The organism is Malonomonas rubra DSM 5091 (assembly GCF_900142125.1).
GTDB classification, from domain to species: Bacteria; Desulfobacterota; Desulfuromonadia; order Desulfuromonadales; family Geopsychrobacteraceae; genus Malonomonas; species Malonomonas rubra.
The window spans coordinates 1-57,229 of record NZ_FQZT01000008.1 but is presented as its reverse complement, the minus strand read 5'-3'; the positions used below and the strand labels follow the sequence as shown (position 1 = coordinate 57,229).

Sequence of the window (57,229 nt, the reverse complement as noted above, 5' to 3'; positions counted from 1 at the left end):
AACTGCTTTCTGGCCCGTGTACTCGATGCTTTTCGTGCGGGCAACGCGGGTTTTGACCTTGTATTCTCGGGCCAGCAGGCAGGCGAGGATGTTGACCTCATCCATATTGGTTACGGCAATGAAGATATCGGTATCTTTTATCCCTGCTTGTTCCAGTATTTCGGCACTGGCGCCGTTGCCACAAACACCGAGGACGTTAAGCCGGTCCTGTGCCCGTTCGATGGTCTCTTCATCCTGATCGACCAGGGTGACGGCATGTCCTTCGCGGGAGAGACGGTCGCAGAGGAAATAACCGACTTGGCCGGCACCGATGATAAGTATTTTCATATAGTTGACTTCTGAATATCACTTTTTTGTGGTTAGAAACAATTTAGCAAGATCGCATAAAATGACAAATTGTGCAATAATCAGCAGCTTGAAATGATAGAAGGGGAAATGATGATCGATTTTGATTTGCCGGTCGATGACGCGACGATCCGCCGAGAGCGGGAAAAGGCCCGCGCCCTGCGGAAGCAGAACTGGTGGCAGGCGAAAATTTCCAAGGGGATCTGCCACTACTGCGGCCAGCAGGTGCCGCCGAAAGAGTTGACACTTGACCACCTGGTGCCACTGGCACGCGGTGGAAAGAGCACCAAAGGAAATTGTGTACCGGCCTGTAAGGATTGCAACAATAAAAAGAAGAACCTGCTACCGCTGGAGTGGGAAGAACATCTGAAGCGGCTGCAGAAGCAGTAGGCGTCTATTTCCTTCAAACTAAAAAAGGCTGTCATCCGATATGGATGACAGCCTTTTTTTAGCTTCTTGCTGCGGATCACCTTCAGGCTGCAGGCATCTGCCGGTAGTCGCGCGCCTTGGTGTAAAGCTCGTGGTACTCGATGGCCGATTTGTTCCAGCTGAAATCGCGGGTCATGCCACGCTTCACCAGAGTCAGCCAGCGACTGCGTTGCGGGTAGATTTCAAGCGCACGGTCGATGGCGGCCAGCATTTCATTGCTGTCGAAATTGTCGAAAACGAAACCGTAGCCGCTGCGGGAATGTTCGGTTGCGTCAATGACGGTATCAGCCAGGCCGCCGGTGCGGCGGACGACTGGCAGGGCGCCGTAGTGCAGGGCGATCATCTGGGTCAGGCCACAGGGCTCATAAAGGCTCGGTACCAGTAATAGGTCGCTGGCGGCGAAAATGCGGCGTGACAGGCCTTCATCAAAGGTCAGATTGATTGAAACCTTGCCCGGGCGCTGTTTCTGCTGTTCGCGCCAGAAAGCCATGGCGTTGCGGTCACCGGAACCGAGCAGAACGAACTGGATGTCTTTCTCCATCAACTGCGGCCAGGCCTGTTCGACCAGGTTGATTCCTTTTTGCCGATCAAGGCGACTGATCAGGGCGACGATCGGGACGTCGTGGCGGATCTCCAGCCCCAGCTGCTTTTGCACCAGACGTTTGCAGGCACGTTTACCGTTCAGGTTTTCGGCGTTGAACGGCGTTGGCAATGCCGGATCGAGAGCGGGGTCCCAGGAACGGCGATCAAGACCGTTGATGATGCCGTGCAGATCTTCCTCACGTTCTCGCAGGATGCCGTCAAAACCGTGGCCCTGCTCTTGCCCCTTGATTTCCTCGCAGTAGGTCGGTGAGACAGTGTTGATGACATCGGAGTAATTGATGCCACCCTTGAGAACCGACATCTCACCGAAATATTCCATCCCTTTCGGTGTGCCGACAGATTCGTGCAATCCGAGCTGTTGAATTATGCTCGGTGAGAAGCGTCCCTGGTAGCCGAGATTATGAATAGTCAGCAGGGTGGCGATATTTCCGTAGAACGGGTTGTGGCGATACTCGGTGCGCAGCAGCGCCGGAATAAAGCTGGTCTGCCAGTCGTGCAGGTGGATGACGTCAGGGCGGAAATCGAGTCGCCTGATCATTTCGAGGACAGCGCGGCTGAAAAAGCCAAAACGCAGACTGTTGTCGGGGTAGTCACCGTCAACGTTGCCGTAAAGTTCCGGACGGTCAAACAGCTGCGGGCAGTCGATGAACCAGAAGGGAACGCCGTCGTGCGACGTCTGTTTCAGGCTGCCGCGGTAATTTTTGCCGTCGAGAGCAATTTCGACGCTTTTGCGTCCTTTGCGCAGGGTCACGCCGCAGCGTTCGGCTGAGCGGTAGCAGGGCAGGACAACGCGCACATCGTGCCCGAGTTGGCGTAAGGCGCGTGGCAATGAACCGACAACATCGGCAAGTCCCCCGGTTTTGGCGAATGGTGTGGCTTCAGATGCAACAAATAAAATCTTCATGCTGTACTTGCCTCCTGTGGCAGCTGGTAGAACCGGTGAAGGTTCCGGCCCACTGTCGAGGCTTTGCAAGAAGTTGTCCACCTGATAACCGGAGATTTCGGCTTTGCTCCGAAGCTTTAAGATGTTAATTAATAAAGGGAATGCGGTTTTGTCTAAGCCATTAATATTATTGGATGTAGATTCTCGTGAGTGGTGGATTGAACAAAGGAAAAAAGTTGTCAGCAGGGTCTCGAAGGCCTCCTGATTACAGTAGTCTTCTTCATTATAATAGTTACACTTCAGGAGTTTTCGCCATTCCGCTTGGTTAAATAACCGATCAAGCCAATTATAATGAGTTTTTTCTTGCAGATTCAGCTGGTCGTCAACAAAGGCAACGAACTCGTTAATGAGTTTTTCATTTAACGTTTGAGGCGAGCGGAAGAGAACCCGTATCAACAGCTGCAGCATGTCTTCACTGGAACGTTGCTGTAGCTCCGGTTTGCTGAGTTCCGCGAGCAGTTGAGTTATAAGCTCGACAACTTCGGCCTGTATGTGCTCGACATTTTCCAGGGCAAATATTTTCGCATTAACCTCAAGCACAGACTCTAGCAGAATTGCTTCATAATCGGTGTACAGGTCGGCACGAGGACTGAGGCCATATCTCTGCCATATCTGCTGCCAGCGGCCGTCATGATCGTGAACCGCGGTGAAGTGGCTGAGCACGCGCGCGGCATAAGGCTGTAGTTCAAATTCGCCGCCGCTGGTCATATGCCCAGTTGGGAGCAGGTACTGTTGCTGCAGAGCGATATCGGTAAAGATGATGAAATCGGCAGTCAGATCGATGTGACAGGCGCTGGTCAGATTTGTCTGTCGATTGTCGGCTCGATGTGCCTGATTGCCGATTCGACCTTTGATCTGGTGAGGTGAATTGTTGCAGATCACCAATGTGTTCTGGTCGCCTAATCGATTGCTGTATACATATACATGCTCTTCTACGCCATATTCTGATGCGAAATCGTAGAGCTGGAAGTCTTCAGCACCGCTGAACAGCGCCCGTTGCCGCAGCAGGGGGAAAATCTGCCGGCGATGGCGCTCGATCAGATGCTGGTCCGGTTCTTCCTGCCAGCGTGGTGAGATGTATTCCATGCCGTACTTTTCGGTATAGCCTTCAATCTGGCCGTGGCCAAACATCGGCAGGCCAGGCATGGTCGCCAGCATGGTCGCAATGCAGAAGTACTTGTCGTCACGACCGAACTGCTCAATCGCCGGTTCTTCATCCGGGTTACTCATGAAGTTGACGAAGCGCTGCAGGATGGCAGGATCAAAGGCGAGAATGTTTTTGACCGTCTGCCGGTACTTTTCGTTTTCCTCCCTTTTCAGCATGTTCATAAAAGCGCTGTTGTAGACCCGATGCATACCGAGTGTACGGACGAAATAACCTTCCATCAGCCAGAAGGCTTCTGCGACCAGCAGGGTGTCCGGGACTTCCTGGTTAACCCGGTCGACCAGTTCGCGCCAGAACTCGACCGGGAACAGGCTGTCGAACTCTTGCTTGCTCATGGCGTAATCACTACGTGAAGGAACGCCTTCGCCCCCTCCCGGCAGTGGAAACCAGAGCCGCTGGAAGTGGCGCTTGGCCAAGGTCATGGCAGCGTCGAAGCGGATGACGCGGAACTGTTTTGCTACCCGGATGATCAACGCGATCATTGCTTCACGGACCTGAGGCAGCAGGTAGTTGAGCTGCACTGTGTCGTTCCAGGGCAGATGGGTGCCATCATTGCCGTGGTAAATGTAGCGCACTTCTCCGGTATGACGATGTTGATAACGGCAGACCACGGCTGCCTCGCTGTGATCGTAATAGCCGTCTTCGATCTGCATCGAATAGTCCGGATTTTCGCTCAGGTCGATGCCGCTGAATTGATAGCCGGGGTATGGTGGATGCTGCGCCTGAATGAACCAGTCGGGATGTTGCTGCAGCCAGGCCGACTCGATCCCTGTGTGATTGGTGACGACGTCGCAGGCCAGATCAATACCGCGCTGCTGGCAGCGGTGGCGCAGGTTGTCCAACGCCCCGTCACCGCCGAGGTCGTCCGCAACCCGGTAATCATCGATAGCATAGGCCGATGCGGCGACCTGTTGCTGACCCGTGAGGTTTTTGATCTTCAGTGATGCTTTGGAACGGTGCCAGATACCGATCAGCCAGAGGCTGGTAAAGCCAAAGCTTGCCAGCTCATCCAGCTCCTGATCCGGGATCTGGTCAAGACGGTGGATGTGCCAGTGATATTTACGTGACAGTTGTTGCAACCAGACATAGGTCGATTTGGCCAGCAACACGGTCCGTGGCATCCAGTCCAGGTCAGCGGTGAAGTTGGCGTATTCCTGGTCGAGTTGGCTTGCCGGATTGAGGGCATCCAGCTGTGGTTCCCCGGGAAAATCGGGGGTGATCCCTTCGCGCTGAAAGATGGTGATTGCACTGTCGATACGAAAACGCAGTTCCTCAGGGAGAATTTCGCTCCACTGCTGTTGCAGCCACTGCAACTGGGATTCTAGTGTGCCGCCCTGCTGCAGCGGTTCGCGCAGGCGTTCCAGCAGCGATTGTGGTCGCCGGGCGAAACCATCATCCAACTCCGGTAGAGCGCTGTCGATCTGCTGCAGCTGTTGCTGATATCTGCTCTGCTGCTGCAATTGCCTTTCTTCGTTCAGAAACAGGCGATCGGCTGAACGGATTGCCCGGTTATGGCTCTGGGTATAGAGCAGAAACAGTTCCAGCAACAGTTCGTCCAGTTGCTGTTTTTCTTCACAGTCTTGCAGCAGCTTGGTTAGCGTTTTTTGGTTCAATTCGACCGGCAGGTTGGGAAACAACTGCAGGAAGCTGAGCAGGATTTTTTCGAACTGGGGAAGCGGTGTAACGGCCTTGTCTACCAGAATCTGGTGCCGGGTCACTTTGCAGTTGCGGCCGCGGAGAAAGTGACGACCAATCTCCAGCAGAACCTGATTGATGGTCGCCAGCAATTCCAGTTCCGCCGCGCTCAGGCTGTCAGACTGGCTGCGGCGCAGCTCTTCAGCGATAAGTTGACGGAAAAAAGTGCGTGGTGGTGGCGGAACTTGCCGAAACTGGTCGGTCAGTCGAATATGGTGCCAGAAGCTGTGGCCACAGTGGACCCCCAGCGGATAAAGTTTTTCACGTATCAGTGAAGGCATCTGTTTCTCAATCTTGGTAACGGACTGTCGGGTCGGCCTGGCGCAGGAACTCTGCAGCCTCCTCCGGCGGTGTCGGGTTCATCTGGAAGCCGGATCCCCACTCGAAGCCGGCGACATTTGTAAGTTTGGGGGCGATTTCGATGTGCCAGTGGTAATCGACCGGCAATGAGCCCCAGTAATCGGGGCGGCCGCGGCGAAGGTGCAGTGGCGGCGCGTTGTGCAAAATGAAAGAGTAGGGAGGATCGCGCAGAATCGAGCGAAGTCTCCGCAGACTGTCACCCAGAGTGTCAGCCAGCAGCAGCAACTGTTGGTCCGTGCAAAGGGTGAAGTCGTGACTGTGTTGCAGCGGTGCGATCATCAGCTCGAAGGGGAACTTTGAGGCATAGGGTGCGTAGGAAATAAAGTTGCCGTCATCCCTCACCACCCGTGTTTTCGTTTCCCGCTCCTGCCGTATCAGGTCGCAGATCAGGCACCGCTCTTTGCGAGCGAAGTGTTCGCGGCAACTCTCGAGTTCGGTGGCAATCAAAGGCGGTACCAGCGGTACAGCGATCAACTGAGAATGTGAATGAGGCACATTGGCCGCAGCTTCGATGCCGAAGTTTTTAAAGACAAAAATGTAGCGGAAGCGGCCATCGCGATGCAAATCGAGCATCCGCGCCCGGTAGGCTTTGAGAACTTCAGCCAGCTCATCGGTCGTCAAGTCGGCCATTGACTTGTCGTGATCCGGGTGCTCTATGATCACTTCATGGGCACCGATGCCGTTCATGCGGTCATACAGGCCTTCGGCACGGTTATCCAGTTCGCCTTCAATGCCCAGCGCCGGAAACTTGTTGGGGATCACCCGCACCTGCCAGCCGGGCTGATTCGCTCTGCTGCCATCGGGGCGATAGGCGTAGATCTCCGGGGGTGTTTTCGTTTCGTTGCCGTTGCAAAAAGGGCAGGCGGCCATCTTCACCTGCTCACGTTTCTGCAGGAAATCCTGCGGGCGTCGACCGCGCCCCTTGGTCATGATAGTCCAGTTATTTTTCAATGGATCCCAGCGTAATTCAGACACGGGTATTCCTTTCTTTCAGACAGACCAGTTCTCATCGTCAAGGTCACTGCCGAGGTAACAGAAACTCGCACTCCCCTCAGTTGGCCAGCGGCCATTCTCACGCCCGTCCTGGTGAGCATGACAGCTTAAACCAAACTTGTCACCGTTTGCCAGTGCCAGCAGCTTGATCGGGACCGCAATTTCCAATACCTGCTCGCATGCGGCGCTTCCACTGCCAAGGGTTTTGCCCTCCACGGCAACCTGCAGGGAAGAATCTGCCAAAGAGAAGTAGATGTGAAACTGCTGCTTGCCCGTGAGGCGCAGCTCAAAGCACCCTTGGTCGCCACAGAGCTTGCGCAGCAGCTCGGGCTCGTCGATGCGGAAAAACAGCTGGTCGCTGTTGTAGCCGTAATGAATCTCTTGCAGGCTTTCTCGGCTGGCGTACATGGCGCCACCGGCTGCGAGGTCGATTTTCCCTGCGGCCAGCCATTCGAAATAATCACCGATGCGGCCGTCGATCTGCGGGGTGAAGCAGGCGCTCGGTTCAACCCCTTCGAGTTGGGTTGATGGCGGCTTGATCCATTGATGCAAGCGGGCTGGAACCGGCAGTCCTTTCAGGTGATAGAGCGACTCAAGGTGCAGGCGAAAAAGCCGGTCGAAAATATCGGCCTGGGCGGTGACATGCTCGTCACCGAACCACCAGAACCAGTCACTGCCTTCGGCGCGCAGCAGCTCGCGTACCAGCTCGGATAATGGCTGCTCGGGATTGGCCAGTGCCTGCTCGATTTCATCGCTGATGATCTCTTCACGGGTTTTCGCCAGCAGTTCCCAGGCCAGGTTTTCTTCCGGGTGGCCGATCCAGGTGGTGAAGTCGGAGCGGATCCAGGAACCAGCGGCAAGTTTCTTCAGCGGGATCGGTTTGCTCGCGGCGATCGCTTCTTTCACCGTGCAGAGCTGTAGTTGCGGATCCTGCTGGATCGAAGTGTAGAGCTCACGCAGGAAGGGGTAGCCGTTGTCGGGGTAGCGTTCCCAGCAGTTCTCACCGTCGAGGATGATCGGCACGGTTTCGCCTGGGTTCTGTGTCGCAATTTTGCGTAGCTTATTAAGCACATCACCGACCGCTTCGCCCGTATCCCAGCCTGCGTAGAGGAAACCGATGCGATCGGAGAGTTCCCGGTCGCGGAAAATCAGTGGCAGGTCGCCATACTGGTAGATGCGGTAAAGTCTATTGCGGTCCTGCATTCCGCCGTCGAGACTGCGGGCGAGGATATCCTCATCGGTGGCGGCCCAGAGCGCCCCTTCTTCTTTCAGCAGTTTGGCAGCGTCTTCGCTGACCGAGCCTTCCGCCGGCCACATCCCGCGTGGTCGAGCTCCGAGGATGCGGTTGGCCGTTGCCAGCCCTTCGCGCACCTGCAGCCTGCTATCTTCCGGGTGACGGAAATCGACGCCGGGTAAAGGCAGTCCAGGGCTGGGGGCCTGCGCCATGTGCAGGTCGCAGAGCAACGGCAGGATCGGATGGGCGTAAGGGGTGACCGAAATTTCAATCAGCCCTTGCTCTTCAAGTTGCCGGTGCAGTTCGATGGTGCGGCCGACTTCAGCGTGGCAGACCTCCAGCAGACGTTGTTTCTGCTCTTCGGAGAAGTTTTCGCCCTGCTGCAGCAGGTCTTTGACAACCGCTTGTTTGCGGCGCAGGTGTGAACCGGTCCAGGCGAGCAGGAACCAGACCTGCAAGTCACGCAGATCCTGCTCGTCGAACTCTACTGCTGACGTTATGCTACCGGTTCCGCGCAGCCGGAAAAGCTGGTGGTAGCGACGGTTCGGCAGGACCTGGGTCTCCTGGTTGACGGAGAAAAAATGTTGAACGATAAATTGTCGTTCGTTTTCGCTGAGTTGGTTGGGCTGGCGGGTTGCCAGTTCCAGCCAGCTATCCCGGTCGCTGCCATCGGCGTAACGTTCAAGCTGCTCCAGCAGGGTCGGGACCAGGTTGACCGTGACACGTGCGCCGGTTTCGGCAATGGTCTCCAGCATCTCGCCGTAATCCTTGAGCCCGTGCAGCCAGGTCCAGGGCAGCAGGGTCTGGCCGCTGATAGGATCCCGGTAATCGGGCTGATGCATGTGCCAGAGGATACAGACCTTCAGCGGTTTCGCTAGGCCGGATTTTGCAGCAGTTGGAGCCATTCTTCTACTTTCTCCCGGTACTCTTTGATCAGGCTGTCAGCCTTCTTTTTTGTATTGGCTTCCGCCAGGATATGCACCAGTGGCCGGTACGGATCAGGAATCACCAGCACCCAGTCATCGCCGAAATGAACCTTGACGCCGTCGACAAAGGTGGTCTGCAATTCGATCGTGGCCTCGTTCATCAGGCGCATGATGCCACCCTTGTATTCCCAGCTGCAAGGCAATTGAATCTGCCGGTAAGGTCGCTTGGGGATGCGCTGGTGCAGGCCGTCGAGAGTTTCTCCGGTTTTGGTCAACAGTTCGATGGTCTTGGCGACGGCGTAAAGGGCATCGAAATGCGGTTGGAAACCAGTATAGGCCAATCGGCCCTCGATGTCGCCGCAAAGGTGGACCTCTTTGTCCTGGGCTGCCGTGCCGAGGGAACGGCCGTCCCCTTTGGTGCGGATGACCTGAACCCGCTGCTCGCGGGTAATCTCTTCGATGGTGTGCGGGGCGGCGATAGGTACGGCGATAGAGCCATCCTTCATGCTTTTGGTGATCAGTGCTGCCGCCAGTGCCAGGGTGTCGGTCTGGCTGAAAATCTTTCCTCTGCCGTCGATGTAGACCGCTTTTTCGCCCGAGGGGCCGAGCCAGAAACCGGCGGTCGCACCGAGAGCGGTAACGATCTGGCCGACCCGCTCGAAAGATTCGATCTGATCCTCCAGCGCCGAAGCCATGTAGCTTTCATCGATATGTGAGTTCAGCTCGATAACATCACAGCCGAGCTCGGTCAGCAGTGCCGGCAGTACTTCGGCCGCCGGGGAGTGGTTGAGGTCGACGACGACCCGCGGTTTGGCTTTGCTGATAGCATCCCGGTCGAGGGTACGCAAGAAACCATCGCGATAATAGCTGTAGAGGTTCGGCAGCTCGGAGATGCTGCCTGGCTCGCTGTAGTGAACGCGGCGGAAATTTTCCTTGTAGTAGATCCGTTCGATCGACTTGGCCGCTGCCGAGGAAAGTTCGAGGCCGTGCTCATCGAAGAAAATGATTTCCGTCACTGCGGCATCTCGTGGTGACTGGCGGAAGTGGACGCCACCGACTTCGCCGAAAGTGGTCAGCTTGTAGCGCAGCACCGGGAGCGACAGCCGTTTGACGTCACGCACGTTGACGCCGGCTGAAAGCAATCCGCCGACAAAGGCGCGCTTGAGCATCCGCGAGGAGCGGATCGAGTCCCGGCCGGTCAGAACGAAGGAGTCTTTCGGCAGGGTTGAACCATAAGCGGCGCCCAGTTTTGCGGCAAATTCGGGCGTCAGTTCAATGTTGGTCAAGCCTTTTACCAGCGCTCCTTCAAACAGGCTCTTGCGCCAGATTTCTCCCCAGATCAGGTTGTGGGTGACAATCGCGCTGTTTTCAATGTTCTTGCTCGGCCAGATTTTGACATCGGCGTTGATGGTCGATTCCTTGCCGACCTTGGAATTGTCGCCGACGACAACACCTTGATTGATGATGGCGCTGACGCCAACCCGGACATTCTGTCCGAGGACGGTCCCTTTGATCTTGCTGTTCGCCTTGACGTAAACATTGTCCCAGAGGATGCAGTCTTCCAGCTCTGCACCGTCTTCGATGGTGCAGTTGCGGCCGATCAGGCAGTTTTTCAGCTTCGGTTTGCCGACCAGGCGGGTGTTGTCGCCGAGCACGACCATTCCGCGCAAAGCCTTCTGGGTATCCTCGCTGACGCTGGTTTCAGCGCCGAAAAAGACTTTTTTCTTTTCTGTCAGGGTTTCGTCGATTTCAATCTCAACCTTGCCAGCCATGATGTCTTTGCAGGTTTCGAGGTAGGCGTCGGTGTTGCCGATATCCTGCCAGTACCCTTTGAGCGTACAGCCGTAGAGGCGATCTTTTTGCTGCAGCAACTGCGGAAAGATATCCTTTGACCAGTCGCGGTTCTCTCCTTCCGGGATCAGGTCGAGCACTTCCGGTTCGAGGATATAGATTCCGGTATTGATGGTGTCGGAAAAGACCTCGCCCCAGTCGGGCTTTTCCAGGAACTTTGTGATCTCGCCTTTCTGGTTGGTGATGACGACACCGAACTGCAGCGGGTCTGGGACTGACGTCAGGGTGAGGGTCGCCTTGGCGTTTTTGGCTTCGTGGAACTTGATCGCAGCAGTCAGGTCGAAATCGGTCAGCAGGTCACCGCTGATAATGAGAAAACGCTCGTCCAGATGGCGAGCTGCCGCTTTGACGGCGCCCGCTGTACCAAGATCTTCCAGTGGGGTCACATAGGTAATATTGACACCATATTCACTGCCATCGCCGAAGAATTTTTTCACTGTGTCCGGCTGAAAATAGAGCAGCATCACCAGTTCGGTGATGCCGTGTTTTTTCAACAGGTCGACGATGTGCAGCATGATCGGGCGATTACACAGCGGCACCATCGGCTTGGGCAGGTTGATGGAGAGAGGATGCAGGCGGGTGCCGAAACCACCAGCCATGATAACAGCTTTCATTGGGACTCCTGATAAGTTGCCTTGATGGGTTGATTGCTGATTCAATGTCATGTCAGGGAGAGAAATAAACTAATATTGTTAGTCTTTTGTCAGGTGGTTTGTTAGCTAGATCCCTTTATTTTTTCAGCAGGCGCTTTATCTCTGTTTTCAGTTCGTCAAGGTTGGAGCTTTTGACGACATAGGAGTCAGCCAGCCAAGATGCGAACTCGTCTTTGTAGCAGTTGTAAGCACTGCAGAGGATGACCGGCAGCCCCTTGTGCTCTTTGACGATCTTCTGCAGCATTTCCAGGCCGCTTTCCTGTTTTATCTGGATATCGAGAACAACCAGGTCGATCTGCTCCTTTTTCAGGGCGTTGGAAGCTTCAGTGCAATCGGCGGCGCTGATCACCTGGTAGCCTTCATCTTCCAACTCGGCGGAGTAGAGCAAACGCAGCCCGGGCTCGTCGTCAACCACCAGAATTTTTGCCATTCTTGATTCCTCTCTCGTGACAATTCATGGTTAAAATCAAAGATTAGAAAAGTATAGCAGCCGCATGTTGCTTGGCAACGCTGTATACATATAAAGGGTGAGAATTTAAGGACTTGCTCGAAACAGGGCAAGCTGGCATTATCGCCGCCATGCGCAAAAAAGCTTTTCGACTTTATTCGACCTACCTGAAACAGCAGTTTGGCGGACGGGTCCATAAGATTTCCATCGATGCCGGCTTCGGTTGTCCCAATCGTGATGGCGGGCGAGATTCCCACGGTTGCCTGTTTTGCGATCCCGGTGGTTCCGGTGCTGTCGGCATTGAACGGAGCAAGCCAATTTCCGTTCAGGTCGAACAGGCAAAAGAGATCATGCGGCGGAAGTATCGGGCGAAATATTTCATTGCCTATTTTCAGCCTTTTTCCAACACCTTTGCGCCGGTCGATGTGCTTCGCGATTGTTACGATCAGGCGCTGGCTGTGGAGGATGTGGTCGGGTTGGCCGTTGGTACCCGGCCCGATTGTTTGCCGGTCGATGTCCTCGACCTGCTGGCCGAATATCATCGCAAAACCTATTTCTGGCTGGAGCTGGGTCTGCAGTCGATCCACAACAAAAGCCTCGATTTTCTCAACCGTGGTCACGATTACCAGTGTTTCCTCGAGGCTTACCAGCAGGCGAAAGAGCGTGGGATAAAGGTCTGCGTTCACCTGATTCTCGGGCTACCGGGCGAATCACGCGAAGACATGCTGGCGACCGCGGAGGAAATGGCGCGGCTGAAGATCGACGGCGTAAAATTGCATCTGTTGCATGTATTGGAAGGAACGCCGCTGGGCGATCTCTACAAACAGGGGCAGATCGAGATGTTCGAGATGCAGGAGTATGTCGAACTGGCGGTCGATGTGATTGAGCGGTTATCGCCCGATACTTTGATTCAGAGGCTGACAGGCGATGGTCCACGTCATATTCTGCTGGCACCACTCTGGTCGATGAACAAGTGGGAAGTCCTCAACGCCATCGATGATGAGCTGGCGCGCCGCGGAACGGTACAAGGGGAAAAATATCGGGGATAAAAAGGGGCGGCGATGGAGACAATCTCCCCGTACGCCTCTGAGAAGAGGATGCCCCGGCAGCAAAGGCGGGGAAACTACTGTTGGTCGGAGATGACGACTTGCTGCGCGTTGACCTCGGTGGGGATGTTCCCTCCCCAGGAAATCAGCAGCAAAGACGCCCAGACCAAGCTGATAAAGATAATAGCAATTCTGAACATGGCGCGTAATCTAACAGAGTAAATTGGTAGAATCAATAGCCTATTTTCGTTTTGGAATTTTCATTATTCCAGCCCCCTTGTCGCCGCTTTCGCAGTCGTGATATTGTCCGTTTTTCGCCTTTTCTGCAAACGCACTAAAAGAACAGTTTGGTAGTTTAAGTGTTTGATTTAAATAGTTTAAATCCTCAGCAGCGAGCTGCGGTCGAACACCTCGATGGGCCTTTGCTGTTGCTCGCCGGGGCAGGCTCCGGCAAGACCCGGGTGATCACCTGTCGCATCGTTTACCTGCTGCAGCAGTGCGCGGTCGCGCCCGAGCAGATTCTGGCGGTGACTTTCACTAACAAGGCTGCCAAGGAGATGCGCGAGCGGGTCGAGGAAATGGCTGGCAAAAAGGCCTGCAAGGGGATGGTGATCGCCACTTTTCACTCCCTCTGCGTGCGCATTCTCAAGGCACATATCGAGCGCCTTGGCTACAAGAAGAATTTTTCCATCTATGCAGCTTCTGACCAGCAACAGCTGGTACGCCGCCTGCTGCGTGACGAAGTGGCGGACGCAACCGGCAAAGACGCCGACCAGGTGCTCTGGCAGATCTCCGATGCAAAAAACCGCATGATCGACCCGGAGCAGTTCGCTTCCGATAGCCGCGATCCGGTCTCCTGCTTGACTTCGCTGATTTATCCGAAATACCAGAAAGAGCTGAAAGCTTACAACGCTGTTGATTTCGACGATCTGCTGGTGCTCACGGTGAAGTTGCTGGAGCAGAATCCCGACCTGTTGGAGCGCTACCAGCAACAGTTCCGCTATCAGATGGTCGACGAATACCAGGATACCAACCCGGTTCAGTACCGCTTGTTGCGCCTGTTGGCCGCAGGGCATGGCAACCTTTGCGTGGTCGGCGACGATGACCAGTCGATCTATGGTTTTCGCGGCGCCGATGTCGAGACCATCCTCAATTTCGAAAGCGATTTTTCCGGCACCCGCGTCATCAAGCTGGAACAGAATTACCGCTCCACCGGTAATATCCTCGCTGCCGCCAACGCGGTAATCAAGAACAACGACAAGCGCAAAGAGAAAGCCCTCTGGACCGCGGACGGCGACGGCAAAGCCATCGATTACCTGCTCTGCGCCGATGATGAGGATGAAGCCTGCCAGGTGGTCGAGCGGATTTTTGCCGAGATGACCCGGCAGGATTTCGACTATGAAGATTTCGCCATTCTCTATCGCACCAACACCCAGTCTCGTTCATTTGAGGAACAGCTGCGTTATGCCAACATCCCTTACGTGCTGATCGGTGGGCAGCAGTTTTTCGACCGCAAAGAGGTCAAGGACGTTATCGCCTATCTCAAAGTGCTGTTGAATCCTTTCGATGAGGTCAACCTTCTGCGCATCCTGAACTATCCCAAACGGGGCATCGGTACCGGCAGTGCCGACAAGCTGATCCGTTTTTCCGCCGAAGCCGAGGAACCGCTCTGGAACGTGCTGAAGCAGCCTGAGCAGGTTGAGGACCTCAATCAGCGGACCCTCGACGCCATCAGCGAATTCGTTGGCCTGTTAGAGACCTTTCGGCACCGTTTTCAGCAGTCGCTGCGATTGGTCGAGACCTTGCGCGAACTGCTGGCTGACTTGAAACTGGCGGAAGAGATTTATCGACAGGAGAATGATGCGCAGAAAGCGCGTCGACGGGTGGAAAACCAGGAAGAGGTGGTAAACGCCATGGCGACGTATCTGGAGAGGGACGCGGTTCCCTCGCTGGCAGGTTTTCTGGAAAAAGTCTCGCTGCTCGATGACGAAGGCCCGGGGAAAAATGACAAGGAGAGCAAACTGGCCCAGAATGCCGTCACGCTGATGAGTCTACATTCGAGCAAAGGGCTTGAGTTCCCGGTCGTTTTTCTGGTCGGTATGGAAGAGGGCGTATTGCCACACAAGAAATCGATCTACGAAACTTTCGATATCGATGAGGAAAGGCGCCTTTGCTACGTTGGCATCACCCGGGCGGAAAAGCAGTTGGTTCTGCTCGGCGCGCAGCGGCGGCGGAAGTATGGTCAACTTGAGCAGCGCGAACCGAGTCGCTTTCTGGTTGAAATCCCGCAGACGTTGCTTCGCCGCAGCGATGGGAATAAGATGGTTGCTACCAGTGAAGAAGACAAGAAGCAGAACGCCAGTAACTTTTTTAGCGGTATCAGTCAGTTGCTTGGCGACTAAAACAATGCATTTTATGATTTAAAAGGAGATGTTATGCCAGTCAGTATAAGTTTTCCAGGTGGCGTCAAGGTGGCCGCCCAGGTTGATGGTTTCGAAATTGTGACCGACCAGCCAGCAGAAGATGGTGGCGAAGGCAGCGCACCGGCGCCCTACGATCTTTTCCTCGCTTCGATTGGAACCTGCGCCGGGTTTTATGTTATGCGCTTTTGCCAGGAACGTGATCTGCCGACAGAAGGTCTGGAGATGAGCCTCGATATCGAGCGTGATATGGAAACCCGCAAACTGCTTAAAGTGATCCTCGATATCAAAATGCCGGAAGGCTTCCCGAGCAAATATCACAAAGCGGTGCAAAAAGCGGCGGAACTTTGCTCGGTGAAAAAAGCACTGACTTACCCGCCGGAATTCGAGACGACGGTCAGCTAAACCTTTTCGCCTTTATTGAACACAAAAGGGCCCACCCGACAAATGTCCGGTGGGCCCTTTTGTGTTAGCTGGACGACCAAAGTGCGACCCCGATCGTCAGGCAACTTTTCATTTATATCGATTCTAGTTAATTTCCGCTCCCTTTAGAGGCAGCAACGTCAGCGTTGGCGGCAATTTTTTTTGCCTGCTCGCTTGCGTCTTTGCCTGAACCGCTGCCCTCGGCCATTTGTTTATCTGCGTTCGGTGCTGGCGAGGTTTGCTCCTGAAGCTGTTTGCTGGCCTGTTTTTCTTCGCCGGCAGCGGCATAATTGGTAAAACTGAACATCAAAGCTGCAATCATCAAAAAATAAGCAATTCTTTTCATTTTCTTTTCCTTTCGATTCATTTTCATTTATTTATCAAACCCGAAAATTCGGGGTCGCACCTGTCGCCGATTTTCTAATCAATTGTGCCTAAGGGCATGAATATGCTGATCAATACTTAGAACGCAGAGGTTGAGAATCGGTTGACAAACTTTTTCCCCGTCGCGGAAAAACGAGACGGGGAAAGGTTTAGGCGATGTAATTTTCTGCCATGTCGATCAGGTAACGGGCAATGCTGCGACGGGGGGGCAGGGTGGGAAGCTGGTCGAGCTTGTACCAGCCGCCTTCTTCCAGTTCGGTTTCCTGCAGTTTGATTTCACCGCTGACGTAATCAGCGACGAAGCCGTTCATGATCTGGCTGGGAAAGGGCCAACTCTGGCTGCCGACGTAGCGTAAATTGTCGACAATGATGCCGGTCTCCTCCAGAATCTCGCGTGCCATTGCTTGTTCGAGTGATTCACCGAACTCGACAAAACCGGCGACCAGGCCGAAACGTTGTGGAACCCACTCCGGTTTCCGTACCAGCAGAATTTCATCCTCTTTGACGACCAGGCCGATGACGCAAGGGTGGATGCGTGGATAGTGTTGCTTGTTGCAGTTCGGGCAGCGCTTGCCCCATTCCTGGTGGATTCGTTGCAGTTCGGTTCCGCAGTACCCGCAGTGGCGGCTGCTCTCTTCCCAGTGCTGGATCATCAGTCCGAGGCCGGCCAAGCTGAGCAGTGAAATTGGTGCTTGCGGGTTGGCTGCATGCAACGAATGGGCGGCAAATTTATCTTCTGGCAGCGGTTCGTCCAGAATTATCATTCGACAGGGTTTTCCCAGCCACTGGCCGATATAAAGAGAAGGCAAAGCGAGGTCGCCCGGCTGCTTGCCGAAGGGCAATTGTGGGTCGATGGCGTCTCCGCAGGTGAAAACTTTTGCTCCTTGCAGGGGGAGCCAGAAGCCTTCGCCTCCCGGGTCTTGGCCTGGCGTGGCGAGTTCAAATTCAGCGTCCATCGCCTCACTGTTAAAAGGCAGGGCGTCGGTGGAGGGGAAACTGTCGGGGTAGCCAAGTGTCATCAGGGTTAGCCTTTTGATTTCAGCGCGTAGCGCATCAGTGCAAGCTGAGTTTTCGCATCGACGATGCTGCCGTCTTCGATCTTCTCCAGTGCTTTTTCGATAGTCATGACGATTGGTTCGATGAACTCGTCCGGTTCAAGAGCGGTTTCTGTTTTGTGTAACCCTGTGGCGATGAAAAGATGAATCTTTTCAGTACAGAAACCCATGCTGCTGTAAACGTAACCGAGATCTTCGACCTTTTCAGCACTATAACCGATCTCTTCCTGCAGTTCGCGCTTGATGCATTCGTCGGCATTCTCTCCCGTTTCCAGGCGACCGGCCGGAATTTCCAGAACATAGCTGGCTGCCGCAGGACGAAATTGTCGGATCAGGATAACGCGACCGTCTGCCAGAACAGGTAGAGCTGCAGAGCCACCCGGATGCTGGACAATTTCGAAGCATGCTTCCCGATCATCCGGCATGCGGTGGGTTTCACGCGCAAGGTCGAGGATGCGTCCCCGGTAGATGATTTCCTCGTTTGTTTTCGACATTTTGAAGTCCTTTCCGTGTGGCCGAGTTTAGAGCAAACAATGAAAACTGACAATCATCGATAAGTAGTTATAGTAATTCCTAATAAGTATGCTAGAATCTTAAAGCTACTTTCCCTAGAAAAGAAGAGATTAGAAACGCGATAAGGAGATCTCAGGTCTGGTATCAGACCTTGGCAGACAGGGGTTTGTGGAATCGATTATGGCTGAAGACGGTAAAAAAATTCTTTACGTTGATGACGAACAGGGCCTGGCATTGCTGGGCGAAGAGTTTCTCGGTGATTTGGGATACCAGGTGACAGCCGCCTTTGGTGGAGAGGAGGCATTCGCTGCTTTCGGGCAAGCTGATCCTCCCTTCGATCTGATCGTCACCGACGAGTCGATGCCCGGGATTAGCGGGATTGAGTTGGCGCAGAAAATTTATGAAGTTGCCCCGCAGGTACCGGTCTTTATCTGTTCCGGCCATCTGCTTTCCAACGAGGAAGAGGGGATGGATAAGACCAACATCGTCGAAGTGCTGTTGAAGACCGATGTCTGTGCCAAACTTCCCGACCTTTTGGAAAAGCACCTTTAGGTACACCCGAACAGAAAATAATAAAAGCCGCTTCTTGTACAGGGAAGCGGCTTTTTTGTTTCTCGGATAAATGCGGGATCAGAACAGTCCGAAACGCTTTTTTTTCTTTTCAGGTTCATTTTCCAGTTTGCCGACGACCGGGAAGCGCTCAACCACGGTGCGGACATGGGGGGCACTTTTCAGTTCGTCTGTCAAATCCTGTCCTGCGCTGTGCGCATTGACGTGGTTTCCATCAACCCACATCTTGCTCTCGCTGACATCGTAAATGGTGCCGCTGACGGCCACGTAGGTCGGTTGCCCGTTCTGGCCGTTGAATGTTGCCAACTCTTCTTTGGTCATTTTTCTCCTCCTGCATCACGATTGAAATAGGTTGAACCTTGCAGCCGGGCGGAAAACTCGCCGAGCAGTTGTTGCCGTTCAGTCAGGTCGATATCACCCCTGCGCACAGCAGCTTCCGCGCGGACGCGCAACTTTTCAAACAACTGTTGTGGGCTGTGCTCAGTTATTTGCAGGACATCAGCGATTGAGTCTGCAGGAACTTCGCGCACCACATCAAAGCTGCCATTCTGATTAATCTTAACACTTAAAACGTTGGTGTCACCGAACAGATTATGCAGATCGCCAAGAGTTTCCTGGTAAGCACCGATTAGGAAAACACCAAGGATGTACTCTTCACCGTCCTTTAAATTGTGAAGCGGAAGGGTCGGGCTTTCACCATTGCCGATAATGAATCCGGCCAGGCGGCCATCGCAATCGCAGGTCAGATCCGAGATGATGGCGTCACGGCAGGGGACTTCGTCCAGCCGCTCGATCGGCATGACCGGATAGACTTGACCGATAGCCCAGGTGTCGGGCAGCGACTGGAAAACACTGAAATTGCCGTAATAAATATCGGCCATCAGATGGCGAAGTTGCGGCAGCTTACTTTCTTCAGTCGGATTGCTGTCAAGCCAGTCTAAAGTGCGGCGGGCAATGGCAAGAAAAAGATTTTCAGATAAAGAGCGCTGCCGCAGGTCGATATCCCCTCTGCGGAAAAGGTTACGGATTGTATCCCGGTTACGCAGCGCCTGTTGGTAGGTTGCTACAGAGGGCTGTTCTGATTGCAGGTAGAGGTCGAATTGTTCGGCGACAAGTTCAGGCATGTTGTCCGGGCATTGCTGCGGTAGGGACAGGGGTTCGAACTGCAGCACGTCGAGGATGTTGAACAGCAACAGGGTTGTGTGGGCGACAGTGGCGCGGCCTGATTCAGTGACGATGATCGGATGCGCGACCTGCTTTGCGTCAGTCACTTCCGCAACCGTTTCAACGATGGTGCGGCAGTAGTCGTTCAGGTTGTAATTGCGTGAGTGACTGTGCTTTGTCTGGTTGCCGATGTAGTCGACCGCCAGGCCGCCGCCCAGGTCAAGGTAGCGCAGCGGCACTCCTTCACGGCTTAGATCTGTGTAAAAGCGGGCCGCTTCGCGGACTCCGGCGCCGATTTCCTCAATATCTGGGATCTGGGAACCGAGATGGCAGTGCAGTAACTGCAGGCAATCAAGCATCTGCTCTTTCCGTAACTGGTCGACAACTTCGACCAGTTGTGCCGTACTCAGGCCGAAACTGCTACGGTCGCCGCTGGTTTCGGTCCAGAGTCCGCCCACCTTAGCCGAAACCTTGATCCGAAGACCGATCAAGGGCTTTATATTAAAAGCCCGACTCCTCTCGATAATTATTGGAAGCTCAGATGGAGATTCAATGACGAAAATACAATCAATTCCGAGCTTGCGGCTGAGCAGGCCGAGATCGATGAACTCACGGTCTTTGTAGCCGTTGCAGATCAGCAGGCTGTCTTTGTTCAGGTTGGCTAATGCCAGCAGCAACTCGGCTTTGCTGCCCGCTTCAAGTCCGTGGTTGTACTCTTTGCCAAAGCGACAAATTTCGTGGATGACCTCTGCCTGCTGATTGACTTTAACTGGAAACACGCCTTTGTAGCGGTTTTTGTAACCAGTATGTTTGATTGCCGTAGCAAAGCTGTCGTTGAGCAATCTGACTCGAGCCGCTAGCAGGTTTTCAATCCGCAGTAGCAGAGGACAATCATGGCCACGCGCTTTCGCTCCAGCAACGATCTCACTTAACGAAACAGCGACCGGCCCTTGGGGAAATTCTGCCTGAATCGTTACGCGACCGTCATCAGAAAGGGTGAAACTGTCTGCACCCCAATGTTTGATTCCGTAAAGCTCAGCTGAATCTGCGACTGTCCAGTTTGTTTTGTTGCCTTGCTTCATTCACTTATCCTGCACTTAATCGGCAATGTTTTCTTTCGCGAAGGTCGGCAGCATGAAGGCACCGAGGTGGAGGTCTTCGTTATAGTACTTGGTATAAAAGTCCCGCGAAGCAGCACGTTCGCGATCAAAATCTTTGACCGGATGATATTTCTTGCTGGCAAAGGCGAAGCTCCAGAATCCGCTCGGGTAGGTTGGGATAAATGCCTGGTACATCTCAACGATCGGGAAGACCGCACGGAGATTTTTGTACATGTTTTTTTGGATTTCCGCATGATAGAAGGGGGACTCGCTCTGCGCGACCATGATTCCGTCTTCTTTCAGTGCACCGAACACCAGGCGATAGAAATCCTCTTCGAACAGGCCGACCGCCGGGCCGATCGGGTCGGTGGAATCCACCAGGATGATATCAAACTCGTTCTGGTGTTCACGGATGTAAGCCAGTCCGTCATCGACATGCAGCTTTACACGGGGATTGCTGCCATCGATCTCGCAAGCCATGCTCGGGAGAAGCTCGATAGATTTTTCGATCACAAGGCCGTCAATTTCACATAATGTTGCAAGCTCGACCCCTTTGTGCTTCATGATTTCACGGATGCTTCCACCATCTCCACCGCCGATAACCAGGACTTGTTTCGGCTCGGGGTGAACGAACAGCGCCGGGTGAGCGATCATGTCATGGTAAACAAATTCGTCCCGCTCGGTCACCATCACCAGGCCGTCAAGCAGCATCATTTTGCCGTACTCGAGGGTGTCGATGATGTCGAGTTGTTGAAATTCGCTTTTGCCGGAAAATAGTGTCCCGGTCGTTTTCATGGTGATGCCGACGTTGTCGCTGTGTTTTTCCGTGTACCAGAGATCCATAATGTCATCCTTCGAGCTTCAGGTTTAAATTGAACCAGCCGTAAATATACCTGTTAACGCACTGAATCAAGCCGTTTTTTTGTCACAAATGGTGTTTTTTTTCTGTTGCTGTGATAAACAGATGCGGAAGTTTTGCAACGAGGCTTTTGCGAAAGGACGCATAAAAGATGACCAACGTGCATAAAATCGGTTTTATTGGTGGTGGAAATATGGCAGAAGCCTTGATCAAGGGGTTGATTGCTGGTGGTTTTCCTGTCGATCGAATTATGGCATCGGAGCCGAGCGAGTATCGCCGTGACCATTTAAGCGAGGAATATGGAATCGAACTGACTGCAGATAATGTCGAGCTGCTGGAAAAATGCGAGATTGTTGTTCTCTCGATCAAGCCGCAGATCGCAGACGAAGTCCTGCAGGAGATCAGTTCTGCTTATACTAACGAAAAACTTCTGGTCTCGATTTTGGCCGGTGTTTCCTGCAAGCAGATCGAAAAACACCTGGTTGGCAAGCCGCGGGTCGTTCGTGTTATGCCGAATACGCCGGCGTTGGTCAGCGAGGGAGCCAGTGCAATCTGCCGCGGGCACAACTCGACCAAGGAAGACTTGGATATGGTCAAGCAGTTGTTTGAATCGGTCGGTAAGGTGCAGGTGATCGACGAGCGGCAGATGGATGCTGCGACCGGTCTTTCCGGTTCCGGACCGGCATACATTTATACCGTGGTTGAAGCCTTGGCTGATGGTGGTGTGCGCGAAGGTCTGCGCCGTGATGTCGCCCATGCGCTGGCAGTGCAGACGGTTGTTGGTGCCGCGTTGATGGTGCGCGAAACGGGAGAACATCCGGCAATTCTTCGCGATCGGGTCTGCTCGCCAGGGGGAACGGCAATTACCGGCGTCAGTACGCTGGAGAAGAAGGGCTTGAGAACAACGCTGATGGAGGCCGTTTCTGCTGCGGCGAACCGGTCACGGGAGTTGGGCGAATAGATTTTTTCTTCCTTGCTCTTGTTTTTGACTTTTCTGCAGGGACAAAGAAACGGACAACTATGTTACTGACCAGCCTCATCCCGCTTACCCTGCTCACCATCACGCCTGGCGTCGACACCCTGCTGGTGATCCGCAACAGTCATCGTGGTGGTTGGCGCGATGGGGTTGTCAGCAGCTTCGGCATTTGCAGTGGGTTGTTCGTGCACGCATTCGTTTCTGCTGTCGGGATATCCCTGATCCTGCTGCAATCTGCCCTTGCATTTAATACGTTGAAGCTTATAGGTGCCGGTTACCTGATATGGCTCGGCGCAACCAGTTTGCGTTCAGCTTGTCATCAACATGGGGACATGTCAGCGGCGAAAACCGCTGCTTCCGGTTTCCGTTTTTCTCGTTCTTTCCGTGAGGGCCTGCTCTCGAATGTGCTTAACCCGAAGACTATCGTCTTCTACATGGCCTTTCTGCCACAATTTATTGATCCGGCAGCGTCTGCGCTGCAGCAATCGCTCCTGATTGCTGGCCTGCATTTCGTAATCGCGATGATTTATCAGTCGCTGCTGGCGACCCTGGTGGGAAAGGCTGGCCGCTGGTTGCGCGCTCCAGCTGTTCGGCGCACACTCGACGGTTTGACTGGCAGCATCATGCTGTTATTCGGATTCAAGCTCGCCTTCGACCGCTGAATTAGCTGCCTGACAAAGCTTCTGCGCACCCCAGCACCCCATTTGCCAGCCGAATGTGCTCGACATTCTGCCAGGCGAAACCGAGTAATTCCGCTCCAACCGCATCGACTGCGACCGGATCGAGTCCTGCGACAAGTTTGCCGACCGGTGGATTGCAGGTTGGCCCGCCGAGATGATATTCAGCCATGCCGATGCTGGCATCGATGATCGAAAGATCAGGTTTGCGATAACAATTGAGTTCAAAGATTGAACGATGCATGCTGGCGTGGAAGGCCGCTTTGCGCCAGTACCCCCCACTTTGATAATGGTGATGCGAGGGGAAGCCCATCATGTTTTTCATTGCCAGGGTGACATCGGCAAGGCTGTGGGCTTTAAGCACCGGAAAGGAAACGATGAAGCTGTCGAAAGCGATTTTCGGCAGATACATTTCCGGGAATACTTTACACCGCTTATCGCTTAGCTTGATGTTCTCCGCTTCGTTCAGGTCGAGCAGTTTCAGATCATACTCCACCGCCAATTCGTCGTATCGCAGAGCAGTGAAGACATCGAACGTATTGATGTGCGGTTCTCCTGTCCCTTCAGCGATAATCAAACTAGCTTTGCTGCATCGGCGGATATATTCAACCAGTACCCGCATCGCCTCCACCGGTAACGTGATCGGTGGCGATGACGTGTTGACCAGGTTCGGCTTCAACAGGATTTGTGTCTGCTGTGAGAAGATTTCAGCCGCATTTATGCTGTCGAGTAGTGGTGGCAGGCTTTCGGTAAAGCTTGTGAATTGGCAGCTTCGGCAGTTTTGAGTCATCAGGGTTCCCTGGCTGATTGATCGCCATAGCCTAGCAGTTTTGCTGCCAATGGATCAATCCGGGAGTACTCAAAAAAACAGGGGCCGCTGACTTCAGCGACCCCTGTTTTAAAATTGGTTCTGGTTCTGGTTTAACCGCAGGTCTCGATGGTATCGGCATCAAGGGCATATTCCTGCAGGAACTTCAGCAGGTTTTTACGGTCCTTACTGGAGAGGTTCTTCAGAACATTCGGGTCGGCATCGTGCTTGTTTTTTTCAACGAAGCGCTTCCACTGGGACATGGTCTTCTTCGATGGTTTCAGCTTGCCAGCGTCACTCCCTTTGATATGGCAGGTTTCGCAAACCTTGGCGAAGACTTTTTTGCCACGGCGTGAACTGGCAGCGTAGGCAACACTGGTTAATGCAAGGACCATGGAAAAGATGATCAACAATACGATGAAACGCTTCATACTAAACTCCTTGGCGTGGGCGATCCCAAATCATTCCAGACGCTGGAACGGATCGAATATCGCCGTGACATACTTGGTCGATTCCTATTCAACGGAATCTGCAGCGTAAGCTTTCAAAAATGCGACCAGAGAGCTTTTGTCCTCTGGGGTTAAGTTATGTAAAACTTTCGGGTCACAGCGGTGCTTGTTCTTACCGATAAGCTGCTGCCACTCTTCCTGGGTTTTACTCGACGGCTTAAGTTCGCCGGCTTCTGATCCAGGCATATGGCAGATCCTGCAAACACGGTCAAACAGCTTCTTGCCGACTCGAGGATTCGCGTTTGCGGCGCTGGCCACCTGGGCCAGCACCGCGGTAACGAGAAGGAGAAGGAGAAGACGTTTCTTCATACAGACTCCTTAGGTCTAGGGATTATTTCCTGAGAATGTCCATCGCTTTTTCGAGCGAAACCTTCATCCGGTTGAAGGCGTCCGCCAGCGACTTGATTTCGTCCTTGGTGTCGACATCGAAGGAGCGGTCCATCTTGCCGCGGCTGATATCGCCCGCCACGTCAACAATGTTCTCGATCGGTTTGACGACGCTACGGTTGATAATCAGGTCGATGACGATCAGGGCAACGAGGAACAGGATGGAAACTGCCGCGCTCAGGAATGCCAGCTTTTTCCAGGTCAGTTGCTTGATCTCCTCGGTCGAAACATAAACGATCCGGGTGCCGACGATGTCACCTTCTTTGTAACCATAGCCTGAGGTGCTACCGTATTCGGCAACCATGTCAGGATGGGCGACTTCCGGGGTGTCGTGACACCAGATGCAGCCTTTACGTGCCTCAATCGGAACTGCGGAGGCATAATGCTGCTCGCCGTTCCGCTCGGTGAAGCCTTCCCACTCTTCGAAATCGCCATTGTCGAAGCCGGCGATCAGTTTCTCCTCAAAAGGCGTGGAGAGGTTTTCCTGGTTCAGTGGGTTGGGTGAGCTGATTTTTAAGACGTATTCCGGGTAAGCACTGGCCAAAATTTTCGCGGATTTTGCCAGCATAACGGCACCAACCGATGCTTCCGGGAAATATGCGCCGCCTGTGATTTCTTTCAGTTTCGGCCGTACGAAGGCGCGCATGTATTTCTGGTTCGCGTTCATCGAGCGCAGGAACAGTTCGGTTTTCTCTGCGGCCTCCCGGCGGGTATCTTCGGTGAGGAAGTAGTAGCCGGTACCGACAACCACTGCCATGGAGAAGATGTAGACCAGTGCCAGAATGGTGAAAACCCGCTTACGGATACTCATACTTTTAAACATGTTTTACTCCCCTGAAGGTCTCTCGTATCGAGACTAGAGCTTGAACTGCTCAATAAAGTCGCCACGCTCGTCTTCCGGAACTTCCTGACTCAGCGCGTCGATAAAGTTTGTGTAATGTGACATCGGCATCGGGTTGCCGGAAACATAGCCGAGAGCGCCTGCAGCGTTCTCCGCCAGGATGGTTCCCAGGGGGCCAACGCGATCAACGAAGCCATCGACAGCTGCAGCAACTTTGTCGGCTGCGACTTGCGGTCCCTCCGCTGCTGGTGCGGCCGGTTGTGGAGCTGCTTCTTCCGCTGCCGGAGTAGGAGCTGCTGGTGCAGCAGGAGCCGCTGGTGCGGCTGCTCCGGAGACGGTTGCAATCAGGTTCTCATGTAGTGGGAAGTCAAGCTTTTTGCGCACGGGGTAGCCGGCGATAAAGTTGACCCACTCAACGGTTTTGCTTGCCAGCGTCCCGAGAATTTCTTCAGGAGAGACGCGGCCATGAGAAATGTGTACGGCGCGGCCGTCTTCAACGAGAATCTTGCACAGATGAACGTCACCCACGAATTTGACGACAAGTTGCCCTTGCTGCCCTGCAACCAGGTGCTCACTAAAGGCTTGAGCCAAAGTCATTAGGCACCTCCCAACTGCTTTTTAATCTCGAGCAAAAGCTCCATCGGCTCATAAGGCTTGGTGATGTAGGCGTCTGCACCCTGCTTCTTGCCCCAGAATTTATCGCTGGCTTCCGACTTGGAAGTGAGCAGTATGATCGGCGTGCTTTTGAGATTTGGATCAGTTTTCAGAGCGCGACAGACCTGGAAGCCATTTTTGCCCGGCATGATGACGTCGAGAATGATCAGGTCGTAACCGCCTTTGCGTGCCTCCGCTTCCGCAGCCAAACCGTCGACGGTGGTGACAACTTCGTGCGAGGTCGATCCGAGAACTTCCTTCAATAAAGCCAATTCAGTTTCGCTGTCTTCTGCAACAAGAATTTTCGCCATGGTTTCTTTGCTCCTTCCTATCCAAACATTAAGCTGCGTTTAGGTTTAAGCAGGTTCCGTGCCTTAAAAATATTCGCAGCGCGCAATTACCTAAGAATACGTTAATGACGAGATTATAAAGAAATTTAATTTTTTTTCAAGAATTTATGTGAGTAAATTTTAAAAAAAATTTCGTCATATAACGCAGAGGATGTGGCATATGCCGTACTTTCTGCGTTTTATGTAAGTGGAATGGGGAGCTAAAATGTTGGTCGGTAAATCAATCGACGCTGTAATGGTCTTTCACCAGGGCCACTAGCGAGGCATGGATTTGCGGAGGCCCGCAGACCAGAAGGCGGTCGCGGTAGGGGGAATATTCTTTGCCGGACCGGTTTGTAACAATGCATCCGCTTTCGCGCAGAAAGATCAGGGCCGCGGCGACATCGTAAGGTTCCAGGTCGGATTCCCAGAACCCTTGCAGGAATCCGGCAGCAACATACGACAGATCAAGGGCCGCGGCACCAAAGCGACGTAATCCGCGGCTGGCGTAGAGGACCTCTTCTGCGCAGGCGAAGAACTCTGCAGACAGGTCTCTGGAGCGAAAAGGAAACCCGGTCCCGATAAGTGCCTGTTGCAGAGGCAGGTCGGTGACCTGGGGACAGCGATGATCGTTGCGGAAAAGTCCCTGGCCGCGCAAAGCAGTGAAACATTCCTTGGATGCCGGACGCAGGACGACACCGAGCTCAGTTTGACCTTCAACTTCAAGCGCGACGGAAATACAGAACTGGTCAAGACCGCTGAGGAAATTGCTGGTTCCGTCGAGAGGGTCGATGACCCAGCGTAGCTTGCTGCTTCCGCTGATGCCGGTTTCTTCCCCGTAAAATCCTGCTTCCGGGAGCAGGTTGCCGAGCCCTTTAAGCAACAGATCTTCGGAATGACGATCGACTTCAGAGACGAATTCGCGTGCACTTTTCTCCTCGCCGCCACCCGGCGGCAGGGAGCGGAATCTACTGAGTTGGTAAGCCCCGACCTCTGTAACCAGCTTGCGGACATGCTTGAGCAACTGCGTATCGATCATCTAATCGTACATGTCCCTTTGGCTGACGATCTGGGAGTGTGGGGCGTAGGTCGTATGGTACTGACGGATCTCGATAATGATAATATTGATAATACTGGCGATCGGCACACCGATGATCATGCCAAGCACCCCGTAGATTTTGCCCCCCATGATGATGGCTAGGATCACCAGCAGCGGGTGGAGGTTGGAGACCCGTGAAATCAGGATAGGGATGAGAATGAAATTGTCGAGGATGATCTGGGCTATCAGCAGGTAAACACAGAGAATCCACCAGAACTGGCCGCCCATGCCGAGGTCGACCAGGGCAATCACCAGCCCCGGGATCATGCCGACGATCGGGCCGATGTAAGGAACCAGGTTGGTCACCCCGGCGATGATGCCGAGGATAGGTGCGTAACGGATGTCGGTAAGTGATAAGCCCATCCAGACAACAATGCCGATAATCAGCGCTTCGAGGATGCGACCGCGGATAAAGTGAGCCAGCTGCCAGCTGACGTGGTCGTAGATATCGAGCACCATCTCGAAGTAGCGGTTCGGTGTCAGCGAAATAAAACCGCGCATGATGCGGCGGCTGTCGCGCAGGAAGAAGAAAGAAAATAGCGGGACCAGCAGGAACAGGCTGCCGATACGCATCGCTGATTTCGGCGTCTGCGCCAGTATCAGCGCCAGCAATTCTTCCGTCGAACTGCGCAGCTTGTCGACAAGATCGTAACTTTTGACAAAGGGGAAATGGGTCTGTACCGAGCTCAATTTAATATTGAAGTAGTCTACAGCACTACCGAAATAGCGCGGAAAATCAGCTTTAAGCGCTTGCATCATCCCTTTCCAGTTCGGTGGTCCGATCAGCATCAGCAGGGTGAGGATGGTAATCGAAACAAGGAAATAGACGATGAAAATACTCGCTGTGCGGCCGATTCTTTCGCGTTCGAAAAATTGCACCAGGGGGTCGAGCAGAAAAGCCGCGATTAACGACAGCAGGATTGGCAGGAACAGCCCGTCGGTGGCTGTTCGAAACATGTTGGTGATGGTTGAGGCCGAAGAGAAGATCGCAATGCCTGAAGCGATCGATGCTGTCAGGACGAAATAGAGCAGGATTACCTGTGCGCGGCTCAGGCCGCTCTGCTCTGTCATGATCTATCCACCTGACGCTTTAAATCGTTCAGCATCAGGGTGTTCTGGTGCAGCCGATCGCTGATAACCCGAGCCAGACCGAGCAGGATTCTCGATGATATGGCCGGATATTTTTTTACTGTGTCGAGCAGATCGGAGCGGAACAGCCCGACTAAAACGCAGGATTCTGTCGTACGGGCTGATGCAATCCGGGGGCGTGATGCCGTCAGCGCGGCCTCACCGAAAAAGTCTCCCGCTTCCAGCATGGCCTCTTCAATTTCATTGCCATTCTCATCGCGGGTGTAAATTTTGACTTGTCCGGAGCGGATAGCGTACATACCGGAGCCGATATCGCCTTCTTCAAAAACGATTTCATCGGCTTTGTAGTTGCGAACGTGAACAATATTTTCCAGGAAATTCAGCTCACGTCTTTTCAGCTTGCTGAAAATGGCCACGGTACCAAGAAAATAAGCGAGCGAATCCTGATCGCTGCTGCCGCGGAAGATGTTGCTCCAGAATGGATTCACAGAAAACCCTCTTTATTCATAAAGGAAGATAATTTCAATTCCGTTGCGGAAAAACATTATTATACCAATATGTTGCTCAAGAAGAAGTAAAAAGGTTGTCGCGCTGACCTTTATCCTGCGAGATTTTTCCTTTATCCTGCGATGACTATGATCGAAATCGACTTGTCGAAATATCCGACCTCATGTGGTGTTTACCAGATGATTGGCGCCGACGATGAAATCCTCTATGTCGGTAAAGCCAAGCATTTACGCAATCGGCTGCGCAGCTATTTTGTCGCCGGTGGCGATGGCCGGGCGCATATCCCGCTGTTACTGCAGAAAGTTCAGCGGGTTGAGGTGATCGTTACTGACACGGAAAAAGAAGCTCTGCTGCTGGAAAATACCCTGATCAAAAAACATCGGCCGCGCTACAACATCGACCTGCGCGACGATAAGACGTACGTTTCGGTGCGTATCGATCTGCGCGAGGATTTCCCGGCTCTGCAGATTGTGCGGCAGGTCAAAGCGGATGGCGCTCTCTACTTCGGCCCCTATTCGTCCGCTGGAGCGATCAGGCAGACACTGAAGGAAATCTACCGTATTTTCCCGCTGCGACATTCGTCGATCAAACGCTGTGAAAGCCGAGGTCGCCCCTGCCTGTTTCACCAGATTGGCCAATGCAGCGCGCCCTGTCACGGGAAAATCAGCAAAGCTGAATACCGCAAACTGGTTGATGGGGTTATCGACCTGCTGGAAGGACGTGAATCGCTGGTGGTCGAACGCCTGCGTGAACAGATGTTGGCTGCTTCTGCTGAAATGAAGTTTGAGGAAGCAGCGCGCGTGCGCGATCAGATTAGCTCGATCGAGAAGAGTGTGGAGAAACAGAAGGTCGCCGATTATGGTGGCGGCAACCAGGATGTCATCGGACTGCATCGTGACGGGGGTGAGGTGGAATTAACCTTGCTGTTTATCCGCCAGGGCAAACTGCTCGGACGGCGCAGTTATCCACTGCAGTGGATTCTCGATCTGCCGGAACTGCTCTCTGCCTTCCTGCGGGAGTATTATTCCCGCGATGTCATCCTGCCGGATCAGTTGCTGCTGCCGTTTGCCTTGGAGGACAGCGACCTGCTTGCTGATTGGCTGAGTGAAAAGCGGGGGCGGAAAGTAATGCTGCTGGCACCCCAGCGGGGAGAAAAAAAGCGGCTTTGCCAACTGGCACAGCGAAACGCTGAAGAGTCTTTCAAGCAGCGAGGCAGCCAGCGCGATGCCCGTGAACGTTTGCTGGAGGAGCTGCAGGCGAAGTTTCATCTGCCGGCTTTGCCGCGCCGGATCGAGTGTTACGATATTTCTAACGTGCAGGGAACCAACGCCGTTGGCAGCATGGTGGTGTTGCTCGATGGTGAAGCGGCAAACGCTGAATATAGACGTTTTAAAATAAAGACCGTGGAAGGTGCGGACGATTATGCCTCGCTCGCGGAAGTGTTGCGGCGACGTTTGACGCGCGGGGTTGAGGAAGAAAAGCTGCCGCAGATGATTCTGATTGACGGCGGCAAAGGACAACTTGGCGTGTTGAACGAAGTGCTGGCTGAATTTAAACTGAATGGCAAAATCGGGGCTGTTGGTATTGCCAAAAGCAGGGTTGTTGCCAACGTGCGGGGCAAGGCGGTAGAGCGCAGTGAAGAGCGTTTCTTTCTTCCGGGGCGGAAAAATCCGGTCAGTTTCCGTAGCGGTTCACCGACCCTTTTTCTGCTGGAGCGTTTGCGTGATGAAGCCCATCGTTTCGCTATTACCTACCATCGGCAACTGCGCAGCAAGGCGAATTTGCGGTCATCGCTGGAAGATATCCCCGGTGTCGGGCCGGCGCGACGCAAGGCTATGTTGAAATATTTCGGCAGCCTGAAACAGATCAAGGCTGCGTCATTGCAAGAACTGCAAGAGATGCCTGGCTTGCCGGTGGCGCTGGCGGAAAAAATCTATCGTACCCTTCATTCCTGAAAAAACCTAGAGAACGTCTGTATACAATTATTTTTTTTCATGAGCTTTGCATAACTATCTGAGAACTCACAGCTTATTAAAATGCTCAGGTAAATCGCATAATTTTCCAATTGACTCTGTCGGGAAATTACCATAAAACACTATATCTGATTTATCTAATATAGCAGTATGTGGATATCAAACAGGAAAGGATAGTGAATCAATGCAGAAAATGATTACCCGTATGTCTCAGATTGGTCTGATGCTGTTGCTGATCGGCTTGATTGCTGTACCCGCGATTGCTGGCAGCCACAAAAACCGGATCAAGGGGCCGATCAACGAGCCGCAGGATGTCACCCGTCAATGCCTGAAATGCCACAAGGGCGCGGCAAAAGATTTCATGAAGACCGTCCACTGGCAGTGGGCACAAGAGCAGGAAGTTGACGGCAAAAAAGTTTTCATCGGTAAAAAGAACCTGATTAACAATTACTGTACTGCCGTCAATGGTGGTAACGAGCAGTTCTGCGCCAAGTGTCACGCCGGTTACGGTATGACTGATGTTGACACTTTCGATTTTGACAACCCGGAAAATATCGACTGCCTGGTCTGCCACGATACCACCGGTCGCTACGGGAAAATGGGTAATGGTGCCGGCATGCCGAGTAAAGTTGTTCCGTTGCTTGACGTTGCTCAGAACGTTGGTAAACCAGGACGTGATCAATGTGGTTCCTGTCACTTCTTCGGTGGTGGCGGTGATGCCGTTAAGCACGGCGACCTCGACAGCAGCATGTCTTACCCGACAAAAGAAATCGATGTTCACATGGATGTCGAGGGGAATGACTTTGCCTGTATCGAGTGTCACACGACTGAGGACCACCAGATTTCAGGGCACTCCCTGTATGTTGGTCCGAGCGGCAAGAATCACACCACCTGTACTCAGTGTCACGGTGAAGAGGTTCACTCGGAGAGCATCCTGAATGCTCACATCGATACGGTTGCCTGCCAGACATGTCACATCCCTGTTGTTGCAAAGGACATTGCGACAAAGACAAGCTGGGATTGGTCGCAAGCTGGCGATCCGAATCGTGGCCCTGAGAAAGAGCATGGTCACACGACTTATGTCAAAAAGAAGGGCAAGATGGAGTACGTCAAGAAACTGGTTCCAGAGTACTTCTGGTCCAATGGTCAAGGTAAGCCCTATCTGCCAGGTCAGAAAATCGATCCGAACAAAGTGGTTAAAATTGCCTACCCTCTGGGTGATCGTAACGATATGACCGCTAAGATTGCGCCGTTCAAGATTATGCGCGGCAAGCAGATTTACGATACCGAGTACAACTATCTGCTGACTGCAAAGGTTGCCAACGAGGGTGGCTACTGGAACGATTTTGACTGGGACAAGGCTGCCCGCCTCGGTAGCGAAGCTGGCGGAGTGAAGTACAGCGGTAAGTACGATTTCGTCGCCACTGAAATGTACTGGCGCCAGAACCACATGGTTTCACCGGCTGAGCAGGCGCTTTCCTGCCTCGACTGCCACGGTGATAATGGCCGCCTTGACTGGGCTGCACTCGGTTACAGCGCTGATCCGATGAAAGATAAGTCAGCAGCGCGTACCAAGTAATATCAAGTAAGATTTTAGTTGTCTTGTTGAAGGGCTCCCGATTCGGGGGCCCTTTTTTTGTTGTAAAAAATTAATGTATATTTTTTCCTCTTGTGATATCGTTTGTCGGAATTAATGGTAAGGTTTTAAATTCACAAGGTGATCGCAACGCGACACTGAACCAAAACTGCAGGGGAATCCTGCGGTGAACAGCTTTGTTTGCATACGGAGGCAAAAGCATGCAACAGACCAAGAATGTACTTCTAGCCCTTTTCGCAGTGGCCATGCTGGCAGTGCCGGCGGTGGCTGCTAACCCGCACAAAGAATATGTTCAGGGCGACTTCAAAACCGGTCCCGATGTCACAAAAGTCTGCCTTGAATGCCATGAGGAGCAGGCCGATGCTTTCATGTTGACGAGTCACTGGACCTGGAACCTGGAGCAGGTGATCGATGGCAAAAAAGTGAAAGCCGGCAAGAAGAACACTTTCAACAACTATTGTACGCAGATCAGAACCAATGAGCCATCCTGTAACCGCTGCCACGCTGGTTATGGCTGGGAAGATGACAGTTTCGATTTCAGTGACAAGACCAAGGTCGATTGCCTGGTGTGTCACGATACGACAGGTACCTATCTAAAAGCTCGTGGCGGCCGGGTTTTCAATGGCCTCAACCTGCTGCGGATTGCTCAGAACGTTGGTCAGCCGGTACGCGATAACTGTGGTACCTGCCACTTCTATGGCGGTGGTGGCGACGCCGTCAAGCACGGTGACCTCGACTCCTCCATGTCCTACCCGGAGAAAAAGACTGATGTCCACATGGGCCTCGACGGCCAGGACTTTGCCTGCCAGGCCTGCCACGTGACCAAAGAGCATGTTATTCCTGGTAACTCCCTCGGCGTTTCGCCGGGCGCAGAAAGCCAGCTCAGCTGTGAAGATTGCCACACGGCAGCTCCGCATGAAGAGTCCCGTTTGAACGAGCACGTTGCCTCTATTGCTTGCCAGACCTGCCACATTCCTTATTACTCCAAGGAAATTCCGACCAAAACCTGGTGGGATTGGTCCACTTCCGGTGACTCGGAGCGCAATGTGACCAAGGACAAGCATGGCAAGCCTCTTTACGTAAAGAAGAAGGGCGACATGAAGTACGGCAAGATGGTTCCGCCTGAGTATGCTTGGTTCGAAACCGGTAAAGCTGTCAACTATGTGCGTGGCCAGAAAATTGAAGATCCGAAGAAAGTGCTGACGATTGCCGGTCCGACTTCCTCGCTCAAAGATAAAGGTGCACGTATCTATCCGTTCAAAGTTATGCGTGGTAAGCAGGCCTACGACCCGGAATACAAAACCCTGCTGGTTGTTCATCAGATCGATGATGACGGGTACTGGCATACTTTCGACTGGAAGAAGTCGGCCGAGATGGGTATGAAGGCAGCCGGACTGCCGTTTAGCGGCAAAGTTGACTTCGTTGAAACCCAGATGTTCTGGCGCATCAATCACATGGTATCCGAGGCTGGCGAGTCACTCAACTGCCTTGACTGTCATGGTGATGAAGGTCGTATGGATTGGAAAGCTCTTGGTTACCAGGGCGATCCGATGAAAAATCCGAAATGGGCTCGCAAGAAGTAATTCGAGCTGATCTGAACGAAAAAAAGGGCTGCCTGTCAGGGCAGCCCTTTTTTCGTTTGTGTTCATTGCTAGTGTTTAGTTTTGGCCAACTTATTCTAGGTGCGTACTACAGAAATGAACTCGCAACCTTTGCTTCCATCGTCATAAACATCTTCCAGGGAAACGGCATGCCCATGTTGTTTTCACCGTACTGCTCACGTAGGTAAAGATGTGCTGAAAGCTCCATTGGACCGGCGAACGCTTTTGGCGAATCGCATTGTTGCTACACGTAGAGAACTATCGCCTGACAACCGGTAGCGAAGGGGAAGATGGCGTTCTGATAGCCGGGGTAGCCGTAATTGGCCAGTACGCCGATAGCCGATAACTGGCCCGGATCGCAAAGAAAACGACAGAGGCAGTCAACTCTTCTTGGGATGTTGGTCTATTGCTCGCCAAGACTGATGCTTGTTCCTCCAGCGAAACAATCAAGATTATCTCTGCTACTGGCAGATCCTGCCTTTTGCTGCACTTGGCATCACTCCAGAGGATTGCGACTGGCTGATGCTACAGTTTAATAGCTTGAGCGAACTGACTTTGTATGGCCATTGTCTTTGCTAAAAATTCGGCTTCAAGGCCACATGAAAAAAGAAAGCCCGGTTCCTTGTGGAACCGGGCTGACTTTGATCGCTGAAGAAAGCTAGAATTTGCCGAACTCATCATCGTCCAGCGAAATCTTTGGGCCGGAGGAGCTTGGTGTTCCGCCCCAGCCGACAGCTGGTGGTGTCGCTGAAGATCGAGGGGGCGGGGCACTGGCTGCTGCCGGTAAAGACTGGCTGACTGCTTGTCCCTTCAGCTTGAAGCGTGTCAACATATTCAGAAGCTCATCCGCCTGGCTGGAGAGCTCTTCTGCTGCCGAAGCGCTTTCCTCGGCAGTTGCCGTGTTTTGCTGGATCACCTGGTCAATTTGACCAAGTCCCTCGTTGATCTGGGAGATGCCTTCGGCCTGCTCTTTCGACGCAGCTGCAATCTCTTCGGCCAAGTCAGAGACCTTCGAAATATGTTCGTTGATCGACTCCAGAGCCCCTGCAGTGTGTTGCGCAATTTCAGCGCCGCGGTTGGTTTTTTCCACAGAGCCGGCGATCAGGTCGGCAGTCTCCTGGGCAGCTTTGGCGCTACGGGCTGCGAGGTTGCGAACCTCTTCTGCAACAACGGCAAACCCTTTACCGTGTTGACCGGCACGCGCGGCTTCAACCGCAGCATTGAGTGCTAGCAGATTGGTCTGGAACGCGATCTCGTCGATGACTTTGATGATCTTGTTAATGTTTTGTCCGGCTTCACTGATATCTTCCATCGCCGCAACCATCTGACCCATCCGCTGATTACCGTCTTCAGCAGCTTTTTGCGCTTCGCTGGAAAGTTGATTGACCTGATTGGCGTTGTCGGCGTTCAGATTGGTTTGGCCTGACATCTGGTTGAGCGAGCTGGAAATCTCTTCCAGCGATGCTGCAGATTCAGTAGCTCCTTGCGAGAGCGCTTGTGAAAAGTCGGCGACGTTCGTACTGCCAGCGGCAATCTGATGACCAGCTGATTGAATCATTCCCATGATGTTGTTCAGGTCGACTTCGAGCTTTTTCAAAGCGCCACGAATTTCATCTTTGCTGTCGTGGACATTAATATCGAATTGCAGGTTTCCTGCTGCCAGTTTCTGCAGGCTATCAACTATTTCGTGTTGCAAGCTGTTTGCAAAGCGATCCATTGTCTGAGCCATTTGACCGATTTCATCCGTCTGGTCCATTCCCAGACGACTGGTTAAATGGCCTTTCTCCAGCTCGTTGATCATGTCGACAGTTTGTTTCATCGGGCTGGCTATGGATCTAGCGAGCCAGAAAACAAGTAGAATCGAGATCACCAAGCTCACGAGACATGCCGCTATAATGGTATAGAAAACCTGGCTGACTTTTGCATTGAGATCATCAATGTAGACGCCGCTACCGATAATCCAGTTCCATTGCGGGTGTTTTTTGACGAAGGAGAGTTTCGGTTGGGGTTTGTCAGCACCCGGCTTCGGCCACTGGTATTCGACAAAACCAGCGCCGGATTTGTCGGTTACTTTGACCATTTCTACAAACAGACGCAGACCATCCGGGTCTTTGGAATTGGAGAGATCCTGGCCGTCCAGTGCCGGTTTGATCGGGTGCATGATCATTTTGGGCTGGGTGTCGTTGATCCAGAAATAGATTTTATCCCCTTCGAAGCGGAGTCTGCGGATGGTGTTTTTGGCTTGTGTCTGGGCTTCTTCGAGCGTCAGTTCATTGCCAGCGAGCTTGCTGTAGTGGTCGATAACACCCCAAGCCGTTTCTGTTGCCGTGGTGAGTTTTTTTTCCGCGACCTGGTAGATCTGTCCACGATAGCCGGTATAGAGCCAAACCAGGCTGCACAGAAAAATCAGGATGATGATTGAAGTGACTGCAAATATCTTTTTCCCGATACTTAGATTTTTGAATAGCTGCATGGTTTTTCCTTTTCTAGAAACTCTAAATCCCCGTATCTGAAGCATGTTGTTTGTTGTGTTTGCGGGGTGGAAAGTGGTTAAAGGGGGCTGTGAAAAAGAGATTAAAATATATATAGAAGATGTTAATGCTAGGTCTGCAAGTTGTCAAGATGTAATGTGTGTTTTTTAATTTCACTTCTCAAAAAAAAGCCCCAGAAAAATTCTGGGGCTTTTGCAGTTCATCTGTTTAAACAGGATAGTTTTTACTCGACCGTGACCTTAGCGTCTTCGATGATGACATCATACTGGTAGCCGTAGCCGAAGTCCTTGTCGACTGTCAGGGGGCCCTGCACCAGCACTGTGTCACCGATTTGGGCCGTGATGTTGGTGGTGACAGTCAGGTCGTGGGTGCCGGCGGCTTGATCGCCGCTGCCGTCCTGAACGTGCAGCCAATTCTTGCCCATGATCTGCGGGCTGTACTTGACGACTTTGCCGCGCAGAACGATGTCCTTGCCGGAGAGGTTGGCTTTGTCGCCGTAGACTTCACCGACGGTCAGACCGCCGTCTGCTTTGCTGATGTTGCTCAGGTCAACATCCGGTGCCGGGGCTGCAGTGTTGGTGGCAGGGTGACCAGCAGGCATGTCGGTACTTGCAACAGTGGGGGCTGCCGGTGCGCTGGCGTTGAGAACTGAGTCGACGAAGTAAACGACCGGGAAATCACGGTTCAGGGTTTTGCTGTGATAGTTGTTCATCGCCATGCCGTCAGGCACAACGACAGAGTCGCCAACCTTCACTTCGAAAGCCGGTGCCGCGGCCCAGATCTTTTCGGTGCCGCTATCAACTTGCACGTAAGTATATCCAGCTGCGTTCATTGTTTCTACGACGGTGCCGCTGGTGCCACCCGCTTTGGGGGCTTGTTCGGCTGGGGCGCTCATTGCCGGAGGCGTTGCCGAGCCAGGGGTTTGGCTGGCTGTTTGGGCTGGCTTGTCTTGGCTGCAAGCGACAAGGACAAGGGCAGCGAGAGAGATTGCGATCAGATTCAGTGTTTTTTTCACGACAGTATCCTCCAGAATAGATAGCCGTTTGCGGCTCTACGTTTATCAGGTCGGCAAAAGATAGCATAGCAGGGAAAGCTTGTTCAAGCGCTTAGCGGGGGATTACTGCGTTTCTGTGGGATTGCACAGTGCCCTTCCGTATAAAAGAGAAACCTCTTGTAATCGCTTGGTTATTCTTGCGTCAGGCTGCTGTGGCAGGTTGCGCCACAGCCAGTTGTCGTGGGCAATCCCGGGGCGATTCATGCGTGCGGAGGAGTCCAGTTCAAGGATGTCCTGCAGGGGAATGATGGCTAGTTTGGCCACGCTGACAAGAGCCGCTTCGATCAGTGCCCAGGGCATGTCGTCACAGGGTCGCTTTAAATAGTTGCGCACCTGCTGCTTGCTTTGACTGTCGAGCGAACTCCACCAGCCCGCACTGGTGTCGTTGTCGTGGGTCCCTGTGTAGATCACGGAATTCGGCAGATGATTGTGGGGCAGATACGGGTTTTTCGGTCCCGAGTCGAAGGCGAACTGCAATATCTTCATCCCGGGCAATTCGTAATTATCGCGTAGCTTTTCGACATCCGGAGTGATGACGCCAAGGTCTTCGGCGACAATCGGCAGAGGGTTGAATTCTTCGCGCAACAGGCTGAAGAGTTGTTCACCGGGCACCTTTTGCCAGTTGCCATTGACCGCCGTTTCTTCTTCGGCTGGTATTGCCCAACAGGCAGCAAAACCGCGGAAGTGATCGACGCGGATCAGGTCAAACAGCTGCAGATTCCAGCGGAAGCGAGCAAGCCACCAGGAGTAGTTGTCTTCTGCCATGCGTTGCCAATTGTAGAGTGGATTCCCCCAGCGTTGACCCGTTTTGCTGAAATAGTCAGGCGGCACCCCGGCAACCATGGTGGGCTGATCTTTTTCATCCAGATGGAATAGGTGGCGGTTGGTCCAGACATCGGCAGAATTCTCTGCGACAAAAATCGGCAGGTCGCCGAAAATTTCAATGCCTTTGCTGTTGGCGTAGTTTTTCAGTTCAAACCACTGCTCGAAAAAGATGAACTGCAGGTACTTGTGCCAGGCAATTTCATCCTGCAGTTGTATGCCCCACTTGTGCAGGGCATGCTCCTGGCGTTGCCGGATCTCTTCTGGCCACTGCTGCCAGCTGCGGTTCTGTTGCAGTTGCCGCATCGCTTCGAAGAAACAATAATCGTTCAGCCAGAAAGCTTGTTCACGACAGAACTGCTCGAACTGCTGGCGCCGCAGTGGCGTTGCCGTCTTATTGAAACGTTCCGCTGCGATGCGCAACAGGCTGGTCTGGTTGACGGCGGAGGTAAAGTTGACTTGATTACTGGCAGCTGCCGGTTTGGGAACCTCGTGGTCGAGCAGATCCCCGGCCTCGACCAGCTTGGCAAAGTTGATCAGGAGAGGGTTGCCGGCAAATGCAGAATAGCAGCTGTAAGGGCAGTTTCCATGGCCGATAGGTCCAAGCGGCAGGATTTGCCAAACAGACTGATTGGCCTCAACCAGCCAGTCGATAAAATCGTAAGCTTCCTTGCCCAGAGTACCGATCGGTTGCTGGCCTGGCAAAGATGTAGGGTGAAGCAGAATGCCGCTTTTACGTGTACTGAACATGACTCCTCCGCGTGATCAACTTAAGGAGTTTAGCAGTTTTCTATGGATTTTCAGGGATAAAAAAAGCTTTCCGGAGTGCGGAAAGCTTTTCTGTTTCTGTTGATGTTGCCGACTTAAATCAATCGCCGATATATTTTTTTATCAGTTGAGCCATTTCTGCAGACTTGAACGGTTTGGTGACATATTCATTGGCGCCGGCTTTCTGGCCGCGTTCCATATCTTCCGTCGTTTTTTTTGCAGAGACCATAAAAACAGGCATCTCTGCCAACTCTGTGTTGCTGCGAATATGCTGGCAAATTTTGAATCCATCCATGTCTGGGAGAATAACATCGAGCAGAGCCATGGCTGGTTTTTCCATTTTCAATGCTTTCAGCGCTTCCACCCCGGTACTTGCTTTGATTGGTTCATAGCCGAGCAATTTCAACATGGTCGACGCAAGCTCAAGGATCGGCTCGCTGTCATCTACAACTAAAATCTTCTTTTTCAAAAGAAATCCTTCCCCCCCTGGAGGCTATGTTAATCCTGTTGCTGCAAGAACATTGATATTAACTCATGATGTTCTGTTATACAAGCACTGGGCTGCTGATTTTATTGACCGTCCAGACATTTTGCCTACGGGCAGATAACACGTGCGGCACGCATCTGTGTTTCGACCGTATCGAACATGTTGGTGACCCGGCCGACCTGGACTTCAGCCTGCAGATTGTAAAAATCAAGACAGAGCCCGCAGGAGGCGATATCAACACCTTTGCATGCCAACGTGTTCAGTGCTTCGAGCGCTTCCGACCCGCTGCAGACCATGTTGACACCGGAGTTGACGAAGAAAATGGTGTCGGGAAGCGGGTCCATTTCCAACAGCGTTGCGAGGAAGTTTTTCAATAGAATACGCCCCAGCTCCGGGTCGCCCTGGCCCATGGTGTCGCTTCCGCAGTAGATGACGGTGTCTCCATCGTTGCTGGATGTTGTCACGGGTTGTGGTTGTGGGGCGGCTTCTTCACCCGCTGGGGTGAGAGTCAACTCGTACTTCAACTGCTTTGATTGCCAGTTGACCTGGTAGCCCATTTTTTCAGCCAATCGGCTGACGTTTTCTTTCGCTGTCTGGTCACCGACAAGGACAGAAATAGTCTCTCCCGGGTTCGCCAGCATTTGCTTGCGGGTTTCCACGACCGGGTAGGGACACTGAAATTCACTGTAATCAAGATTAATCATATATTCAGTTCTCCTTATTGATTTTCAGCTGAAAGACTAAGGCATGTGTCGGCAAATGTCCAGCAGCGCAGGGGAAAAAAGAAACCCCCAGCGCTGCTGCGCTGGGGGCAATAAAATCAAAACAAAGAAGCGAATTACTTCTTCATCGGATCGGACTTGTAGCCGAGAGCTTTCCAGTCAAGCCGTCCCTTGTCTCCGTGGCAGTCGAGACAATCGAGGGCCTGTTCTGCCGGGGAGACCATGTGGTTGATCGGCCAGAACATGATGGTTTCTGCAAAATCGTACTCACCGCTGAAGGGAACACCACTTGACTTCATGCCGGCAGCAATCGATTTTTCCCAATCGAAGGTCTTCCAGTAGCCGCCTTTGCCGAACAGGTGAACGGTGGTGAAGTAGTTGTTCTTCTTGTCGTACGGCTGCTTGCCCTTGTGGTTTTTGAACGGATAGAGCTTCGATTTGGGGTCATCCTTGCTACCAATCGGCTCGTTCAGCTTGGTTACCTTGGTCGGGTCCATTTTGTCGCCCAGTTGGTAGACATGACTCTGACCGTTGTACCAGGCGTAGGTCGGAACGATATTCTTGCCCCAGGTAAAGCTGCCCTTCTTTTTGGCGAAGGTCGGTTTGCCGTACTTGTCTTTGCCGCCTTTCATATCGCTGCCGGCTGTTGACCAGTCCCAAGAGGTTTTGGTCGGCACTTTCTTGGCGAACGTCGGAATGTGGCAGGTCTGACAAGCGACCTTCTTCATGTGTTTGTTGAGAATCGACTCGTAATGCGGGGTTCCCTGGTGGCAGCCTTCGCAGCCGATATGCTTCTGGTTGCTCGGGGAGACGACCATCGCATTCCCGGTGATGTCGTGATTCTTTGTGACGTGGCAGCCTTCACAGGTGAAATTGCCACCATCGGTCGCCATGTGAACGTCGATATCACGGGTCGGGTTGGCGATGCTGCTGTCCAGATCGCCGTGCTTGACGGCATCGCCGCCGCCGCCGAAGAAGTGGCAGTTACCACAGGTCTGGCGGGAGCTCTTGCCGACATTGCGGGCAACGTAGAGAAGATCGACAACCGGGTCGGGCATGCCGGCACCGGTCGGGGTTTTTTTGTATTCGCCGGTGGTGTCGTGGCACACCAGGCAATCAACTTTGCTTTGGTCTTTGAAATCGAAGCTGGCAGACTGCCAGCCATAGCCAACATGGCAGCTCGTACAACGCGGCCAGTTAGCCTCTATGGACACTCAGAAATTGTTGAGTGCGTTGACTTTGCCGCGGTGAACCGTCTTGCCGTCGATTTTCTGCTTGCTCGACCAGGTCCAATGGGTGGTTCCCATCACTTGCTCCGCCGCATCCTCATGGCACTCAAGGCAGGCCTTGGTGACGTCAGGCCCGGTATCCAGGGTTCCTTCGAAGAATCCCGAGTGGTCCGTTGCAGCCAGTGCTGAGCCTGTAAAGCCGGCCAGCATGACGACAAGAACGGCAATCAGGAACTTCGCTTTCGCGATCTGCCTCCTTGCTTTCATCCTTTTCCTCCGTTTTGGATTGATCTGTTGGAGTTTTCGGGGTGCGCCGGCGGCGCTGCTAACGTTCGTGAGCCCCGATAAATTCTGTCGGTAAGCGGTCAAAGTTAAACACCACTTTTAGTCGCCTAAAGGACGACCCTTTTAGAAGCGAAAATTTTACCATAAGTGGCCGTGTTTTCATCTGCAGGCTATAATGTTTTTGAATAGAGTTGAAGCCAAACATTTTCAAGTGTATATTAGTGTAGCTTATAGTTTTACATATAAATATTCGGAGTTTTTGATGGATACGCGTTACCTGAAAACACTTGTCGCAACCGTTAAATGTGGCAGTTTTTCCAAGGCGGCTGAAAAGCTTCACCTGACCCAGTCTGCTGTGTCGCAAAGGGTCAAATTTCTCGAAGAGCGTTTCGGCCATAAATTAATCGATCGGGCCGGCTCCAAACTGGCACTGACATCGGCTGGTGAACTGGTGATGGAGAGCGCACAGCGCGTTCTGGCGATTCAGGATACCCTGATTCGCGACCTGCAGCGCCTGCATAACAAACAGCGAATATCCCTCTGCTGCACACCGACATTCGGCACGGTTTTTCTACCACGAGTATTAAATTCATTTATGATGGGGACCAGCCGGTCGACCGATCTGAAGTTTATATTCAACAGCCCGGATGCAGCGATTGAAGGGGTACGTAATCACGAGTTTGATCTGGCTGTGGTCGAGCATTGCTGCGAAACCGATATCAGCGAGTTCAATACCTGCGATCTGCCGGATGACGAACTGGCATTTGTCAGCTCTCCGAGCCTGAATCTGCCATCTCCAAAGCTCGATCTGGATACGTTGCTGACAATGCGGCTTTTGTCGCGAAAAGATGGCTGTAGCTCTAAAAAGCTAGTCCGAGCCGGGTTGGAAAGCTATGGCAAGCAGCTGGAAGATTTTAACGGTGTGGTCACCTCTGACGATCTGCATTTGACCTGCCAGACGGTTCTGGCTGGTGGCGGGGTCTCTTTCATGTCGAAGGATATGGTTAAGGAGTATCTCGAAAACGGTCAGATGCTCGCGCATGAGGTGAAGGGCTTCACGCATCGGCGTAACCGTACGGTCATTTTCAGTGCAGAGCGGGGAGAAGACCAGTTGGTGCAGAGCTTTGTCAACTGTATCTTCAGTGTTATGGGGCGTCCGCTTCCATTTGCATGACGGATCAGGGTTTTTTCCTGTCGATATGCTTAACGTAGTCGGTCAGCCCCTTGAACCCGAGCAGTCGGGCCAGTGGCGGCTGCAGCAGAAAGTACATAACCGTAGCTAGTACGCCGAGCGGTAGCGATAGTGCGAATGTCAGGAACAGGCCGACTGCGGCAAAGCCAACCCAACTCAGATCTAAAATCAGCTTGCCGACCGCTGTTGTCGGGTAGACAGCTTTCAACTCTCCCGGAGCAAGCTTTCGGCACATAAAACTGTAATTGTGAATAATCCCGGCGACAATTAGCAACAGTGCCGCCAGCGTCGCTTTATTCAGCATCTTCCCCTTTGAATTTCAACTCAACCACCGTTTCCACGTGCGCTGTCTGCGGAAACATGTCAACCGGCTGGACCTGCTCGATTAAATAGCCCGCATTAACCAGAATTCGCAGGTCGCGGGCCAGACTCGCCGGATCACAGGACACATAAATGATCTGTGGTGGGGCGATTGCGCACAGCGCCTGCAACAACTCTTCGGCGCAGCCTTTGCGCGGTGGATTGAGGGTGACCAGCCGCAGGTTTTTGAGTTGCGCAGCCTGTCTCGATAACTGTTCTGCTGCATCGCCGGCAACAAAGCGGCAATTTTCCAGTCTGTTCAGCTTGGCATTGTCGGCCGCATTTCGGACCGCCTGCTCAACATATTCGATACCGATCAGGTCTCCCGCATCTTTGGCCAGGTGCAGGCCGATGCCACCGATGCCGCAATAGACGTCTATCGTGCTGTCTCTTTTCGTCAACTTGGCCCATTGCCGAACCAGTGCGTAGATCCGGGCTGCCTGCAAGGTGTTGACCTGAAAAAAAGCTTCCGGTCCGATGCGCAGTTTGATGTCGCCGACCTGGTCGATCAGGTCGGGAAGGCCGTGTAACTTGATCGTTTCCTGACCCAAAATGACGTTGCCGGTCGAACTGTTGACGTTCTGGTGAACGGCGATCACCTCCGGAACTTTGCGCATCAGCCACTTGCCCAGCTTCGGCAACTGCTGCAGATCTCGGAAGTTGCTAACGAAGGTGACCATTGCCTTGTCGTTTTCCGGGCTGACGCGAACCAACAGGTAGCGTAGCAGGCCGTTCTTGTGCCGGCTGCTGTAAACCGAGATCGACTGGTGCTCTACTTCCTCTTTGACCACCTTGATGATTTTGTTGATCAGGGGGTGATGGACCGGGCAATCACCAGTGTCGATCACCTCGTGGCTGCCGCGTTTATAGAGGCCGATCAGCACCTTCTCCCGTTTGCGGCCGAAGACCAGCTTGGCGCTGGCGCGATAGGCGATTGCCGGCTCAGAGGCGAGGGTGGGCAGCACCAGTTGTTCACGCAGCAAGCTCTGATCGGCCAGCGCTTTTTCCACCCGCTGCTGTTTGTAGTCGAGCTGGTTCTGATACTTCATGCCGATCAGGGGGCAGCCCAGGCACTCCAGTTCTTTTTTGCAGGGATTGTTAGCAGTGCGTTGCGGTGCGTTGCGCAGCACACGGCGCAGCTTGGTGTAAACGTGGGTGCGCCCTTCATGTTCGACCTCGGCGATGACGGTCTCGCCTGGAAAGGCTCCCTGCACCAGTGCAATTTTGTTTTCGTGCCTGGCCTGGCCAATACCTTCGCTATCGAGGGTGTCGATGTTCAGCTTCAAGGTCGGACGCAGCTGCGGTTTTTTTGTTGGTTTCTTTTTCACGAATTTCTGTCCTGTCGTTTGCTTGGTGAGGCAGGGTACTTCCTGAAGGCAATTGCTGTCTATCATTATCTCTGCTGCTGATCGAGTTCTCACTGGAAACCGATGGGAAAATATGCCAAAACTGACACTCTTGTGAATACAGCACCAAAATCAGGGAGATTTTAGCTATGAAAGTTGTTGCTTTTAACGGTAGCCCCAAAGCCGAGGGGAACACTTTCCATGCTCTGCAGTTGGTGACTGCTGAGCTGGAAAAAGCGGGAATCGATTGTGAAATTATCCATGTCGGCAACAAGAACATTCGTGGTTGCCTCGCTTGCGGTCAGTGCGTTAAGCAACAGAACGAACAGTGCGTCATCAAGGATGAGGTCAACGACTGGATTCAAAAAATGAAAGTCGCGGATGGTATCCTGATCGGTTCACCGGTCTACTATTCAGGCATCGCCGGGACGATGAAATGTTTCCTCGATCGTTCCTTCTTTGTCGCCGGGGTCAATGGTGGTTTGCTGCGCGGCAAGGTTGGCGCGGCGGTTGCCGCGGTGCGGCGTTCCGGTGGTATTCCAACTTTCGACCAATTGAATCATTTTATCAATTACGCAGAAATGCTTGTGCCCACATCCAACTACTGGAACGTTATCCATGGTTTGACGCCGGGGGAAGTGCTGCAGGATCAAGAGGGTGTGCAGATCATGCAGGTGCTGGGGCAGAACATGGCTTACACCCTGAAACTGGTTGAAAACGGCGCCGGTAAAGTCGAAATGGCTCCACAGGCGCAGAAAGTCTTTACCCATTTCATTCGCTAAACGGACAAGGCAGGAAACGAGATGCGACGTAAATCCCGACAGATAAAACTTGGTGGTCTCGCGATCGGGGGTGATGCGCCGATTTCGGTGCAGTCGATGTGCAACACCGATACCCGCAATGTGCCGGCGACGCTGGCACAGATCGCCGATCTGGAAAAGGCTGGTTGCGAGATTGTCCGCTGCGCGGTGCCGGACCAGCAGGCGGCGGACTGCCTGGGAGAGATCAGGCAGGGCTGCAATATCCCGCTGGTTGCCGATATCCACTTCGACTACAAGCTGGCACTGACTGCTGTTGAGCAGGGGGTTGATTGTCTGCGACTGAATCCTGGCAATATTGGCGAACGCTGGAAGGTAGAAGAGGTGGTCGCGGCCTGCCGCGAGCGCCAGGTGCCGATTCGTATCGGAGTCAATGGTGGTTCGCTGGAAAAGGAGCTGCTGGAAAAATACGGTCACCCGACCCCTGAAGCGATGGCCGAAAGTGCCCTTGGTCATATCCGTATTTTGGAGGACCTGAACTACCAGGAGATCAAGGTCAGCCTCAAAGCCTCTGATGTCCGCCGTACAGTTGAAGCTTATTGGCGGCTGGCGACTCAGGTCGATTATCCGCTGCATATCGGAATCACTGAAGCCGGGACTACCTGGAGCGGTACCATCAAAAGTGCTGTCGGTCTCGGCAGTTTGCTGTACGAAGGGATCGGCGATACTTTGCGAGTTTCCCTGACCGGTGATCCGGTGGAAGAAGTGCGCGTCGGTTTCGAAATTCTCAAATCATTGGAGTTGCGTGAACACGGCCCGGTGTTTGTCAGCTGTCCAACCTGCGGTCGCTGTGAAATCGACCTGATCGAGATCGCTGAAGAGGTTGAGCAACGCTTGCAGGACTTGCCAAAACCGCTGACCATTGCCGTTATGGGCTGTGTGGTCAACGGCCCCGGTGAGGCCCGCGAAGCCGATCTCGGTATCGCCGGCGGCAAAGGCCAGGGGTTGCTGTTCTGCAAGGGCGAGGTGCTACGCAAAGTGCCGCAGAACGAACTGGCCGATGCGCTGGTGGCTGAAGCCTGGAAGATGGTTGAGGGATAGGCTGATCACGTCGATGGAAATCGTACTGCTTGAACCCTTTCTGGTTGGTTCACATGCGGCTTGGGCGAACGGATATGCCGCACACAGCCGTCACAAGGTCACAATTCTCGGCCTAGAGGGTAAATATTGGAAATGGCGGATGCATGGCGGGGCGGTGTCGCTGGCGAAGCAGTTTCATGCGCTGGGCTTACGGCCCGCCCTCCTTTTGGCGACAGATATGCTCGACCTGACCACTTTTCTCGCCCTGACACGGGAAGTGACAGCCGACATCCCGGTTGCTCTCTATATGCACGAAAACCAGCTCAGCTATCCCTGGTCGCCGAGTGATGCAGACCCCGATCTGAAAAGGGATGCCCACTACTGCTTCATCAATTACAGCTCTGCGCTGGCAGCAGATGCGGTGTTGTTCAACTCCGATTATCATCGCGAAGCTTTCCTTGGGCAATTGCCATCTTTTCTGCAGACCTTCCCCGACAACAACGAAATCGATTCGATTGGGTTGATTGCAGAAAAAAGCAGTACCCTGCATCTGGGCCTTGATTTGCGCAAATTTGATGTTTACAAACCGGCTGGTGATGAGCGGTGTGGCAAGCCACCACTGATCCTCTGGAATCATCGCTGGGAGTACGACAAAAATCCGGACGAGTTTTTCCGCGCTCTTTTTCTGTTACAGGAGCAGGGCGTCGATTTCGAGCTGGTTGTATTGGGCGAATCCTATCAGAAACAACCGGCGATCTTTGCTGAAGCACAGCAGAGACTGGAGAGGCAGATTGTTCACTGGGGCTATGCCGAAAGTATTGCTGATTACGCTCGCTGGCTCTGGCAGGCCGATATTCTGCCGGTGACCTCGATCCATGATTTTTTCGGCATCAGCGTGGTTGAGGCGATTTACTGCGGTTGCCGGCCTTTGCTGCCGAAACGCCTGGCTTACCCGGAGCACCTGCCGCCGGAATTTCATAAAGAGTGTTTATACAGTGGCTTTGACAGCTTTTTCGCACGTTTACGTCAGCTGCTGGCTGCTGCCGGTAAGGATACGAGCCAGCTGTCGTCTTGCGTGCAGAGGTACGACTGGTCGCAAATCGTGAGCGATTACGATAACCTGTTCAGCGAAATGACACGTTAAACGTTGAGGTGCCGGTTTAGGACTTCTGTCCGTCCGGAATAATTCAACGGCGTCATAAACAGCATGCTGATGCCCGCTTCGGCGATCTTTTCTGGGAGGTGCTTTAGTGTCAAGCGGCTTGCTTTTCAGGAAGAAACGGGGTAGTTTTCATTTCTTTTACGAAACCACTTAATTTCTCGATATATCAGCAAACTTCAAACCCACAGGATCGATATTTATGCGTTATACCCAGTACCTACTGCCGACCCTGAAAGAAAATCCGGCCGATGCCGAAGTTGTCAGCCATCAGTTGATGATGCGTGCCGGCATGATCCGCAAGGTTGCCGCCGGCGTTTACAATTACATGCCTTTTGGCCTGCGTTCGATTCGCAAGATGGAGCAGATCATCCGCGAAGAGCTGAACAAGGCAGGTGCCATCGAGTGCCTGATGCCAATGGCCAACCCGGCCGAGCTGTGGCAGGAGTCGGGACGCTGGGAGAAGTACGGCAAAGAGCTGCTGCGTTTCAAGGATCGTAAAGACACAGACTTTTGTATGGGGCCGACCCACGAAGAAGTGATTACCGACATCGTTCGCAACACGGTTAAATCGTACAAGCAGCTGCCGCTCAATCTCTACCAGATTCAGACCAAGTTCCGCGACGAGATTCGCCCCCGCTTCGGTTTGATGCGTGGTCGTGAATTCATCATGAAGGATGCCTATTCCTTCGATCTGGATGATGCAGGAGCGGATGCAGCCTACGCCAAAATGTACCAGGCCTATCGCACCATCTTCCAGCGCTGCGGCCTTAAGTTTCGTGCCGTCGAGGCGGACAGTGGTGCGATTGGTGGCAACTTCTCTCACGAGTTCATGGTGTTGGCCGAATCGGGCGAGGACGGTATCGTTTCCTGCGATGCCTGTGAATATGCTGCCAACGTTGAGAAGGCGGAGTTGATCTACCGCGACATCAAAACGCCGGCAGCAACTGCCGAACTGCAGAAGGTCGACACCCCGGGACAGAAGACGATCGAAGAGGTTGCTAATTTCCTCAAGGTTGAACCGAGCCAGACCATCAAGACATTGATTGTCCAGACTGCGGATGAGGAAATCGTTGCCGTGCTGCTGCGCGGTGACCGCGAGCTGAACGAGATCAAACTGGCCAATATGCTCGGTGTCGACTGGGCATTGCCTGCCGAAGAATCCCAAGTGAAGGAAGCGACCGGTGCGCCAGTCGGTTTCGCCGGGCCGATCGGGTTGAAGATTCGGGTTATCGCCGATGCTGAAGTTCAGGGCATGGCCGATTTCGTCGTCGGTGGCAACGCTGTCGATGTCCATTACACCGGCGCCAACCTCGGTCGCGATTTTGAAGTGACCCGGTTTGCCGACATCCGCCAGGCGGTGGCCGGCGATCCCTGCCCGCGCTGTGATTGCGGCAAGTTCGAAAGCTGGCGGGGGATTGAGGTTGGCCACGTGTTCAAGCTTGGTACCAAGTATTCCGAGGCGATGGACGCTACTGTCCTTGATGATCAGGGCAAAACCCGCACCCTGGTGATGGGTTGCTATGGTATCGGCGTTGGCCGCACCGTCGCTGCCGCCATCGAGCAGAACCACGATGAGCACGGCATGTGTTTGCCGATGCCGCTGGCACCCTTCCAGGTGCTGGTGTCGATGGTCAACCCGAAGGATGATGCTGTCCGTGAAGCTTCGGAGCAGCTTTATCAGGAGCTGCTCGATATGGGCGTTGAGGTATTGCTCGACGATCGCGACGAGCGCCCTGGCATCAAGTTCAAGGACGCTGATCTGATCGGCATTCCGCTGCGTATCACCGTCGGAGCCCGCAACCTGAAAGAGGGCAATGTTGAACTGAAGCAGCGTGCCTCCGGTGAAATGAGCTTGATGCCGCTGACCTCCGCAGCGAAAACCGTTCAGCAGCAGGTTGCTGAAGCCCTGGCCTGATTTTTGGGATGTGACCGGCGATGAGTGATTTGAAGATCGACGCCGACGGCCACCTCAAGCTGCCGTTGGCGATTCGCCATCAACTGGGACAGGAGGCTCTGCAGCCGGTTTCGAGTTCACCCGGCCACCTGCTGTTGGGGCGGCCGGAGAAGGAAAACCCGGTGTTGTTGGCCGGATTACTGGGCGATATCTCTGTCCCGGATCTGCTGTCGTTTTTCAACATGTTCCGCAAAAACGGCATCCTTCACTTTTCCCTCGCAAACGGCAGCAAGCAGATCTTTTTCCAGCAGGGTGAAATCGTTTTTGCCTCGAGCACTTTTGCCAACGAAGACTTGGGGGAAATCCTTTTTTCTCTGGGACAGGTCGAACGGGACGCCTTGCTGGAAATTCGTCAGCAGGTCAAAGGCCGAGTCACGCTTGGCAAACTGCTGGTCGATCGCGGCTTGGTCTCTCCGCGCCAACTCTGGCAGGCAACTCGAAGCCAGGTTGAAGGGATTGTCTACAGCCTGTTTAACGAGGCAGGCGGCAGTTTCCATTTTGAATCGAGGGCTCTTGATCAGGAAGAGATCCTGCGCCTGTCGATGAGCACCCAGAACCTGATCATGGAAGGGTTGCGCCGGCAGGATGAAGAGGCGCTGTTCATGCGCAAAGTCATCTCTCTCGATTACTTTCCGGTGCCGACAGGGAATATGCAGGAGAACCTGAACCAAGCGGAGAACAAGCTACTTCATTTCGCTGAAGCCGGTAAGCTCCCTGCACGTGATCTGTTTCGCAAAGCGGGACTGCGCGAGTTTGATGGTATCCGTACTCTTTACGGTTTGCTCGAGCGGAAACTGCTGCAGATGGAAGAGTCGCCGGCCAATGAGGTCGAGGGGGAGCTCGGCGAGATTCTGACCATCTATAATAACCTTTTCAAAATTCTCTCTCGGCGGATGCGCAAACCAGTGAAGGATTATCACCAGCAGGTGGAAGCACTGCTTGGGGAGCTGCAACAGCCCTACTCATTCGTAATGCGTGAGGTTGAGTTGTTGGAGGATGGCACCTTCGACGGCAATAAGCTGGTCAATAACCTGGCCGGCCTGGAAGAGGGAGATCGAAAAAAACTACTGGCCGATTCATTATGTGAATTGGCTTTTCAGCAAACCATGCTGGTGCGCCGCGAGCTGGACGCCGATCAGGCGCGGCCGCTGATTGCACGGGTACAGGATACTACCACGCGGGTCAGGGCGCTGGTTGAGAGGTAACACTATGAAACAGGACGCTAAGCAACGGCTGATTTTTGCTATGGATGTGGATGACTTCGCTGCCGCTGAAAAATGGGTCAGCGAGCTGCATGAAAATGTCGGTCTGTTCAAGATCGGCAAGCAGCTGTTTACCAAGTGTGGGCCGCAGGTTGTGCAGATGGTGCATGAGCGCGGAGGTGGCGTGTTCCTCGATCTTAAGTATCACGACATCCCCAACACTGTTGCCAAGGCAGCGGTCGAAGCCTGTAAGCTGGGAGTGGAGATGTTTAATGTCCATGCTCTCGGTGGCCTGGAGATGATGCAGAAGACCGTCGAGGAGGTGGATGCGTGGTGCGCTGAAACCGGTAACAAACGACCGGTTATGCTGGCCGTGACCATTCTTACCTCATCGACAGAAGAGACGTTGCGGGGTGTCGGTATCGATCGCCCTGTTGAAGAGATGGTGACGCGCTTGGCGAAGCTGGCAAAAGAAGCTGGTTTCGATGGTGTGGTTGCCTCGCCGAGGGAAGCGCAGATGGTTCGTGAGGCTTGTGGCCCGGATTTCCAGATCGTAACTCCCGGTGTGCGGCCCGGCTTTGCCGCCCTCGATGATCAGAAGAGGGTCACCACCCCGGCTGACGCAGTCGCTGCTGGCGCCACTGCGCTGGTCATCGGTCGCCCCATTTCAGCCGCGGCAAACCCGCTGGACGCCGCTGGCAAAATCCTTGAAGAGATTGAGGTCGCGCTGAGCTGATGGCCGACTATCTCTACGGTGTAAATCCAGTCAAGGAAGCGCTAACCGGCAGCGGGCGCAAGCCGCTGGAGTTGTTGCTGGCCAAAGGCGAACGTTCGGCGCGGCTGGAAGATCTGCATGCGCTGGCGCAGAAGCTGCGGTTGAAGACCGTTTTCCGGGAGCGTCGCGAGCTTGATCGCCTCGCTGGGCACAATCACCATCAGGGGGTGTTGCTCAAACTCGAACCTTTTAAGTACGCCGATCTCGGTGTGCTGCTCGAGCGTTGGCAGAGTCGTGGAGACAGCGCATTTTTTCTCCTGCTCGACGGTATTACTGATCCGCATAATCTCGGTGCCATTTTACGCAGTGCCGAAGTCGCTGGTTGCCACGGAGTGATCGTTGCCAAAGACCGTTCCTGTTCTGTGACCCCAGTCGTCGAAAAAACTGCCGCTGGGGCCCTTTCTTATCTGCCTCTTTGCCAGGTGACCAACCTTGCTCGTACCATTGATGAACTGAAACAGGCTGGTGTCTGGTGTTATGGACTGGCTGGGGAAGAAGGGTCAAAGAATCTTTACGAATCGGATCTGCGTGGCAATATCGCCCTGGTGGTTGGCAGTGAGGGCAAGGGCTTGCGTGAAAACATCCGCAAGCATTGTGATGGCCTGCTGGCAATTCCAATGCGGGGGCAGGTTAATTCTCTTAATGCTTCTGTTGCGGCAGCGGTTTCACTGTTTGAGGTGGTTCGACAGAACGGTTAAACATTGTCAACACCTGTCAGGTAAATGTGCTTATATGAACCGGGGCCGCATTCTGCAGCCCCGGTTTTTTGCGGCAAATCGATGATAATTTACCTTGACAGGGATAGGAAAAGTGGTTGATTCTCACAGATGTAATCGTGGAATTTTTTTCGGGTTTGCCGCCCGCTGCTTGTGCCACTCGATTTAGGTAGTTTGTGAAGACAAAGCTGACGACAAAATTCAGCCTGGTCACCGGTCTGGTCATCCTGATCACCATGGTGACTTTCAGCCTCTACAACATCAATATGCTGGAGCGCATCTGGCTGCAGGACACCTTGCGTGAAGTCGATACTCTCGGCGAAACCATCATCAATATCACTCATTATCAGATGCTCGAAGATCACCGCCAGCAGGCCTACAAGATGATCAACGAGATTGCCGGGCAGGAAGGGATCGAGAAGGTTCGCCTGTTCAACAAGGCTGGCTTGATTACTTTTTCTACCCAGGATCGCGAGGTCGGAAGCACTGTCAATCGTGGTGCTGAGGCCTGTAACGGTTGTCATTGTGATGCTGAAATCTCTCAGGTTCAGGCTGAAGATGGCGTGCATGTGGAGCTGGTCAACCGTAGCCGTTTCTTCGAGAACGAGCAGGGCGACAGGGTGCTGGGGGTGACGCGGGAGATCGTCAATCTGCCGAGTTGCTCAACTGCTGCCTGCCATGTGCATGCTGCGGAGCAGCAGGTTCTGGGCATTCTTGATGTGCAGGTGTCGCTCAGCAGTATGCAGGCGACCCTGTTGAATTATGAAAAAAGTGTCGTCGCGTTTACAATTTTCCTGCTTTGTGTGCTTGGCCTCAGCTTGTCGCTGCTGACGCAGAAACTGGTGAGGCAGCCGGTTGAGGATATGCTCGAACACACCGGGCGCCTTTCCCGTGGGGACTTGAGTGCGCGCATACGCAGCCGCCGCAGCGATGAGCTGGGTAAATTGTCGAACTCCTTTGATGCCATGGCGGAAAATCTCGAAGAGGCCCAGCGGCAGCTGAAAAACTGGGGTCAGACGCTGGAGACGAAAGTTGTCCAGCGCACCGCAGAACTTGAGAAAACCCAGACGCAGTTGCTGCAGTCCGCCAAGCTTGCATCGCTGGGCGAACTGGTCGCGGGCATTGCACATGAAATCAACAACCCCCTCTCAGGGATTCTGCTGTTTTCATCGCTGGCGGCCAATCATAAAAATGTGGACCCCGACCTGAAGGAAAATCTGGAAACGATCAAGCGAGAGACGCAGAGGTGCTCGCAGATTGTTCAGGGTTTGCTGGAGTTCTCCCGTTCGTCGATTCCAGAGAAGACGTCCTGCTCGTTGCATCAGGTGATCGATGAAAGCATAAACCTGATTTCCCAGCAGCCGATTGCACAGAATGTTGATTTCGTCAGGAATTATCACCCTGAACTGCCTGCTCTTCCACTCGATCGTGGCCAGATCCGCCAAGTTTTTATGAACCTGGTGATGAATGCCTGCCAGGCGATGCCGTCCGGAGGCACTCTGACAATTCAGAGTGTGTTGGAGGAGCATGATGTGCTGGTGGAGGTTGGCGACACCGGTTTCGGTATTGAAGAAGAGCAACTGAAACAGATTTTTGATCCGTTCTTTACGACCAAGGAACGTGACGGGACCGGTTTGGGGCTGTCGATTTCTTACGGTATCATTGAAAATCATGGAGGTAGTATCAAGGTTCGCAGTGTTCTCGGGGAAGGAACAACTTTCAGCATTCGTCTGCCGTTAAAATCACAGCTGGACGAACGCGAAAGCTAGGAACACTATCGATCGGGCCGATACGAAAAAATGATGGTTGAACTTCTGGGCATTTTTCCATCCGATTTGGGGAAATGCCCTTTTTGTTTTTTGGCGTTGCGCTTATTTGAGATTTTTCCCGGTGTCCCGGGAAACTTTTCGATTCCTTCCTGCCGATTAAACAGTCAGCCAAAAAAAGCTGTGAGTTCAGGGGTTTCTCCCGGTCAGCTTAATGAGGAGCCCTGTGTGTCTTTTATTGTGCAGGCTTTTGTTCAGATATTGGCTTGTCGCTTGCAAACCTTTGCTTTCGTTAGCAATAAAAAGTTACTGCAAAGAGCAAGGGGTGAAGTCAATGGCGATCGATAAGAAACTGCTGCGCAATAAACAACGAATCAAAATCGAGGTTGCAAAAGAACATAAGCCAATCACTCTCACCAAGGGAATACTGGTGCTGGCAGGTTTGGCGCTGCTGTTTAACCTGTTGCTTTGGTTGGTCCCGCCTGAAACCATCCTGGGACAACTTAAGGTTCTCAGCGACAAGTTGCCACAGTGGATGTTGAGCGTTGGCGGAGTGCAGATGGTGATTGATCATGCCGAGTTCTATCTGGCTTCGTCCGGTTGGCCGATTACTCCTGAGTGCGCGGTGATCTCTGCTGGACTGGTGTTTGTCGTCTTTGTGCTTGTTTTCCCTTCGACTGCGACAGCAAAGCGTAATGCGCTGCTGTTCGGCGTGCCGCTGTTGCTGGTGGCTAACCTGATTCGCTGGTGGGGGTTGCTCTGGGCAGGTGATCTGCTGATGTGGAAAACCAACTTTTTCTATGACTACGTTGGGCTGGTTACCTTTGTGCTGCTGGTCGGATTGGTCTGGTTTGTGGGTATTGAACGCAGCATAAAGCATGAAGCCTAGACTCTTTTTATTGCTGAAATTACTCTTCTGTTTATTGCTGCTGGCTCTCTTTCAGGAGGTGCTGGTGGCTGGCTACCGATTGCTGCTTGAGGTGATCGGTAGTTTGCTGTCTGTCGCAAAGATAGAAGACTTTGCCTGTGGAGAGGCGTGTTCCCTTCGGCTGATCGTTTATCTGTCTTTTGTTATTGTTACCCCGAAGATCAATTGGGCCCGGCGCGCGTTAATGTTGGTGATCGGCTTGAGTGTCTTTGTTGCCATCGACCTGGCTGGAATTTACTTATGGCCGGCATCTTTACCGCTGGAGCCTGTCGGTGAAGAGACATTCGTTCAATTTGTGTACGGCTTGGTCTGGAACTTGTTCCGTGATCTGCTGCTTCCCCTGCTGTTGTGGGTCGTGATCTGCGACAGGCATCTTGGTCTATTTTTCCCTGATGCGGATATCGCTGCTGAGTTGCGTGATGATGACCGCTTTTCCGAGGGTTGATCCTGCCGCAAACTTTTCCTTCGGTAATGCTTGACAACCCCGAATCGATGCACTATAAAACCCACGCTGCGAAACACGCATGCGGCAAGCCAGAAAATATCGATTTTTTTCTTGCAATCGGTTTGGCTCTAGGGTATAAATCCCGCCTTGTGCTGGCGTAGCTCAATAGGCAGAGCAACTGACTTGTAATCAGTAGGTTGGGGGTTCGATTCCTCTCGCCAGCTCCACTGAAAAGCAAGCGGCTGTAAAGCCTGACAAGAAAATAGAGAAATCCCCTGGAGGGGTTCCCGAGCGGCCAAAGGGATCAGACTGTAAATCTGACGTCAGAGACTTCGGAGGTTCGAATCCTCCCCCCTCCACCATTTAAAAACATGCCGGATGAAGCCCGGTTGCTGTGCGCCAGGAGACGTTAAGTCGGAGGTACTGGGGCAGAGCCGCGTGGACTCCTTATCCGCACATGAAAGAGTAGAGTTTGGGCGGGAGTAGCTCAGCTGGCTAGAGCATTAGCCTTCCAAGCTAAGGGTCGCGGGTTCGAATCCCGTTTCCCGCTCCATTTATCTGCTCCGCAGTAAAGAGGCAAGTTAAGCCCTCATAGCTCAGTCGGTAGAGCGCATCCTTGGTAAGGATGAGGTCACCAGTTCAAATCTGGTTGAGGGCTCCAGTCTTTTCTGCGGGGGTTTTTGCGTTTATACTTAGTGGCTTGGGTCACGAAAAAAAGAAACAAAATAACAGCTGTCGCTACAAAGACAAAAATCCAAAGGGAGGATCATCATGTCCAAGGAGAAATTTGAGAGGACAAAGCCGCACGTCAACATCGGGACCATTGGTCACGTTGACCACGGCAAGACCACTCTGACTGCAGCAATCACCAAGGTACTGGCAGAAGCTTCCGGTTCTGGTGAAGTCAAGGCCTTCGATCAGATCGACAACGCTCCGGAAGAGCGCGAGCGCGGTATCACCATCGCCACCGCTCACGTTGAGTATGAGACCGAAGCACGTCACTATGCACACGTTGACTGCCCGGGTCACGCTGACTACGTTAAGAACATGATTACCGGTGCTGCGCAGATGGACGGCGCTATCCTGGTTGTCTCCGCTGCCGATGGCCCGATGCCGCAGACCCGTGAGCACATCCTGCTCGCTCGTCAGGTTGGTGTTCCGGCCATGGTTGTCTTCCTGAACAAGGCAGACATGGTTGACGACGAAGAGCTGCTCGAGCTGGTCGACATGGAGATTCGCGAGCTGCTTTCCAGCTACGACTTCCCGGGCGACGATATTCCGATCATTGCCGGTTCTGCTCTGGCTGCCCTTGAGGGTCGCGATGACGAGATCGGTAAAGACAAGATCATGGAACTGATGGCTCAGGTTGACGAGTACATCCCGGAGCCGGAGCGTGCTATTGATAAGCCGTTCCTGATGCCGGTCGAGGACGTTTTCTCGATCTCCGGTCGTGGTACTGT

At 53.2% G+C, this 57,229-nt stretch carries 53 protein-coding genes and 4 tRNA genes (1 of these 57 cut by a window edge); 27 read left to right on the top strand and 30 right to left on the bottom strand.

The annotated features are described in order from the left end of the window. On the bottom strand, positions 1–327 hold the beginning of the coding sequence (gene trkA, locus BUB13_RS11645; RefSeq protein WP_072908936.1) for a Trk system potassium transporter TrkA. The gene continues 1,026 nt to the left of window position 1, outside the view; 327 of the gene's 1,353 nt are visible here — the first part of the coding sequence; it begins with the start codon at positions 325–327; its stop codon lies beyond the left edge, outside the window. 111 nt (positions 328–438) lie between these two features. On the opposite strand from trkA, the gene BUB13_RS11640 reads away from it, so the two are divergent. Then, positions 439–735, top strand: a complete 297-nt coding sequence (locus tag BUB13_RS11640) for an HNH endonuclease (protein ID WP_072909041.1) — start codon at positions 439–441, stop codon at positions 733–735. A gap of 82 nt (positions 736–817) precedes the next feature. On the opposite strand, the gene glgA is transcribed toward BUB13_RS11640, so the two are convergent. The 5 genes from glgA to BUB13_RS11615 all read right to left on the bottom strand — a co-directional run bounded on the left by glgA (position 818) and on the right by BUB13_RS11615 (position 11,627). After that, positions 818–5,461 (bottom strand): glycogen synthase GlgA, encoded by a 4,644-nt coding sequence (glgA, locus tag BUB13_RS11635; protein WP_072908935.1) that lies wholly within the window; start codon positions 5,459–5,461, stop codon positions 818–820. A gap of 7 nt (positions 5,462–5,468) precedes the next feature. Beyond that, positions 5,469–6,515, bottom strand: a complete 1,047-nt coding sequence (locus BUB13_RS11630) for a galactose-1-phosphate uridylyltransferase (RefSeq protein ID WP_072908934.1) — start codon at positions 6,513–6,515, stop codon at positions 5,469–5,471. A gap of 15 nt (positions 6,516–6,530) precedes the next feature. Next, on the bottom strand, positions 6,531–8,672 hold the full coding sequence (locus BUB13_RS11625; RefSeq protein ID WP_072908933.1) for a glycoside hydrolase family 57 protein: 2,142 nt from the start codon (positions 8,670–8,672) through the stop codon (positions 6,531–6,533). Further along, positions 8,642–11,158, bottom strand: a complete 2,517-nt coding sequence (locus tag BUB13_RS11620; RefSeq protein ID WP_072908932.1) for a mannose-1-phosphate guanyltransferase — start codon at positions 11,156–11,158, stop codon at positions 8,642–8,644. Before BUB13_RS11620 ends, BUB13_RS11625 begins: the two co-directional genes overlap by 31 nt. Before the next feature lie 115 nt (positions 11,159–11,273). After that, a complete protein-coding gene (locus BUB13_RS11615; protein WP_072908931.1) occupies positions 11,274–11,627 on the bottom strand; it encodes a response regulator in 354 nt (117 codons plus the stop codon). 113 nt (positions 11,628–11,740) lie between these two features. Here BUB13_RS11615 and mnmL point away from each other — a divergent pair, with 113 nt between their 5' ends. Then, positions 11,741–12,694 (top strand): tRNA modification radical SAM protein MnmL/YtqA, encoded by a 954-nt coding sequence (mnmL, locus tag BUB13_RS11610; protein WP_279625987.1) that lies wholly within the window; start codon positions 11,741–11,743, stop codon positions 12,692–12,694. A 74-nt stretch (positions 12,695–12,768) separates the two neighbouring features. On the opposite strand, the gene BUB13_RS19405 is transcribed toward mnmL, so the two are convergent. Continuing rightward, the gene (locus BUB13_RS19405) at positions 12,769–12,891 is read right to left on the bottom strand and encodes a hypothetical protein (RefSeq protein ID WP_279625986.1); all 123 of its coding nucleotides are present in this window, start codon (positions 12,889–12,891) and stop codon (positions 12,769–12,771) included. A gap of 159 nt (positions 12,892–13,050) precedes the next feature. Here BUB13_RS19405 and BUB13_RS11600 point away from each other — a divergent pair, with 159 nt between their 5' ends. Both BUB13_RS11600 and BUB13_RS11595 read left to right on the top strand, forming a co-directional pair. After that, entirely contained in the window at positions 13,051–15,093 is a 2,043-nt protein-coding gene (locus BUB13_RS11600) for an ATP-dependent helicase (protein WP_072908929.1), read from the top strand. A 33-nt stretch (positions 15,094–15,126) separates the two neighbouring features. Next, positions 15,127–15,516 (top strand): OsmC family protein, encoded by a 390-nt coding sequence (locus tag BUB13_RS11595; protein WP_072908928.1) that lies wholly within the window; start codon positions 15,127–15,129, stop codon positions 15,514–15,516. 127 nt (positions 15,517–15,643) lie between these two features. Here BUB13_RS11595 and BUB13_RS11590 read toward each other — a convergent pair whose 3' ends face one another. From BUB13_RS11590 to BUB13_RS11580, 3 genes are all read right to left on the bottom strand, one after another. Next, positions 15,644–15,880, bottom strand: coding sequence for a hypothetical protein (locus BUB13_RS11590; RefSeq protein WP_072908927.1), 237 nt, complete (start codon positions 15,878–15,880; stop codon positions 15,644–15,646). A 187-nt stretch (positions 15,881–16,067) separates the two neighbouring features. After that, a complete protein-coding gene (gene nudC, locus BUB13_RS11585) occupies positions 16,068–16,937 on the bottom strand; it encodes an NAD(+) diphosphatase (RefSeq protein ID WP_072908926.1) in 870 nt (289 codons plus the stop codon). A 5-nt stretch (positions 16,938–16,942) separates the two neighbouring features. After that, the gene (locus BUB13_RS11580) at positions 16,943–17,467 is read right to left on the bottom strand and encodes an NUDIX hydrolase (protein ID WP_072908925.1); all 525 of its coding nucleotides are present in this window, start codon (positions 17,465–17,467) and stop codon (positions 16,943–16,945) included. Positions 17,468–17,666: 199 nt separating this feature from the next. On the opposite strand from BUB13_RS11580, the gene BUB13_RS11575 reads away from it, so the two are divergent. Continuing rightward, positions 17,667–18,038, top strand: a complete 372-nt coding sequence (locus BUB13_RS11575) for a response regulator (protein ID WP_072908924.1) — start codon at positions 17,667–17,669, stop codon at positions 18,036–18,038. Between the two features lie 78 nt (positions 18,039–18,116). On the opposite strand, the gene BUB13_RS11570 is transcribed toward BUB13_RS11575, so the two are convergent. Genes BUB13_RS11570 through speE form a run of 3 tightly spaced genes read right to left on the bottom strand, consistent with a single transcriptional unit; the run spans position 18,117 to position 21,163 of the window. Beyond that, positions 18,117–18,377, bottom strand: a complete 261-nt coding sequence (locus BUB13_RS11570; protein ID WP_072908923.1) for a cytochrome b5 domain-containing protein — start codon at positions 18,375–18,377, stop codon at positions 18,117–18,119. Further along, complete coding sequence (speA, locus tag BUB13_RS11565; protein WP_072908922.1) at positions 18,374–20,302, bottom strand: biosynthetic arginine decarboxylase; 1,929 nt, start codon at positions 20,300–20,302, stop codon at positions 18,374–18,376. Before speA ends, BUB13_RS11570 begins: the two co-directional genes overlap by 4 nt. A 15-nt stretch (positions 20,303–20,317) precedes the next feature. Next, positions 20,318–21,163: a polyamine aminopropyltransferase gene (gene speE / locus BUB13_RS11560; protein WP_072908921.1), complete on the bottom strand. Its 846-nt coding sequence runs from the start codon at positions 21,161–21,163 to the stop codon at positions 20,318–20,320. 167 nt (positions 21,164–21,330) lie between these two features. On the opposite strand from speE, the gene proC reads away from it, so the two are divergent. Together proC and BUB13_RS11550 are read left to right on the top strand one after the other, a co-directional pair. After that, entirely contained in the window at positions 21,331–22,140 is an 810-nt protein-coding gene (gene proC, locus BUB13_RS11555; protein ID WP_072908920.1) for a pyrroline-5-carboxylate reductase, read from the top strand. A 59-nt stretch (positions 22,141–22,199) separates the two neighbouring features. Next, the gene (locus BUB13_RS11550; protein ID WP_072908919.1) at positions 22,200–22,817 is read left to right on the top strand and encodes a LysE family translocator; all 618 of its coding nucleotides are present in this window, start codon (positions 22,200–22,202) and stop codon (positions 22,815–22,817) included. Position 22,818: 1 nt separating this feature from the next. On the opposite strand, the gene BUB13_RS11545 is transcribed toward BUB13_RS11550, so the two are convergent. The 9 genes from BUB13_RS11545 to BUB13_RS11505 all read right to left on the bottom strand — a co-directional run bounded on the left by BUB13_RS11545 (position 22,819) and on the right by BUB13_RS11505 (position 29,036). After that, a complete protein-coding gene (locus BUB13_RS11545) occupies positions 22,819–23,622 on the bottom strand; it encodes a DUF362 domain-containing protein (RefSeq protein WP_072908918.1) in 804 nt (267 codons plus the stop codon). Between the two features lie 131 nt (positions 23,623–23,753). Beyond that, on the bottom strand, positions 23,754–24,071 hold the full coding sequence (locus BUB13_RS11540; RefSeq protein ID WP_072908916.1) for a c-type cytochrome: 318 nt from the start codon (positions 24,069–24,071) through the stop codon (positions 23,754–23,756). Positions 24,072–24,155: 84 nt separating this feature from the next. After that, a complete protein-coding gene (locus BUB13_RS11535; RefSeq protein WP_072908915.1) occupies positions 24,156–24,458 on the bottom strand; it encodes a c-type cytochrome in 303 nt (100 codons plus the stop codon). 22 nt (positions 24,459–24,480) lie between these two features. Then, positions 24,481–25,359, bottom strand: coding sequence for a c-type heme family protein (locus tag BUB13_RS11530; RefSeq protein WP_244151868.1), 879 nt, complete (start codon positions 25,357–25,359; stop codon positions 24,481–24,483). A 33-nt stretch (positions 25,360–25,392) separates the two neighbouring features. Beyond that, a complete protein-coding gene (locus tag BUB13_RS19155; protein ID WP_072908914.1) occupies positions 25,393–25,974 on the bottom strand; it encodes a DUF8082 domain-containing protein in 582 nt (193 codons plus the stop codon). Then, positions 25,974–26,342, bottom strand: a complete 369-nt coding sequence (locus BUB13_RS11520; RefSeq protein ID WP_072908912.1) for a response regulator transcription factor — start codon at positions 26,340–26,342, stop codon at positions 25,974–25,976. Before BUB13_RS11520 ends, BUB13_RS19155 begins: the two co-directional genes overlap by 1 nt. Positions 26,343–26,601: 259 nt before the next feature. Next, entirely contained in the window at positions 26,602–27,399 is a 798-nt protein-coding gene (locus BUB13_RS11515; RefSeq protein WP_072908911.1) for an inositol monophosphatase family protein, read from the bottom strand. Further along, on the bottom strand, positions 27,400–28,530 hold the full coding sequence (locus BUB13_RS11510; RefSeq protein ID WP_072908910.1) for an AI-2E family transporter: 1,131 nt from the start codon (positions 28,528–28,530) through the stop codon (positions 27,400–27,402). Beyond that, positions 28,527–29,036, bottom strand: coding sequence for a cyclic nucleotide-binding domain-containing protein (locus tag BUB13_RS11505; RefSeq protein WP_084092051.1), 510 nt, complete (start codon positions 29,034–29,036; stop codon positions 28,527–28,529). Before BUB13_RS11505 ends, BUB13_RS11510 begins: the two co-directional genes overlap by 4 nt. Positions 29,037–29,183: 147 nt before the next feature. Here BUB13_RS11505 and uvrC point away from each other — a divergent pair, with 147 nt between their 5' ends. The 3 genes from uvrC to BUB13_RS11490 all read left to right on the top strand — a co-directional run bounded on the left by uvrC (position 29,184) and on the right by BUB13_RS11490 (position 34,208). Further along, on the top strand, positions 29,184–31,010 hold the full coding sequence (uvrC, locus tag BUB13_RS11500; RefSeq protein WP_072908908.1) for an excinuclease ABC subunit UvrC: 1,827 nt from the start codon (positions 29,184–29,186) through the stop codon (positions 31,008–31,010). Between the two features lie 202 nt (positions 31,011–31,212). Then, on the top strand, positions 31,213–32,607 hold the full coding sequence (locus tag BUB13_RS11495; protein ID WP_208610161.1) for a tetrathionate reductase family octaheme c-type cytochrome: 1,395 nt from the start codon (positions 31,213–31,215) through the stop codon (positions 32,605–32,607). Positions 32,608–32,825: 218 nt separating this feature from the next. Continuing rightward, positions 32,826–34,208, top strand: a complete 1,383-nt coding sequence (locus tag BUB13_RS11490) for a tetrathionate reductase family octaheme c-type cytochrome (RefSeq protein ID WP_072908907.1) — start codon at positions 32,826–32,828, stop codon at positions 34,206–34,208. A 676-nt stretch (positions 34,209–34,884) separates the two neighbouring features. Here the strand turns inward: BUB13_RS11490 and BUB13_RS11485 are convergent. From BUB13_RS11485 to BUB13_RS11460, 6 genes are all read right to left on the bottom strand, one after another. Then, positions 34,885–36,699 (bottom strand): methyl-accepting chemotaxis protein, encoded by a 1,815-nt coding sequence (locus tag BUB13_RS11485; protein ID WP_072908906.1) that lies wholly within the window; start codon positions 36,697–36,699, stop codon positions 34,885–34,887. Positions 36,700–36,941: 242 nt separating this feature from the next. Further along, complete coding sequence (locus BUB13_RS11480) at positions 36,942–37,733, bottom strand: hypothetical protein (RefSeq protein WP_084092048.1); 792 nt, start codon at positions 37,731–37,733, stop codon at positions 36,942–36,944. 102 nt (positions 37,734–37,835) lie between these two features. Continuing rightward, positions 37,836–39,344: a 4-alpha-glucanotransferase gene (malQ, locus tag BUB13_RS11475; RefSeq protein ID WP_072908905.1), complete on the bottom strand. Its 1,509-nt coding sequence runs from the start codon at positions 39,342–39,344 to the stop codon at positions 37,836–37,838. Positions 39,345–39,462: 118 nt separating this feature from the next. Continuing rightward, positions 39,463–39,831, bottom strand: a complete 369-nt coding sequence (locus BUB13_RS11470; protein ID WP_072908903.1) for a response regulator — start codon at positions 39,829–39,831, stop codon at positions 39,463–39,465. 125 nt (positions 39,832–39,956) lie between these two features. Continuing rightward, entirely contained in the window at positions 39,957–40,553 is a 597-nt protein-coding gene (yedF, locus tag BUB13_RS11465) for a sulfurtransferase-like selenium metabolism protein YedF (protein WP_072908901.1), read from the bottom strand. Positions 40,554–40,687: 134 nt separating this feature from the next. Beyond that, entirely contained in the window at positions 40,688–42,031 is a 1,344-nt protein-coding gene (locus BUB13_RS11460) for a tetrathionate reductase family octaheme c-type cytochrome (RefSeq protein ID WP_161947651.1), read from the bottom strand. 316 nt (positions 42,032–42,347) lie between these two features. Here BUB13_RS11460 and BUB13_RS11455 point away from each other — a divergent pair, with 316 nt between their 5' ends. Then, positions 42,348–43,259: a LysR family transcriptional regulator gene (locus BUB13_RS11455; protein ID WP_072908899.1), complete on the top strand. Its 912-nt coding sequence runs from the start codon at positions 42,348–42,350 to the stop codon at positions 43,257–43,259. 4 nt (positions 43,260–43,263) lie between these two features. Here BUB13_RS11455 and BUB13_RS11450 read toward each other — a convergent pair whose 3' ends face one another. After that, positions 43,264–43,581 carry a hypothetical protein gene (locus BUB13_RS11450; protein WP_072908898.1) on the bottom strand — a complete coding sequence of 106 codons (318 nt, stop codon included), beginning with the start codon at positions 43,579–43,581 and terminating at the stop codon, positions 43,264–43,266. Next, on the bottom strand, positions 43,571–44,965 hold the full coding sequence (gene rlmD / locus BUB13_RS11445; RefSeq protein WP_072909035.1) for a 23S rRNA (uracil(1939)-C(5))-methyltransferase RlmD: 1,395 nt from the start codon (positions 44,963–44,965) through the stop codon (positions 43,571–43,573). Before rlmD ends, BUB13_RS11450 begins: the two co-directional genes overlap by 11 nt. Positions 44,966–45,132: 167 nt before the next feature. Between rlmD and BUB13_RS11440 the strand changes: the two genes are divergently transcribed. The 16 genes from BUB13_RS11440 to BUB13_RS11370 form a co-directional block, all read left to right on the top strand. After that, a complete protein-coding gene (locus tag BUB13_RS11440; protein WP_072908897.1) occupies positions 45,133–45,765 on the top strand; it encodes a flavodoxin family protein in 633 nt (210 codons plus the stop codon). 21 nt (positions 45,766–45,786) lie between these two features. Next, complete coding sequence (gene ispG / locus BUB13_RS11435; protein WP_072908895.1) at positions 45,787–46,842, top strand: flavodoxin-dependent (E)-4-hydroxy-3-methylbut-2-enyl-diphosphate synthase; 1,056 nt, start codon at positions 45,787–45,789, stop codon at positions 46,840–46,842. A gap of 13 nt (positions 46,843–46,855) precedes the next feature. Further along, a complete protein-coding gene (locus tag BUB13_RS11430) occupies positions 46,856–47,965 on the top strand; it encodes a tRNA-queuosine alpha-mannosyltransferase domain-containing protein (RefSeq protein ID WP_072908894.1) in 1,110 nt (369 codons plus the stop codon). A 217-nt stretch (positions 47,966–48,182) separates the two neighbouring features. Further along, positions 48,183–49,898: a proline--tRNA ligase gene (locus BUB13_RS11425; RefSeq protein ID WP_072908893.1), complete on the top strand. Its 1,716-nt coding sequence runs from the start codon at positions 48,183–48,185 to the stop codon at positions 49,896–49,898. Between the two features lie 20 nt (positions 49,899–49,918). Next, a complete protein-coding gene (locus BUB13_RS11420; RefSeq protein ID WP_072908891.1) occupies positions 49,919–51,142 on the top strand; it encodes a DUF4388 domain-containing protein in 1,224 nt (407 codons plus the stop codon). A 4-nt stretch (positions 51,143–51,146) separates the two neighbouring features. Then, positions 51,147–51,875, top strand: coding sequence for an orotidine-5'-phosphate decarboxylase (gene pyrF / locus BUB13_RS11415; protein WP_072908890.1), 729 nt, complete (start codon positions 51,147–51,149; stop codon positions 51,873–51,875). Then, entirely contained in the window at positions 51,875–52,612 is a 738-nt protein-coding gene (gene rlmB / locus BUB13_RS11410; protein WP_072908889.1) for a 23S rRNA (guanosine(2251)-2'-O)-methyltransferase RlmB, read from the top strand. The genes pyrF and rlmB overlap by 1 nt, the downstream gene beginning before the upstream one ends. Positions 52,613–52,806: 194 nt before the next feature. Then, positions 52,807–54,399: a HAMP domain-containing histidine kinase gene (locus BUB13_RS11405; protein WP_072908887.1), complete on the top strand. Its 1,593-nt coding sequence runs from the start codon at positions 52,807–52,809 to the stop codon at positions 54,397–54,399. 33 nt (positions 54,400–54,432) lie between these two features. Continuing rightward, complete coding sequence (locus tag BUB13_RS18995) at positions 54,433–54,744, top strand: hypothetical protein (protein WP_161947649.1); 312 nt, start codon at positions 54,433–54,435, stop codon at positions 54,742–54,744. Next, on the top strand, positions 54,731–55,285 hold the full coding sequence (locus BUB13_RS11400; RefSeq protein WP_072908886.1) for a hypothetical protein: 555 nt from the start codon (positions 54,731–54,733) through the stop codon (positions 55,283–55,285). Before BUB13_RS18995 ends, BUB13_RS11400 begins: the two co-directional genes overlap by 14 nt. Continuing rightward, on the top strand, positions 55,275–55,769 hold the full coding sequence (locus BUB13_RS11395; RefSeq protein WP_072908885.1) for a hypothetical protein: 495 nt from the start codon (positions 55,275–55,277) through the stop codon (positions 55,767–55,769). Before BUB13_RS11400 ends, BUB13_RS11395 begins: the two co-directional genes overlap by 11 nt. Before the next feature lie 151 nt (positions 55,770–55,920). After that, positions 55,921–55,996: transfer RNA gene (locus tag BUB13_RS11390), tRNA-Thr, on the top strand. 50 nt (positions 55,997–56,046) lie between these two features. Continuing rightward, positions 56,047–56,131 (top strand) — tRNA-Tyr (locus tag BUB13_RS11385). A gap of 114 nt (positions 56,132–56,245) precedes the next feature. Beyond that, a tRNA-Gly gene (locus BUB13_RS11380) sits at positions 56,246–56,322 on the top strand. 32 nt (positions 56,323–56,354) lie between these two features. Beyond that, positions 56,355–56,430: transfer RNA gene (locus BUB13_RS11375), tRNA-Thr, on the top strand. A gap of 110 nt (positions 56,431–56,540) precedes the next feature. Beyond that, the coding region (locus tag BUB13_RS11370) for a GTP-binding protein (RefSeq protein WP_139249367.1) at positions 56,541–57,229 on the top strand (689 nt) is incomplete at its 3' end.

What these genes read in the sequence shown, in the direction of transcription:
- yedF (WP_072908901.1), bottom strand. Translation starts at nt 40,553, where the DNA reads ATGATTAATCTTGATTACAGTGAATTTCAGTGTCCCTACCCGGTCGTG.
- uvrC (WP_072908908.1), top strand. Translation starts at nt 29,184, where the DNA reads ATGATCGAAATCGACTTGTCGAAATATCCGACCTCATGTGGTGTTTAC.
- BUB13_RS11570 (WP_072908923.1), bottom strand. Translation starts at nt 18,377, where the DNA reads ATGACCAAAGAAGAGTTGGCAACATTCAACGGCCAGAACGGGCAACCG.
- BUB13_RS11450 (WP_072908898.1), bottom strand. Translation starts at nt 43,581, where the DNA reads ATGCTGAATAAAGCGACGCTGGCGGCACTGTTGCTAATTGTCGCCGGG.
- BUB13_RS11510 (WP_072908910.1), bottom strand. Translation starts at nt 28,530, where the DNA reads ATGACAGAGCAGAGCGGCCTGAGCCGCGCACAGGTAATCCTGCTCTAT.
- BUB13_RS11595 (WP_072908928.1), top strand. Translation starts at nt 15,127, where the DNA reads ATGCCAGTCAGTATAAGTTTTCCAGGTGGCGTCAAGGTGGCCGCCCAG.
- BUB13_RS11440 (WP_072908897.1), top strand. Translation starts at nt 45,133, where the DNA reads ATGAAAGTTGTTGCTTTTAACGGTAGCCCCAAAGCCGAGGGGAACACT.
- BUB13_RS18995 (WP_161947649.1), top strand. Translation starts at nt 54,433, where the DNA reads ATGGTTGAACTTCTGGGCATTTTTCCATCCGATTTGGGGAAATGCCCT.
- BUB13_RS11615 (WP_072908931.1), bottom strand. Translation starts at nt 11,627, where the DNA reads ATGGCAAAAATTCTGGTGGTTGACGACGAGCCCGGGCTGCGTTTGCTC.
- BUB13_RS11575 (WP_072908924.1), top strand. Translation starts at nt 17,667, where the DNA reads ATGGCTGAAGACGGTAAAAAAATTCTTTACGTTGATGACGAACAGGGC.
- ispG (WP_072908895.1), top strand. Translation starts at nt 45,787, where the DNA reads ATGCGACGTAAATCCCGACAGATAAAACTTGGTGGTCTCGCGATCGGG.
- BUB13_RS11485 (WP_072908906.1), bottom strand. Translation starts at nt 36,699, where the DNA reads ATGCAGCTATTCAAAAATCTAAGTATCGGGAAAAAGATATTTGCAGTC.
- proC (WP_072908920.1), top strand. Translation starts at nt 21,331, where the DNA reads ATGACCAACGTGCATAAAATCGGTTTTATTGGTGGTGGAAATATGGCA.
- speA (WP_072908922.1), bottom strand. Translation starts at nt 20,302, where the DNA reads ATGAAGCAAGGCAACAAAACAAACTGGACAGTCGCAGATTCAGCTGAG.
- BUB13_RS19405 (WP_279625986.1), bottom strand. Translation starts at nt 12,891, where the DNA reads ATGTTCAGAATTGCTATTATCTTTATCAGCTTGGTCTGGGCGTCTTTG.
- BUB13_RS19155 (WP_072908914.1), bottom strand. Translation starts at nt 25,974, where the DNA reads ATGACTTTGGCTCAAGCCTTTAGTGAGCACCTGGTTGCAGGGCAGCAA.
- BUB13_RS11520 (WP_072908912.1), bottom strand. Translation starts at nt 26,342, where the DNA reads ATGGCGAAAATTCTTGTTGCAGAAGACAGCGAAACTGAATTGGCTTTA.
- BUB13_RS11550 (WP_072908919.1), top strand. Translation starts at nt 22,200, where the DNA reads ATGTTACTGACCAGCCTCATCCCGCTTACCCTGCTCACCATCACGCCT.
- BUB13_RS11625 (WP_072908933.1), bottom strand. Translation starts at nt 8,672, where the DNA reads ATGGCTCCAACTGCTGCAAAATCCGGCCTAGCGAAACCGCTGAAGGTC.
- BUB13_RS11400 (WP_072908886.1), top strand. Translation starts at nt 54,731, where the DNA reads ATGGCGATCGATAAGAAACTGCTGCGCAATAAACAACGAATCAAAATC.
- BUB13_RS11640 (WP_072909041.1), top strand. Translation starts at nt 439, where the DNA reads ATGATCGATTTTGATTTGCCGGTCGATGACGCGACGATCCGCCGAGAG.
- BUB13_RS11490 (WP_072908907.1), top strand. Translation starts at nt 32,826, where the DNA reads ATGCAACAGACCAAGAATGTACTTCTAGCCCTTTTCGCAGTGGCCATG.
- BUB13_RS11425 (WP_072908893.1), top strand. Translation starts at nt 48,183, where the DNA reads ATGCGTTATACCCAGTACCTACTGCCGACCCTGAAAGAAAATCCGGCC.
- BUB13_RS11495 (WP_208610161.1), top strand. Translation starts at nt 31,213, where the DNA reads ATGCAGAAAATGATTACCCGTATGTCTCAGATTGGTCTGATGCTGTTG.
- BUB13_RS11545 (WP_072908918.1), bottom strand. Translation starts at nt 23,622, where the DNA reads ATGACTCAAAACTGCCGAAGCTGCCAATTCACAAGCTTTACCGAAAGC.
- BUB13_RS11530 (WP_244151868.1), bottom strand. Translation starts at nt 25,359, where the DNA reads ATGTTTAAAAGTATGAGTATCCGTAAGCGGGTTTTCACCATTCTGGCA.
- BUB13_RS11620 (WP_072908932.1), bottom strand. Translation starts at nt 11,158, where the DNA reads ATGAAAGCTGTTATCATGGCTGGTGGTTTCGGCACCCGCCTGCATCCT.
- BUB13_RS11420 (WP_072908891.1), top strand. Translation starts at nt 49,919, where the DNA reads ATGAGTGATTTGAAGATCGACGCCGACGGCCACCTCAAGCTGCCGTTG.
- glgA (WP_072908935.1), bottom strand. Translation starts at nt 5,461, where the DNA reads ATGCCTTCACTGATACGTGAAAAACTTTATCCGCTGGGGGTCCACTGT.
- BUB13_RS11515 (WP_072908911.1), bottom strand. Translation starts at nt 27,399, where the DNA reads ATGATCGATACGCAGTTGCTCAAGCATGTCCGCAAGCTGGTTACAGAG.
- BUB13_RS11395 (WP_072908885.1), top strand. Translation starts at nt 55,275, where the DNA reads ATGAAGCCTAGACTCTTTTTATTGCTGAAATTACTCTTCTGTTTATTG.
- BUB13_RS11535 (WP_072908915.1), bottom strand. Translation starts at nt 24,458, where the DNA reads ATGAAGAAACGTCTTCTCCTTCTCCTTCTCGTTACCGCGGTGCTGGCC.
- nudC (WP_072908926.1), bottom strand. Translation starts at nt 16,937, where the DNA reads ATGACACTTGGCTACCCCGACAGTTTCCCCTCCACCGACGCCCTGCCT.
- rlmB (WP_072908889.1), top strand. Translation starts at nt 51,875, where the DNA reads ATGGCCGACTATCTCTACGGTGTAAATCCAGTCAAGGAAGCGCTAACC.
- BUB13_RS11580 (WP_072908925.1), bottom strand. Translation starts at nt 17,467, where the DNA reads ATGTCGAAAACAAACGAGGAAATCATCTACCGGGGACGCATCCTCGAC.
- malQ (WP_072908905.1), bottom strand. Translation starts at nt 39,344, where the DNA reads ATGTTCAGTACACGTAAAAGCGGCATTCTGCTTCACCCTACATCTTTG.
- pyrF (WP_072908890.1), top strand. Translation starts at nt 51,147, where the DNA reads ATGAAACAGGACGCTAAGCAACGGCTGATTTTTGCTATGGATGTGGAT.
- speE (WP_072908921.1), bottom strand. Translation starts at nt 21,163, where the DNA reads ATGGATCTCTGGTACACGGAAAAACACAGCGACAACGTCGGCATCACC.
- BUB13_RS11430 (WP_072908894.1), top strand. Translation starts at nt 46,856, where the DNA reads ATGGAAATCGTACTGCTTGAACCCTTTCTGGTTGGTTCACATGCGGCT.
- BUB13_RS11540 (WP_072908916.1), bottom strand. Translation starts at nt 24,071, where the DNA reads ATGAAGCGTTTCATCGTATTGTTGATCATCTTTTCCATGGTCCTTGCA.
- BUB13_RS11455 (WP_072908899.1), top strand. Translation starts at nt 42,348, where the DNA reads ATGGATACGCGTTACCTGAAAACACTTGTCGCAACCGTTAAATGTGGC.
- BUB13_RS11590 (WP_072908927.1), bottom strand. Translation starts at nt 15,880, where the DNA reads ATGAAAAGAATTGCTTATTTTTTGATGATTGCAGCTTTGATGTTCAGT.